This is a genomic window from Streptomyces sp. NPDC001970 (genome assembly GCF_053594115.1).
The window spans coordinates 57,672-113,091 of the sequence record NZ_JBSFDW010000008.1 but is presented as its reverse complement, the minus strand read 5'-3'; the positions used below and the strand labels follow the sequence as shown (position 1 = coordinate 113,091).

55 protein-coding genes and 1 tRNA gene (2 of these 56 only partly in view) are annotated in these 55,420 nt (G+C 71.6%); 35 read left to right on the top strand and 21 right to left on the bottom strand.

What is annotated here, in order from left to right; genetic code table 11:
* From ACWCP0_RS12905 to ACWCP0_RS12885, 5 genes are all read left to right on the top strand, one after another.
* Positions 1–43, top strand: partial view of an FtsB family cell division protein gene (locus ACWCP0_RS12905; protein WP_451078861.1) — the 3' end only. It extends 422 nt beyond the left edge of the window; only the last 43 of its 465 coding nucleotides appear in the window; its start codon lies off the left edge, out of view; its stop codon occupies positions 41–43.
* Positions 44–86: 43 nt separating this feature from the next.
* Positions 87–614: a DUF501 domain-containing protein gene (locus ACWCP0_RS12900; RefSeq protein ID WP_451078860.1), complete on the top strand. Its 528-nt coding sequence runs from the start codon at positions 87–89 to the stop codon at positions 612–614.
* A gap of 112 nt (positions 615–726) precedes the next feature.
* The gene (locus tag ACWCP0_RS12895) at positions 727–1,641 is read left to right on the top strand and encodes a Ppx/GppA phosphatase family protein (RefSeq protein WP_451078859.1); all 915 of its coding nucleotides are present in this window, start codon (positions 727–729) and stop codon (positions 1,639–1,641) included.
* 369 nt (positions 1,642–2,010) lie between these two features.
* Positions 2,011–3,390 carry an NAD(P)/FAD-dependent oxidoreductase gene (locus tag ACWCP0_RS12890; RefSeq protein ID WP_451078858.1) on the top strand — a complete coding sequence of 460 codons (1,380 nt, stop codon included), beginning with the start codon at positions 2,011–2,013 and terminating at the stop codon, positions 3,388–3,390.
* 225 nt (positions 3,391–3,615) lie between these two features.
* Positions 3,616–4,950: a class I SAM-dependent methyltransferase gene (locus ACWCP0_RS12885; protein ID WP_451078857.1), complete on the top strand. Its 1,335-nt coding sequence runs from the start codon at positions 3,616–3,618 to the stop codon at positions 4,948–4,950.
* Between the two features lie 71 nt (positions 4,951–5,021).
* Here ACWCP0_RS12885 and ACWCP0_RS12880 read toward each other — a convergent pair whose 3' ends face one another.
* A complete protein-coding gene (locus ACWCP0_RS12880) occupies positions 5,022–7,556 on the bottom strand; it encodes an ABC transporter permease (RefSeq protein ID WP_451078856.1) in 2,535 nt (844 codons plus the stop codon).
* Positions 7,557–7,601: 45 nt separating this feature from the next.
* Positions 7,602–8,372 (bottom strand): ABC transporter ATP-binding protein, encoded by a 771-nt coding sequence (locus ACWCP0_RS12875; protein WP_451078855.1) that lies wholly within the window; start codon positions 8,370–8,372, stop codon positions 7,602–7,604.
* A 400-nt stretch (positions 8,373–8,772) separates the two neighbouring features.
* On the opposite strand from ACWCP0_RS12875, the gene ACWCP0_RS12870 reads away from it, so the two are divergent.
* From ACWCP0_RS12870 to ACWCP0_RS12835, 8 genes are all read left to right on the top strand, one after another.
* A tRNA-Leu gene (locus tag ACWCP0_RS12870) sits at positions 8,773–8,857 on the top strand.
* A 487-nt stretch (positions 8,858–9,344) separates the two neighbouring features.
* Complete coding sequence (locus ACWCP0_RS12865; RefSeq protein WP_451078854.1) at positions 9,345–9,494, top strand: hypothetical protein; 150 nt, start codon at positions 9,345–9,347, stop codon at positions 9,492–9,494.
* A gap of 96 nt (positions 9,495–9,590) precedes the next feature.
* Positions 9,591–10,502 carry a hypothetical protein gene (locus tag ACWCP0_RS12860; RefSeq protein WP_451078853.1) on the top strand — a complete coding sequence of 304 codons (912 nt, stop codon included), beginning with the start codon at positions 9,591–9,593 and terminating at the stop codon, positions 10,500–10,502.
* Positions 10,499–11,935, top strand: coding sequence for a peptidoglycan-binding protein (locus tag ACWCP0_RS12855; protein ID WP_451078852.1), 1,437 nt, complete (start codon positions 10,499–10,501; stop codon positions 11,933–11,935). The genes ACWCP0_RS12860 and ACWCP0_RS12855 overlap by 4 nt, the downstream gene beginning before the upstream one ends.
* On the top strand, positions 11,932–12,669 hold the full coding sequence (locus ACWCP0_RS12850) for an ABC transporter ATP-binding protein (protein ID WP_451078851.1): 738 nt from the start codon (positions 11,932–11,934) through the stop codon (positions 12,667–12,669). Before ACWCP0_RS12855 ends, ACWCP0_RS12850 begins: the two co-directional genes overlap by 4 nt.
* Complete coding sequence (locus tag ACWCP0_RS12845) at positions 12,666–14,063, top strand: ABC transporter permease (RefSeq protein WP_451078850.1); 1,398 nt, start codon at positions 12,666–12,668, stop codon at positions 14,061–14,063. The genes ACWCP0_RS12850 and ACWCP0_RS12845 overlap by 4 nt, the downstream gene beginning before the upstream one ends.
* Positions 14,064–14,474: 411 nt before the next feature.
* Positions 14,475–14,975, top strand: a complete 501-nt coding sequence (locus ACWCP0_RS12840; protein ID WP_451078849.1) for a SigE family RNA polymerase sigma factor — start codon at positions 14,475–14,477, stop codon at positions 14,973–14,975.
* 4 nt (positions 14,976–14,979) lie between these two features.
* Positions 14,980–15,711, top strand: a complete 732-nt coding sequence (locus tag ACWCP0_RS12835) for a hypothetical protein (protein WP_451078848.1) — start codon at positions 14,980–14,982, stop codon at positions 15,709–15,711.
* 303 nt (positions 15,712–16,014) lie between these two features.
* Here the strand turns inward: ACWCP0_RS12835 and ACWCP0_RS12830 are convergent, their stop codons facing one another.
* Entirely contained in the window at positions 16,015–16,671 is a 657-nt protein-coding gene (locus ACWCP0_RS12830) for a hypothetical protein (RefSeq protein ID WP_451078847.1), read from the bottom strand.
* Positions 16,672–17,459: 788 nt separating this feature from the next.
* On the opposite strand from ACWCP0_RS12830, the gene ACWCP0_RS12825 reads away from it, so the two are divergent.
* The gene (locus ACWCP0_RS12825; protein WP_451078846.1) at positions 17,460–18,347 is read left to right on the top strand and encodes a Bax inhibitor-1/YccA family protein; all 888 of its coding nucleotides are present in this window, start codon (positions 17,460–17,462) and stop codon (positions 18,345–18,347) included.
* Positions 18,348–18,432: 85 nt separating this feature from the next.
* Here the strand turns inward: ACWCP0_RS12825 and ACWCP0_RS12820 are convergent, their stop codons facing one another.
* A complete protein-coding gene (locus ACWCP0_RS12820; protein ID WP_385416680.1) occupies positions 18,433–18,663 on the bottom strand; it encodes a DUF4287 domain-containing protein in 231 nt (76 codons plus the stop codon).
* Positions 18,664–18,762: 99 nt separating this feature from the next.
* Between ACWCP0_RS12820 and ACWCP0_RS12815 the strand changes: the two genes are divergently transcribed.
* Positions 18,763–19,092, top strand: coding sequence for a hypothetical protein (locus ACWCP0_RS12815; protein ID WP_451078845.1), 330 nt, complete (start codon positions 18,763–18,765; stop codon positions 19,090–19,092).
* Between the two features lie 147 nt (positions 19,093–19,239).
* Here the strand turns inward: ACWCP0_RS12815 and ACWCP0_RS12810 are convergent, their stop codons facing one another.
* The 3 genes from ACWCP0_RS12810 to ACWCP0_RS12800 form a co-directional block, all read right to left on the bottom strand.
* Positions 19,240–20,124, bottom strand: a complete 885-nt coding sequence (locus ACWCP0_RS12810; protein WP_451078844.1) for a hypothetical protein — start codon at positions 20,122–20,124, stop codon at positions 19,240–19,242.
* 294 nt (positions 20,125–20,418) lie between these two features.
* Positions 20,419–21,639 carry an acetyl-CoA C-acetyltransferase gene (locus ACWCP0_RS12805; protein ID WP_451078843.1) on the bottom strand — a complete coding sequence of 407 codons (1,221 nt, stop codon included), beginning with the start codon at positions 21,637–21,639 and terminating at the stop codon, positions 20,419–20,421.
* A gap of 597 nt (positions 21,640–22,236) precedes the next feature.
* Positions 22,237–23,247 (bottom strand): SGNH/GDSL hydrolase family protein, encoded by a 1,011-nt coding sequence (locus tag ACWCP0_RS12800; protein ID WP_451078986.1) that lies wholly within the window; start codon positions 23,245–23,247, stop codon positions 22,237–22,239.
* Between the two features lie 143 nt (positions 23,248–23,390).
* Here ACWCP0_RS12800 and ACWCP0_RS12795 point away from each other — a divergent pair, with 143 nt between their 5' ends.
* The gene (locus ACWCP0_RS12795; RefSeq protein ID WP_351227863.1) at positions 23,391–24,779 is read left to right on the top strand and encodes a cystathionine beta-synthase; all 1,389 of its coding nucleotides are present in this window, start codon (positions 23,391–23,393) and stop codon (positions 24,777–24,779) included.
* A 185-nt stretch (positions 24,780–24,964) separates the two neighbouring features.
* Here the strand turns inward: ACWCP0_RS12795 and ACWCP0_RS12790 are convergent, their stop codons facing one another.
* From ACWCP0_RS12790 to ACWCP0_RS12765, 6 genes are all read right to left on the bottom strand, one after another.
* On the bottom strand, positions 24,965–25,351 hold the full coding sequence (locus tag ACWCP0_RS12790) for an MmyB family transcriptional regulator (RefSeq protein WP_451078842.1): 387 nt from the start codon (positions 25,349–25,351) through the stop codon (positions 24,965–24,967).
* A 151-nt stretch (positions 25,352–25,502) separates the two neighbouring features.
* Positions 25,503–25,928 carry a hypothetical protein gene (locus ACWCP0_RS12785; RefSeq protein WP_451078841.1) on the bottom strand — a complete coding sequence of 142 codons (426 nt, stop codon included), beginning with the start codon at positions 25,926–25,928 and terminating at the stop codon, positions 25,503–25,505.
* A 41-nt stretch (positions 25,929–25,969) separates the two neighbouring features.
* On the bottom strand, positions 25,970–26,914 hold the full coding sequence (locus tag ACWCP0_RS12780) for an ABC transporter substrate-binding protein (RefSeq protein WP_451078840.1): 945 nt from the start codon (positions 26,912–26,914) through the stop codon (positions 25,970–25,972).
* A gap of 24 nt (positions 26,915–26,938) precedes the next feature.
* Positions 26,939–27,601 carry an ABC transporter permease gene (locus tag ACWCP0_RS12775; protein WP_451078839.1) on the bottom strand — a complete coding sequence of 221 codons (663 nt, stop codon included), beginning with the start codon at positions 27,599–27,601 and terminating at the stop codon, positions 26,939–26,941.
* Between the two features lies 1 nt (position 27,602).
* A complete protein-coding gene (locus tag ACWCP0_RS12770; RefSeq protein ID WP_451078838.1) occupies positions 27,603–28,244 on the bottom strand; it encodes an ABC transporter permease in 642 nt (213 codons plus the stop codon).
* Positions 28,241–29,287, bottom strand: coding sequence for an ABC transporter ATP-binding protein (locus tag ACWCP0_RS12765; protein WP_451078837.1), 1,047 nt, complete (start codon positions 29,285–29,287; stop codon positions 28,241–28,243). The genes ACWCP0_RS12770 and ACWCP0_RS12765 overlap by 4 nt, the downstream gene beginning before the upstream one ends.
* 141 nt (positions 29,288–29,428) lie before the next feature.
* Here ACWCP0_RS12765 and ACWCP0_RS12760 point away from each other — a divergent pair, with 141 nt between their 5' ends.
* The 3 genes from ACWCP0_RS12760 to ACWCP0_RS12750 all read left to right on the top strand — a co-directional run bounded on the left by ACWCP0_RS12760 (position 29,429) and on the right by ACWCP0_RS12750 (position 32,499).
* Positions 29,429–30,979: an aromatic amino acid ammonia-lyase gene (locus ACWCP0_RS12760; protein WP_451078985.1), complete on the top strand. Its 1,551-nt coding sequence runs from the start codon at positions 29,429–29,431 to the stop codon at positions 30,977–30,979.
* Entirely contained in the window at positions 30,976–31,821 is an 846-nt protein-coding gene (locus ACWCP0_RS12755; RefSeq protein ID WP_451078836.1) for a MurR/RpiR family transcriptional regulator, read from the top strand. The genes ACWCP0_RS12760 and ACWCP0_RS12755 overlap by 4 nt, the downstream gene beginning before the upstream one ends.
* Before the next feature lie 114 nt (positions 31,822–31,935).
* On the top strand, positions 31,936–32,499 hold the full coding sequence (locus tag ACWCP0_RS12750; RefSeq protein ID WP_451078835.1) for a hypothetical protein: 564 nt from the start codon (positions 31,936–31,938) through the stop codon (positions 32,497–32,499).
* A 53-nt stretch (positions 32,500–32,552) separates the two neighbouring features.
* On the opposite strand, the gene ACWCP0_RS12745 is transcribed toward ACWCP0_RS12750, so the two are convergent.
* From ACWCP0_RS12745 to ACWCP0_RS12715, 7 genes are all read right to left on the bottom strand, one after another.
* Positions 32,553–32,927 (bottom strand): hypothetical protein, encoded by a 375-nt coding sequence (locus tag ACWCP0_RS12745; RefSeq protein WP_451078834.1) that lies wholly within the window; start codon positions 32,925–32,927, stop codon positions 32,553–32,555.
* 26 nt (positions 32,928–32,953) lie between these two features.
* Positions 32,954–33,370: a roadblock/LC7 domain-containing protein gene (locus ACWCP0_RS12740; RefSeq protein WP_451078833.1), complete on the bottom strand. Its 417-nt coding sequence runs from the start codon at positions 33,368–33,370 to the stop codon at positions 32,954–32,956.
* 38 nt (positions 33,371–33,408) lie between these two features.
* Positions 33,409–34,152, bottom strand: coding sequence for a transcriptional regulator (locus ACWCP0_RS12735; protein ID WP_451078832.1), 744 nt, complete (start codon positions 34,150–34,152; stop codon positions 33,409–33,411).
* A 182-nt stretch (positions 34,153–34,334) separates the two neighbouring features.
* Positions 34,335–34,739, bottom strand: coding sequence for a hypothetical protein (locus ACWCP0_RS12730; protein ID WP_451078831.1), 405 nt, complete (start codon positions 34,737–34,739; stop codon positions 34,335–34,337).
* A 183-nt stretch (positions 34,740–34,922) separates the two neighbouring features.
* Positions 34,923–36,290: an APC family permease gene (locus ACWCP0_RS12725; protein WP_451078830.1), complete on the bottom strand. Its 1,368-nt coding sequence runs from the start codon at positions 36,288–36,290 to the stop codon at positions 34,923–34,925.
* A 57-nt stretch (positions 36,291–36,347) separates the two neighbouring features.
* Positions 36,348–36,812 (bottom strand): SRPBCC family protein, encoded by a 465-nt coding sequence (locus tag ACWCP0_RS12720; protein WP_451078829.1) that lies wholly within the window; start codon positions 36,810–36,812, stop codon positions 36,348–36,350.
* A gap of 36 nt (positions 36,813–36,848) precedes the next feature.
* Entirely contained in the window at positions 36,849–38,168 is a 1,320-nt protein-coding gene (locus tag ACWCP0_RS12715; RefSeq protein WP_451078828.1) for a diaminopimelate decarboxylase, read from the bottom strand.
* Between the two features lie 105 nt (positions 38,169–38,273).
* On the opposite strand from ACWCP0_RS12715, the gene hutU reads away from it, so the two are divergent.
* The 16 genes from hutU to ACWCP0_RS12635 all read left to right on the top strand — a co-directional run bounded on the left by hutU (position 38,274) and on the right by ACWCP0_RS12635 (position 54,286).
* On the top strand, positions 38,274–39,950 hold the full coding sequence (gene hutU, locus ACWCP0_RS12710) for a urocanate hydratase (RefSeq protein ID WP_451078827.1): 1,677 nt from the start codon (positions 38,274–38,276) through the stop codon (positions 39,948–39,950).
* A gap of 146 nt (positions 39,951–40,096) precedes the next feature.
* Positions 40,097–41,287 carry an allantoate amidohydrolase gene (locus tag ACWCP0_RS12705; protein WP_451078984.1) on the top strand — a complete coding sequence of 397 codons (1,191 nt, stop codon included), beginning with the start codon at positions 40,097–40,099 and terminating at the stop codon, positions 41,285–41,287.
* Positions 41,284–42,630, top strand: a complete 1,347-nt coding sequence (locus tag ACWCP0_RS12700; protein ID WP_451078983.1) for a formimidoylglutamate deiminase — start codon at positions 41,284–41,286, stop codon at positions 42,628–42,630. The genes ACWCP0_RS12705 and ACWCP0_RS12700 overlap by 4 nt, the downstream gene beginning before the upstream one ends.
* 203 nt (positions 42,631–42,833) lie before the next feature.
* Entirely contained in the window at positions 42,834–43,073 is a 240-nt protein-coding gene (locus ACWCP0_RS12695; RefSeq protein WP_451078826.1) for a hypothetical protein, read from the top strand.
* A 29-nt stretch (positions 43,074–43,102) separates the two neighbouring features.
* Positions 43,103–43,459 carry a DUF6247 family protein gene (locus ACWCP0_RS12690; protein WP_451078825.1) on the top strand — a complete coding sequence of 119 codons (357 nt, stop codon included), beginning with the start codon at positions 43,103–43,105 and terminating at the stop codon, positions 43,457–43,459.
* Positions 43,456–43,740, top strand: a complete 285-nt coding sequence (locus ACWCP0_RS12685; protein ID WP_451078824.1) for a hypothetical protein — start codon at positions 43,456–43,458, stop codon at positions 43,738–43,740. Before ACWCP0_RS12690 ends, ACWCP0_RS12685 begins: the two co-directional genes overlap by 4 nt.
* A gap of 53 nt (positions 43,741–43,793) precedes the next feature.
* Positions 43,794–45,005 carry an imidazolonepropionase gene (gene hutI / locus ACWCP0_RS12680; RefSeq protein ID WP_451078823.1) on the top strand — a complete coding sequence of 404 codons (1,212 nt, stop codon included), beginning with the start codon at positions 43,794–43,796 and terminating at the stop codon, positions 45,003–45,005.
* Positions 45,006–45,172: 167 nt separating this feature from the next.
* Positions 45,173–45,733: an SMI1/KNR4 family protein gene (locus ACWCP0_RS12675; protein ID WP_451078822.1), complete on the top strand. Its 561-nt coding sequence runs from the start codon at positions 45,173–45,175 to the stop codon at positions 45,731–45,733.
* 46 nt (positions 45,734–45,779) lie between these two features.
* Positions 45,780–46,337 carry a DUF6882 domain-containing protein gene (locus ACWCP0_RS12670; protein ID WP_451078821.1) on the top strand — a complete coding sequence of 186 codons (558 nt, stop codon included), beginning with the start codon at positions 45,780–45,782 and terminating at the stop codon, positions 46,335–46,337.
* 4 nt (positions 46,338–46,341) lie between these two features.
* On the top strand, positions 46,342–47,034 hold the full coding sequence (locus ACWCP0_RS12665; RefSeq protein ID WP_451078820.1) for an aspartate/glutamate racemase family protein: 693 nt from the start codon (positions 46,342–46,344) through the stop codon (positions 47,032–47,034).
* A gap of 189 nt (positions 47,035–47,223) precedes the next feature.
* Positions 47,224–48,300: a GNAT family N-acetyltransferase gene (locus ACWCP0_RS12660; RefSeq protein ID WP_451078819.1), complete on the top strand. Its 1,077-nt coding sequence runs from the start codon at positions 47,224–47,226 to the stop codon at positions 48,298–48,300.
* 73 nt (positions 48,301–48,373) lie between these two features.
* Complete coding sequence (locus ACWCP0_RS12655; protein ID WP_451078818.1) at positions 48,374–49,627, top strand: glycosyltransferase; 1,254 nt, start codon at positions 48,374–48,376, stop codon at positions 49,625–49,627.
* 188 nt (positions 49,628–49,815) lie between these two features.
* Positions 49,816–50,592, top strand: a complete 777-nt coding sequence (locus ACWCP0_RS12650) for a polysaccharide deacetylase family protein (RefSeq protein ID WP_451078817.1) — start codon at positions 49,816–49,818, stop codon at positions 50,590–50,592.
* Between the two features lie 102 nt (positions 50,593–50,694).
* Positions 50,695–52,587, top strand: coding sequence for a hypothetical protein (locus tag ACWCP0_RS12645; RefSeq protein ID WP_451078816.1), 1,893 nt, complete (start codon positions 50,695–50,697; stop codon positions 52,585–52,587).
* A 158-nt stretch (positions 52,588–52,745) separates the two neighbouring features.
* The gene (locus ACWCP0_RS12640; RefSeq protein ID WP_451078815.1) at positions 52,746–53,153 is read left to right on the top strand and encodes a hypothetical protein; all 408 of its coding nucleotides are present in this window, start codon (positions 52,746–52,748) and stop codon (positions 53,151–53,153) included.
* A 41-nt stretch (positions 53,154–53,194) separates the two neighbouring features.
* Positions 53,195–54,286 carry a glycoside hydrolase family 26 protein gene (locus ACWCP0_RS12635; RefSeq protein WP_451078814.1) on the top strand — a complete coding sequence of 364 codons (1,092 nt, stop codon included), beginning with the start codon at positions 53,195–53,197 and terminating at the stop codon, positions 54,284–54,286.
* Here the strand turns inward: ACWCP0_RS12635 and ACWCP0_RS12630 are convergent.
* Positions 54,261–55,420, bottom strand: partial view of a lipopolysaccharide biosynthesis protein gene (locus ACWCP0_RS12630; protein WP_451078813.1) — the 3' portion only. It continues 1,021 nt past the right edge of the window; 1,160 of the gene's 2,181 nt are visible here — the last part of the coding sequence; the start codon falls outside the window, past its right edge; its stop codon occupies positions 54,261–54,263. The genes ACWCP0_RS12635 and ACWCP0_RS12630 overlap by 26 nt on opposite strands.

Here is a 55,420-nt window from a genome sequence, read left to right as displayed (position 1 = left end):
GAACGTATGGGACGGCGTCGACCACGCGGACGCGGGCCGCTAGCGAAGTCACGAAAACGAACGAAGAGACGTACGGACACATATATATGGACACGCCCCCTCCCACGACGGAGCACACCCCGCCCACCGAGGCGGACATCACGGCGTTCGAGGCCCAGCTGGGCCGGCCGCCGCGCGGTCTGCGGGCGATCGCCCACCGCTGCCCCTGCGGCAACCCCGACGTGGTCGAGACGGCCCCGCGGCTGGAGGACGGCACGCCGTTCCCGACGCTGTACTACCTGACCTGCCCGCGGGCGGCGTCCGCGATCGGCACCCTGGAGGCGAACGGGGTCATGAAGGAGATGACCGAGCGCCTTCAGGCCGACCCCGAGCTGGCGGCGGCGTACCGGGCGGCGCACGAGGACTACATCGCGCGGCGCGACGCGATCGAGGAGCTGAAGGGCTTCCCGAGCGCGGGTGGCATGCCGGACCGCGTGAAGTGCCTCCACGTCCTGGTCGGCCACTCGCTGGCGGCGGGACCGGGAGTGAACCCCCTCGGCGACGAGGCGATCGCGATGCTCCCGGAGTGGTGGGCGAAGGGCCCTTGTGTCGCGCCGGACGCGGACGAAGCCTGAGAAGTCCCCCCTCGCCCCCTCCCGTGGCGCTGCCCCAGACCCCCGGTACCGCCCGGTGGGCCGTGTGCCCGTCCGTAATCGCCGGACGGGCTCGGAATCCCAAGGAGCCCCCATGACCCGCGTCGCCGCCGTCGACTGCGGCACCAACTCCATCCGCCTGCTCGTCGCCGACGCCGACCCTGCCACCGGCGAACTGGCCGAGCTCGACCGCCGGATGACCATCGTCCGTCTCGGCCAGGGCGTCGACCGCACCGGCCGCCTCGCGCCCGAGGCGCTGGAGCGCACCTTCGCCGCCTGCCGCGAGTACGCCGAGGCGATCAAGGGGTACGGCGCCGAGAGGGTCCGCTTCGTCGCCACCTCCGCCTCGCGCGACGCCGAGAACAGGGACGACTTCGTCCGGGGCGTCCTCGACATCCTGGGCGTCGAGCCCGAGGTGATCAGCGGCGACCAGGAGGCCGAGTTCTCCTTCACCGGCGCCACCAAGGAGCTGCCCGGCCACGAGGAGCGCCTGGTCGTGGACATCGGCGGCGGCTCGACGGAGTTCGTCGTCGGCCACGACCACGTGGAGGCCGCCCGCTCCGTGGACATCGGCTGCGTACGGCTGACCGAGCGGCACTTCCGCAGCGATCCGCCGACCGCCGCCGAGGTCGCCGCCGTGCGGGCCGACATCGCCGCCGCGCTCGACCTCGCCGGAGAGACCGTGCCGATCCGCGAGGCGCAGACGCTCGTCGGCCTGGCCGGTTCGGTGACGACCGTCGCCGCGATCGCGCTGGGCCTGGAGCGGTACGACTCCACCGCCATCCATCACTCCCGGATCTCCCGCGAGCAGGTGGCCGAGGTGACCCGCCGGCTCCTCTCCTCCACGCACGACGAGCGTGCCGCGATCCCCGTGATCCACCCCGGTCGGGTGGACGTGATCGGCGCCGGGGCGCTGGTCCTGCAGGAGATCATGGAGCGCATCGGCATCGCCGAGGTCGTGGTGAGCGAACACGACATTCTGGATGGAATCGCCTGGTCGATCGCCTAGCGCCGCCGCCTCGGCATCCCGCCGCGAAAAACTTCGTGAAGTTCTTCACAAGGAAAGGGGCCCGGTTGGCCGTCGAATGTGTCCTTCGACGGCCCTCCGGGCCTCTTTTTGTGCCCAACTCCGCCTGTGGGCCCACGGTCCGGCATGTGCCGGACGTGTTACGTACACATGAAGCGGGGCGGTGGTTCACCTTGCGCGCATGGGATGGGGCCAGCTCAGGCGGCCTTGGCAACGTCCTCCGTTACACCGTGGTTCCCCTGGCCTGCCATGACCTCGGTCACGTGGGCGGCGGAGTGTAGCAGAAGGTCCGAGAGTGCTTGTGAAGGGGCTCACGAGCGACCCCCTCCGGCGGGGTGGATACTCGATGGCATGAGCACCACGGAGCGTCCCAGGATCCTCGTAGTAGGCGGTGGGTACGTAGGCCTGTACGCAGCTCGTCGCATTCTGAAGAAGATGCGGTACGGGGAGGCGACCGTCACGGTCGTCGACCCGCGGTCGTACATGACGTACCAGCCCTTCCTCCCCGAAGCCGCCGCCGGCAGCATCTCGCCGCGGCACGTCGTCGTCCCGCTGCGACGCGTGCTGCCCAAGGCAGAGGTACTCACCGGCCGGGTCACCACCATCGACCAGGACCGCAAGGTCGCCACGGTCGCGCCGCTCGTCGGCGAGGCCTACGAGCTGCCTTTCGACTACCTGGTGATCGCGCTCGGCGCGGTCTCCCGCACCTTCCCGATCCCCGGCCTCGCCGAGCAGGGCATCGGTATGAAGGGCATCGAGGAGGCCATCGGCCTGCGCAACCACGTCCTCGAGCAGCTCGACAAGGCCGACTCGACGACCGACGAGGAGGTCCGCCGCAAGGCGCTGACCTTCGTCTTCGTGGGCGGCGGCTTCGCCGGCGCGGAGACCATCGGTGAGGTCGAGGACCTGGCCCGCGACGCGGTCAAGTACTACAGGAGCATCAAGCGCGAGGACATGCGCTTCATACTCGTCGACGCCGCGGACAAGATCCTTCCCGAGGTCGGCCCGAAGCTCGGCAAGTACGGCAAGGCGCACCTCGAGGGCCGGGGTGTCGAGATCTACCTCAACACCTCCATGGACTCCTGCGTCGACGGCCACGTGGTGCTCAAGAACGGCCTGGAGGTCGACTCCAACACCATCGTGTGGACCGCCGGCGTGAAGCCGAACCCGGCGCTGGCCCGTTACGGCCTGCCGCTCGGCCCCCGCGGCCACGTGGACACCCAGGCGACCCTCCAGGTCCAGGGCACCGACTACATCTGGGCCGCCGGCGACAACGCCCAGGTGCCGGACCTCGCGGCGCGCAAGGCCGGCGTCGAGAACGCCTGGTGCCCGCCGAACGCCCAGCACGCGCTGCGCCAGGCCAAGCTCCTCGGCGACAACGTCATCTCAGGGATGCGCGGCTTCCCGCAGAAGAACTACGAGCACGCGAACAAGGGTGCGGTCGCCGGTCTCGGCCTGCACAAGGGCGTCGCGATGATCGTCATGGGCAACGTCAAGATCAAGCTCAAGGGCCGGCTCGCCTGGTACATGCACCGTGGCTACCACGGCATGGCCATGCCGACCTGGAACCGCAAGATCCGCGTCTTCGCCGACTGGACGCTCGCGATGTTCCTCAAGCGCGAGGTCGTCTCGCTCGGCGCGATGGAGTCGCCGCGCGAGGAGTTCTACGAGGCCGCCAAGCCGGCCCCGGCGGTGGCCACGTCCGCGCCGGAGAAGGCCAAGGCCTCCTGACCCGGCCGGCACGGCCGTAGCACTCCGCAGTACCCGAAGTCCCCGAAGGGGCCGTCCGCCATCCGTGGTGCGGGCGGCCCCTTCGGCGTTCCCGTTCGCCGGGAAACATGGTGAAGACATCTATTTTGCCGTCCATTTGCGTGCTCAGGGGACTGCATCGAAACGCCGACGGTGTTTACGTGGTGTTGGGCATTTCCGGAAACCGTCATCACGGAGGTGTGCGCCATGGCCGATGCCGCATCGCGGCTCACCACTCTCGCCGAGACCCTGCTGGGGGCGCCGCCCCCGGTCCGTATCCGCGCCTGGGACGGGAGCGAAGCAGGACCTGCCGATGCTCCCGTCCTCGTCGTCCGCCACCGGCGCGCCCTGCGCCGGATGATCTGGAAGCCCGGTGAACTCGGTCTCGCCCGCAGCTGGGTGGCCGGGGAGATCGACGTCGACGGGGATCTGTACGAGGCCCTCGACCGGATCGCCGGGCTGCTCTGGGACCGTGGCCCCGACGAGGGCCCCGGCTTCCATCCGGTACGCGATCCACGGCTGCGCGCCGCGGCGAAGGAGCTGCTCGAGCTGGCCGGGCCCCGGGCCTGGCTGCCGCTGCCTCCGCCTGCCGAGGAGGTCCGCAGGCGTCAGGGCCCCCTGCACACCAGGGGCCGCGACCGGCAGGCGATCAGTCACCACTACGACGTGGGCAACGACTTCTACGAGCTGGTGCTCGGCCCGTCCATGGTCTACTCGTGCGCCTACTGGGACGACGGGGACGACCAGGACGGCGGGGACGGCGGGACACTGGAGGACGCCCAGCGCGACAAGCTCGACCTCGTCTGCCGCAAGCTCGCGCTGAAGGAGGGCGACCGGCTGCTGGACGTGGGCTGCGGCTGGGGCTCGATGGCGATCCACGCGGCCAAGGAGTACGGCGCCCAGGTCACCGGCATCACGCTGTCGCGCGAGCAGGCCGCGTACGCCCGTAAGCGCGTCGCCGAGGAGGGCCTGACCGACCGTGTCGAGCTCCGCGTCCAGGACTACCGGGACGTCAAGGACGGGCCGTACGACGCGATCTCGTCCATCGGTATGGCCGAGCACGTCGGCTCCGAGCGCTACCGGGAGTACGCCGATGTCCTGTACGGGCTCCTGAGGCCCGGCGGCCGGCTGCTGAACCATCAGATCGCCCGCCGCCCCGCGCCGGACGAAGAGGCCTACCGCGTGGACGACTTCATCGACGCGTACGTCTTCCCGGACGGGGAGCTGGCGCCGCTCGGCAGGACCCTGTCGATCCTGGAGGAGGCCGGTTTCGAGGCGCGGGACGTCGAGTCGATCCGCGAGCACTACGCCCGCACGCTGCGGGCGTGGGTGACCAATCTGGAGTCCGGCTGGCAGCGGGCGCTGCGCCAGGTCTCGCCCGGGCGGGCGCGGGTCTGGCGGCTGTACATGGCCGCGTCCGCCGTGTCCTTCGAGCGGAACAGGATCGGGGTCAACCAGATCCTGGCGGTGAGGACACCCGAGGGAGGCGTATCAGGGATGCCGCTGCGGGCGCGCAGCTGGAGTGAGCCCGAGCGCCGCTGATCCGGACGCGAAGCGGAAGGGCCGGGCTTCCCCGCCACGGGGGAGCCCGGCCCTTCCACGTCGGACCGCGGCTACTCGGTCTTGATCGCGTTCAGCATGTTCAGCCTCGCGGCGCTGCGGGCCGGCCACATCGCGGCCAGTACGCCCACCAGCGCGGCCACCACCAGGAAGAGGGTGATCCGGTCCCAGGGCAGGACCAGCGCATAGCCCGGGATGCTCGACCTGAAGGTCTCGCCGATCGCCCAGCCGAGGAACGAGCCGAGGCCGACGCCGACCAGCGCTCCGAAGACCGAGATGACCACGGCCTCCAGGCGGACCATCCGCTTCACCCGGCGCCGGTCGAGACCGATCGCGCGCAGCATGCCAATTTCGTGCTGACGTTCGAAGACCGACATCGCGAGGGTGTTGACCACACCGAGGACCGCGATGATCAGGGCCATCGCGAGCAGGCCGTACATGATGTTCAGCGCGATGTTGATGAAGCCGCCGAACTGGTCGCGGATGTCCTGCCGGTCCATCACCGTGATGGCCGGGTTGTCGCCGAGGGCATCGATCAGCGCCTTCTCGTTCGCCAGGGTCTGACCGCCGTCCGTCTTCACGTAGATCTGCGGGATGAACGGCTTCACCTGGTGGGGGTTCACCACCTTCGTGTCGACGAGGACGGGCGAGAGGAACTCGCTGTCCTTGAAGACCGCGCCGACCGTCAGGGTGCCCTTCTTGTCGTCGCTGAAGGTGACGGGGACGCTGTCGCCGACCTTCCAGCCCTTGCCCTTCGCCGTCTTCTCGGCGACCGCGATCCGCCCCTTGGCCAGCGTGTCGAGGCTGCCGCTGACGGTCTCGACGTTCAGGACCTGCTCGATGGCGCCCGGCGTGACCGCCGACGCCGACACGAAGTCGTCCTTCTCGAGCTCGAAGTGGACGGCCTGCTGCGGCGAGACCGCCGTGACGCCGTCGGCCTTCTCCAGCGCCGTCAGTGCGGACTGGTCGAGGGCCCCGCCGTTCGCCATCGAGACCATGTAGTCGGCCTTGATGTTGTCCGTGGTCATCTTGTCGACGGCCCTGCCGACCGTGACGCCGAGCACCGACAGACCGGTGACCAGGGTCAGCCCGATCGCCAGGGCGGATGCGGTGGCGCCGGTACGGCGCGGATTGCGGACCGCGTTCTGGCCGGCCAGCTTGCCGGAGATCCCGAAGGGGCCGACGAGCAGCGGACGCACCAGCGCGATGACGGGCCGGGACAGCAGTGGGATCAGGATGATGACGCCGATCAGCGAGAAGAACGCGCCCGCCCCGATGAGGATCCGGCCGTCGTCGCCCGCGACGGACGCGCCCGCCACGATTCCGGCCGCCCCGAGCCCGGTGATGACCGCACCGATGGAGTTGCGCAGCACCAGCGACTTGGTGGTGGCCACCGCGTGCACGCTGTTCATCGCCGCCACCGGCGGGATCTTCGCGGCCCTGCGGCCCGGCAGCCAGGCGGCGAACATCGTGATCAGCACGCCCACGCCGAGCGCGGCGAGCACCGGCGTCGCCGACAGGACCAGCGGCCCGCCCGGCACCTTCATGTCGAAGGCGGCCATGCCCGAGCGCAGCCCGATCGCCAGACCGATGCCGAGGACGAAGCCGATCACCGAGGCGACCGCGCCGACCACCGCGGCCTCGATCAGCACGGAGCGGGTGATCTGCTTGCGGGACGCACCGACGGCACGCATCAGGGCGAGTTCCCTGGTGCGCTGGGCGACCAGCATGGTGAAGGTGTTGGAGATCAGGAAGACGCCGACGAAGAGAGCGATGGCGGCGAAGCCCAGGAGCATCTGCTTCAGGGCGCCGAGGCCCTCCTCGATGTCCCGTGCCTGCTCGTCCGCGATCGCCTGGCCGGTCCTGGCCTCGGCGATGTCCGGCAGCAGCGGCTCGACCGCGTCGAGGATCTTCGCGTCGTCGGCGCCGGGGGCGGCGGTGAGGCTGATGTCCCGGTAGTAGCCGGGCTTGAGGTACTGCTTCTGGGCGACGGCGGTGTCGAAGAGCACCAGGCTGCCGCCGGCGTTCACGGCGCCGTCCTTGGTGGTGAAGATGCCGCTGAGGGTGAACTCCCGCACCGGCCCGTTGGTCGCGACCCGCACGCGGTCGCCGACCCGGTACTCGCCCTTGGCCGCGGAGGCCTCGTCGAGGGCGATCTGATCGGCCTTCAGCGGGCCCGAGCCGTCGGTGAACGTGTAGGCGGGGTCCTTGCCGTCCTTGCCGGGGGCGAAGTTGGAGCCCTTGTTGGACCAGCCGACGCCGATGAGCTTGCCGTCGGGGTCGGCGACCCCGGCGAAGCCGTCGACGCGGCCGTACGCGGCGCCGACGCCGTCGAGCCTGCTCAGCTTGTCGAGGGTCTGCTGGGAGAGACCGGGTTCGGCCTTGGGGTCGTTCTCGTCGGCGTACGAGGTGACGGCGACGGCGACGTTGTCGTAGCTCTTCGCGGACTGGTTGCGGAACGCGTGGGAGAGGGTGTCGGTGAAGACCAGGGTGCCGGAGACGAACGCCACGCCGAGCATCACGGCGAGTACGGTCATCAGCAGCCTGGCCTTGTGCGCGAGCACGTTGCGCAGGGCGGTTCGGAACATGGTGTCAGTGATTCCTGAGGTGGAAGTCGTGTGGGGAGCCGGGGCTCAGCTGGTGCGGCCCTTGGCGTCGAACGCCTTCATGCGGTCCAGTACGCCGTCAGCCGTGGGGGCGAGCATCTCGTCCACGATCCGGCCGTCCGCGAGGAAGATGACGCGGTCCGCGTAGGAGGCCGCCACGGGGTCGTGCGTCACCATGACGACGGTCTGGCCCAGCTCCCGTACCGAGTTGCGCAGGAAGCCCAGGACCTCGGCGCCGGAGCGGGAGTCCAGGTTTCCGGTCGGCTCGTCACCGAAGATGATCTCGGGCTGCGAGGCGAGTGCACGGGCGACGGCGACGCGCTGCTGCTGACCGCCGGACAGCTGGGCCGGCCGGTGGCTGAGCCGCGCGGACAGTCCGACCATGTCGATGACCTGCTGCAGCCACTGCTTGTCGGGCTTGCGGCCCGCGATGTCCATGGGCAGCGTGATGTTCTCGAGCGCCGTCAGGGTCGGCAGCAGGTTGAACGCCTGGAAGATGAATCCGATCTTGTCGCGGCGCAGCTGCGTCAGCTGCTTGTCCTTGAGCGAACCCAGCTCGGTCTCCCCGATCCGCACGGAGCCGCTGCTGAAGCTGTCGAGACCGGCCACGCAGTGCATCAGCGTGGACTTGCCGGAGCCCGAGGGCCCCATGATCGCGGTGAACTCGCCCTGCCGGAAGTCCACGGTGACCCGGTCGAGGGCGACCACCTGGGTCTCGCCCTGTCCGTAGACCTTGGACAGATCCATGGCGCGGGCGGCCACCGAGGTGGCGCGGTGGGCGATGGGGGTGGTGGTCACGAGACGACTCTCCTGTCACGGCGTTCTTCGGGGACCACCCCATCGTGCTGCCCGCCAGGCGCCGGATCGTCCGTCCCGGAGCCCGTTCCCGGGGCCCTCTCGGGTCTGACGGCGCGGCCCGTCCGTCCTCCTTTGGTATGACGGCGTCCCCCGGATGCCCTCGGGGTGCCGCCGGTGTCCCCGGCGCGGGGACGGGGCGGCGGCGGGGCGGCGACTTTCCGTCATTCCCGGGTACGGGGCCGGGCCCGCGAGGGCCGGTCCAGGGCAGGTGGAAACTGCCGGTTACCTGGGCTGACATACCCTCAGGAGTCAATAAAATAAGACAACATCGGGTCGGTGTTCCGCTGTTCGAGGGATCTGCCCGGATAGGCTCATGTGCCAACGCAGAGCCGCGCGCCAAGCCCGGATGGTGGAATGCAGACACGGCGAGCTTAAACCTCGCTGGCCTTCGGGCCGTGCCGGTTCAAGTCCGGCTCCGGGCACCAGACTGCATCCACGGTGGGGCCCGTACGGGAGCGCCGCAGTCGGAGCGGTTCGACGATGAGGTCTCGGCGGAGGTCTTCAGAGGGGCCGTCGACGACCACGGACAGCAGTGGCGGTCCGGCTGGGTGAAGGGCAAGGGGCACATCGACCCGACGGCCGGCGACGACGAGTGGTTCGTGTTCGCGACGTATGCGCGGGAGTCCGTGAGGAATCGCACCGGTGTGGAGGCCCGGTACCACGACGCGATCATGAAGGAGCTGGAGACCTGCATCCTGCCGGCCTCGCGTACGGCGACGTCAGGTCTGTGGAGCACTTCCCCGAGCCACGGTGAGCGCCTGGGTCGACCATGGCCGTCACGAAGGTGTGGCGCGGTTCGACACACAAGGACATGAGCCCGAAGACGCTCAAGAATCTCCACGGCCTGCTGTCGAGCATCCTCCGCGAAGCGACGCTCGAGGAACCTCCGCTGCGCGCCCGAACCCGTGCGACGTGGCGAACCTTCCTTACCTCGACGACGAGGACGAGGACGATGAGGACATGAGCTTCCTCCTGCCGGAGGAGGTGCCCGCGCGCCGCGCCCTGCACCGCGAACCCCAATCAGTGACGTATGTCACATCTGGCTCGGAGGCTCTGCCCTGAGCGGGGGTCCACCGGGTTGAGGAAGTCGACGGGGTGTTTCGCCCCCACGGCCATGTCCGATCGACACGATGGAACGATGTGACTCCCCTTCTCAAGATGCGTAGTGCCCTGCCGGTTGCCGCTGTGGCCGGTGTGCTGGCGCTCGCCGGGTGCTCCCAGGGCGGCAACAACTCCGTCGGCCCCGAGGCGGCCTCCTCCGCCGGCGGCGCCTCTGCCACGGCAGCCGCCAAGAACGGCGTGCTGACGATTCCTCAGGACGCGGATGAGGAGACCAAAAAGCAGTACGTGTACCAGAACGCCCTCGCCGCCTGCATGCGGGCGAAGGGCTTCACCTACACACCGCACGTGGAGGACGACGAGGTCACGCAGCTCCCGATCGACGGTCAGGACTACGACGCAACGAAGGAGTACCGGGGGAAGTACGGGTACGGCGTCGCCTACGCCCCGGTTGTCTACCCGAACGACCCCAACGTCACCGGCCCGGAGGTGGAGCCGAATCCCGACCAGGCGTATCGGGACGCGCTCTCCCCGGCACAGCGGCAGGCCTACGAAAAGGAATTGGGCGGCGCGGCACTCGTGAACGGAAAGAAGACGGAGCTCCCGGGCTGCTACAAGGACGCGCGGGTGAAGGCTTACGGGCCGGAGAAGTCCAAGGCCGAACTCGAACGTGAAAGCGCCGCCGCCGCGGAGAAGGATCGCGCGGCGCAGCAGGCCCTGGACGGGGACCCGCAGCTGGTGTCGCTGGCGCAGGAATTCGCGTCCTGCCTCCGCAGTGAGGGGATCGCCGTCACCACCACGCAGCCGACCTCCATCGGGGACATGGTGAAGTTCCAGGTGAACAACCCGGCACTGGCGGACGGCTGGGACAGGGGGGACAAGGAGACCGCGAGGGCCAAGCTCGCCCAGGAGATCAATATCGCCCTGAAGGATCTGGAGTGCGGCAAGGAGTTCCGGGCCGCGTACTTCCCGAAGCTGGCCAAGAACCCCTTCGTCGGAGTGGGCGGATGAGCCGCCTCCGGAGCGGTCCGGCGCGCCGCAGCAGGCAGGTTGCCATCATCGTCGGCGTGGTGGCCGTGGTCGGCACGGGCGGCTGGTTCACCGGTATGCAGATGCAGTCCCCCGCTGATGCCGCGGCCGCGCACCAGCCGCCGAAGGCCGGCCCGGTGACGGTCGCGGTGGCGCGGCAGAAGCTGACCGCGACCGTGGTGGCCCAGGGTGAGGTGAAGTTCGGGGCACCGCAGGGCATCTCGCTGTCAGGTCCCGTGGGCTCCTCCGGGGACGACGAGACCGCCCAACGGGTCACCAAGCTGCCGACCGAGGGGCAGACCCTCGACGAGGGCAGTGTCCTGATGCAGGTCAGCGGCCGCCCGGTGTTCGTGCTGCGCGGCTCGGTGCCGATGTACCGCTCCCTCGGTCCGGGCGGTTCGGGCGACGACGTCCGGCAGTTGCAGAGCGCCTTGCGCAGGATCGGCCACGACCCGGGTGCCGTGAGCGGGAACTACCGGGAGGGCACTGCGGCTGCGGTGGGCCGCTGGTACGAGAGCAAGGGCTACGAGCCGCAGAGCCCCAGCGTCGCCGACCGGCAGCAGCGCGCCGATCTGGAGTCGGCGGTGTCGACGGCCCAGCTGGAGCTGGTTCAGGTGCAGTCGGGCGGGGGCGACGGCGGTACGGCGTCCGCCCCGTCCGCCGAAGCCGAGGCCCTCCAGCTGCGCTCCGCCCGGCAGCGACTGGACCAGGCCAATGCGGCCCTGAACGCGTTCAGGGTCACGTACGGCACCAAGGTCCCGGCGGGTGAGGTGGTCTTCCTGCCCGACCTGCCGGTCCGTGTCGACAAGGTCAAGGTGAAGCTCGGCGACTCCCTGGACGGCGAGGTGGCCACCGTGACGAGCTCCGACGTGGTGGTGCAGGCCACGGTGCCCGGAGCGGACAGCGCCGCACTGCGCAAGGGCATGGAGGCGCGGATCGAGACGCTGGACGGCCGCGAAGTCCGCGGTGTCGTGTCACGGGTCGGCGGTGTGGGTGCCGCTGCCGGCCAGGGTGGGGACAAGGACGGTGCCGGGTCTGACGGCGGCGACGAGCCCGGCGCCGCGACAGGCGACGGCGGAACGGGCGACGAGACCGGCGCCGAATCCGGCCCGGCCGATCCCACGGCACCGGTGCCGTTGGAGATCTCCGTAGCCGACCCCGGACCGCTCAGGAACCAGTCGGGTGGCGTCGCCAAGGTGACCATCGAGGTGGGCGCCTCCAAGGGATCCGTCCTGGTGGTGCCCGTGGCGGCGGTCCGCACCTCCGCCGACGGGAAGGCCCGGGTGCAGGTGCGGCGCGACGGCAGGACCGTCACCGTCCCCGTCACCGTCGGGCTCGCCGCCGCCGGCCTCGTCGAGGTGACCCCGGACGGCGGTTCGCTGGACGAGGGTGACCAGGTGGTGGTCGGCCAGTGAGGCGACGGCCCGCGGCGGCGGTCACGCCAGAGGAACCGCCGGACGCGGACACCGTGATCGAACTCCGCGCGGTCGGCCGGACCTTCGACTCCGACCCGCCCGTGCACGCACTGCGCGACGTGGACCTGACGGTCCACCGAGGGGAGCATCTGTCGATCGTCGGCCCCTCGGGGTCGGGGAAGTCCACGCTCCTCAACACCCTGGGCCTGCTGGACCAGCCCACGTCGGGGAGCTACTGGCTCGACGGCGTGCTGACCAACGCCCTCGGCGACCTGGAGCGCACCGCGCTGCGCGGAAGCCGTATCGGTTTCGTCTTCCAGTCCTTCCACCTGCTGCCGTACCGGACCGTGGACGAGAACGTCATGCTCGCCGAGACGTACCGGGCCCCCCGGCCGGGCCGCGGGCGCCGCACCCGGGCCGAGCGTGCCCGGGAGACCCTTGCACGGGTCGGCCTCGGGCACCGCCTCGGCTTCCTGCCCGGTCGGCTGTCCGGCGGCGAGCGGCAGCGGGTGGCCATCGCCCGTGCCCTGATGGGCGAGCCGGCCCTGCTCCTGTGCGACGAGCCGACCGGCAACCTCGACAGCGAGAACACCGAGTCGGTGCTGGCGCTCTTCGACGAGCTGCAGTCCCAGGGCATGACGCTGCTGGTGATCACCCACGACGACTCCGTCAGCCGGCGCGCGAGCCGGCGGGTACGGATCCGTGACGGCCGGCTCAGTCAGGAGAGCGCATGAGGAGTCGTACCCGTTCCGTCGAGGACCCGGGGGCGCAGCCGACCGCGCCGGGCATCGAGCACCAACCCGTGTGGCCCGAACACCCCATGGACGGTGTGGACGCGGGACAGCCGCCGGAAGCCCGGGCCACGCGACGCCACCGCGCCGAACACCGCCGGTCGCGCCGCCGCGACCAGCCCGAACGCCCGCGGATCGACCCTCGCGACCTGTGGTCGGAGGCGCTGGCCGGAGTGCTCGCCCGCCCGGTGCGCTCGGTACTGACGACGCTGGGCACCGTGCTCGGCATCGGCACCCTGGTGATCACGATCGGCGTGGCATCGACGGCGGCGAACCAGATCGTGGGCCGGTTCGACGCCCTCACCGCCACCTCGGTGAGCGTCACGGTGCCGTCCCCGCGGCCGGGCTCGGACGACCCCCCGCTGGTGGACTGGTCGGGCGTCGGAGCGGTCGAGCGCCTCGCCGGAGTCGTGTCGGCCGAGGCGCTCGCCGGCTCCGACGGCACCGCGAACGTACAGGTACGGGCCAACGACGTGGTCGCGCCCGGGGAGCTGACCTCACAGACCCTGGCCGTCGTCGCGGCCGGCCCGAACCTGCCCGCGGCGGTCCGCGGCACGATGGTCACCGGCCGCTTCTACGACGCGGGCGACATCGCCCGCCACGACCGGGTGGCGGTCCTCGGGGACCAGGCGGCCCGGCTGCTCGGCATCGGTGATGTCCGGGACGCGCCCGCCGTCTTTTTCCAAGGCCAGTCGTTCACCGTGATCGGCGTGCTCGGCGGCTTCCAGCGCGAGCACCGCCTGTCCACGTCGGTGATCCTGCCGCCGACCACGGCGGCGGACCGGATGGGCCTGGCGAACGTGACCCAGGTACTGGTCAACACCTCCCTCGGCGCGGCCGGGCAGGTCGCCCGGCAGGCGCCGATCGCCCTCTCGCCCGGACACGAGGACGGTCTCACCGTGGTCTCACCGCCCGACCTGTCCAAGGCCAGGAAGGGCGTCCAGGGCGACGTCAACGGGCTGTTCCTGGTGCTCGGGCTCGTCTCCCTCATCGTCGGTGCCATCGGCATCGCCAACGTCACCCTCGTCACGGTGATGGAACGCATCGGCGAGATCGGGCTCCGGCGGGCCCTCGGCGCGTCCAGACGCCAGGTGGCCGGCCAGTTCCTCGCGGAGTCGACCACGATCGGCCTCCTCGGCGGAGTCATCGGCGCGGCCCTCGGCATCGTCGTCGTGGTCTGCGTGGCCGGCGTCAAGGAATGGACCCCGGTACTGGACCTGCGCCTCGCCCTCGGTGCCCCGGTGGCCGGCGCCCTCGTCGGACTCCTCGCGGGCCTCTACCCCTCACTGCGCGCCGCCCGCATGGAGCCCGTGGACGCACTGCGGGCACCCTCATGACCCGCCACGCACGAGGCACCCGCCACGCACGAGGCCCGGTCCACAGCCCTCCGCCCGGGTGGCTGCCGCAACACCTCGATTCGGTGAATGCGATGGACTTCCAGGAACACCTCACCGCCCGCAGTCCAAGGGGGGAGCCGCGAGACCGGAAGACACAGGTCCCGCTCATTCAACGAGACCTGGCAGGTGTGTGCGCAGGGGACGGATGTCACAGCGGCGTCACCGGTGAGGAGAGGGCCTGGGATCCCACCGACCAGTCGGTGGAACCGCTGTGGGGGTCGACTGTCGAAGCGGACGCCGAGCTTCGGAACTCTGTGATGTGTGCCACGTCGGGCAACGTCTCTGGTGTGCGAACTGGTTCAGGTTGCGTGAGAGCACCCGGCGCACATAGACGGACGGTACGAGGACGGCATGCGGAGCGGTTGGACGGAGTTCGAGGAGTTCGTGGCCCAGTGCGGACCGCGGCTGCTCCGCTCGGCCTGGCTGCTCACCGGCGACCGGCACCTCGCCGAGGACCTGCTGCAGACGGCCCTGGCCAGGAGCTGGCCCAAGTGGCGGCGCATCCGCGACGAGCAACCCGAGGCCTACGTGCGGCGGGTGATGATGAACGTGCACGCCTCCTGGTGGCGGCGGCGCTGGCGGGGGGAGGTGCCGCACGCGTCGCTTCCCGAGTTCGCGGTGCCGCGGGACCGGTACGGGGAGGTGGATCTGGAACGTACGGTGCGGCAGGCGCTGCGGCGCCTGCCGGCCCGGCAGCGGGCCGTGGTGGTGCTGCGGTACCTGGAGGACCGCAGCGTGGAGGAGACCGCGGCGCTGCTGAACTGCTCCGCCGGAACGGTCAAGAGCCAGGCGGCCAAGGCCTTGCGTACGCTGCGCGGCACTCTGCCGAATCCCGTCGGTCTGCGGAGGTGATCAGGTGAACATCGGTCAGGATGAGCACGGGCCGGAGGTCGAGCTGCTGCGAGCGGTACTGCTGGATCGTCCAGTGGATCTCCCGGCACCGCCCGACCGGATGGCAGGGGTACGCAACCGGTTCCGCCGTACCCGTCGGCTGCGGACCGCGGCGACCGCCGTGCCGCTGGCGCTGCTGGCGGCCGTTTTCGTGCCGCAGCATCTGGGCCCGGGCCGGACCGCCGATGTCGCCGGCCCCCCGGCCACGCCGACATTGTCGCCGGGGACTCCGAGCCTGCAGAACCTCCTCTACGGCCTGGAGTTGCCTGTTCCGCCCCACTGGAGCCAGCTCACCGTCCCATCACAGCGCGACGGGGCCTCATCGGTGCGGTTCATCTCCGTCAACCCGCTCGCCATGCCGCAGAGATCCTGTCCCGACTTCCGGGTCGGCGACTGGACCGACCCAGCCTGCCTGCCCGTGTCCGGGCCCGATGCCGGAGCCCTCGTGGCCTTCCAGATCGAGGACGACCCCGCGGCAGCGGCCAAGGCCGAGCGCCACACCGCGGCGCAACCGGTCGATGTCTCCCCCGGCTGCCGCTCCCTGTCCGGGACCAAGATGTACATCGTGCAGCGGGCAGTGGGCCCCCGGCACCCGAACGCCGTGCTCACCGGGACGGCATGCGTGGGCGAGGCCACTCCGGAGGCCCGGACCGAGCTGATGGCCATACTCGACAAGGCTGTCTTCCCGCCGCTCTGACCCGGGCCGCCGGAGCGACCCGCAGGACAGCGGCGCGTATCGACGTGTCCCGCCAACCCCGGTTGCCTTGCCATGCTCTGCTCCTCGACAGGAGTGACCATCGTGGCCGGGCGACGGAAATGGCGGAAGAGGCGTCACCCACCATGACCACCGAAGACCTGCGGTTCCGCTCCGGTTCGGGTCCGGCTCCGGGCACGCCTTTCCGCCCACCGCAGGGGGCCGGCCGCCGACGCCGCAGACCGGTCGCGGCGGATGGCAATTCCGGCCTGGACAGATGTGTTCGGCAGAGGGCCGCTTCCACCGTCAGCGCGCGAGGAGCATGTACGTGTTCTGCAGGTCGTCCTGCACGACGTGGGCCTCGCCGCCGACCGTGCGGACGACCAGATCGTCCTCCGGGACGAAGGGCCGGTACTGCCAGCCCTGCGGGAGGCTCAGCCGCTCGCCGAGCGTGGGCAGGGAGTCCAGGGTCAGGCTGTCGTCCACCAGATGGGCGTACGTCTGCATGACGTAGGTGCGGTCGCCCGGAGCGACCAGGGCGTAGGCGGGCCTGTCGGCGGACAGGACGTATTCCGTGTCCCGCTCGACCGTGGTGTCGACGTAGTGCTGCTTGGACGTGGCCCCGGTCGGGTCGAGCTGCTCCGGGGGGATGCGGACCTCGGCCACCAGCCGGGCCGCCAGACCGTCGAACTCGGCGACCTCCCCCACCTTGAACGCCTTGATCTCGTCCACCACCCAGAAGCGGGGCCCGTTCAGGAAGACCAGGGGGACCTGGAACCGCTCCGCGAGGGCTGGGGGATCGAGCGCGTTCCACTGCTCCGGTGGACAGTCGTTGAGGCCGAGCGTGTTGTAGACGGCCCCCTTGAGATGTCCGTCCTCGTCCGGGGTGATGAGCAGGATCTCGCCGTAGCGGGCGTTCCTCAGGCCGTCGAGGTGCCGGGCCGCGTGCTCGGTGTGAGGCATCGGTCCTCCTTCTCGCGGGGTCCTCGTGCTGTGGCGGAGACCGCCTGTCGCAACCCGTCGGAGGGGACTGCGGACGGTGACGTCGGACGGCGTCCGGTGGACCGGTCGTGGTGAAGGGTGTCCTCCGTTCCACCATACGGACCACCCGGAGGAGTACCAACGCGAAGCGGTGCGGGACGAGGTGGCGCGACGCCGGCGGCTCCGCCGCTCGGTGCGTGGTGCTCGGTCGTACGGGAGTGAGCGGCTTCTCGGTCCAGTGGTGGGCGTGCGTCTCGTTGTTGAAGGCATCGACCTCCGCGCAGCCCGACGGCCGCCGTGAGGGCTTCGTTCGTCTGCTGGAGGTTGCGGCGGCCGAGCCCCGGACGACGGGCGGAGGCGGCGACCCGCATGCGCTTGATCAGGGTGGGGCCTTCGTCCTGGAACTTCAGGGCGCCGCAGTCGACAGGCTCGCTGTGAGCGGTTTGCAGGAGCGAGGCCGCCGGCTCGTCGCCGCGCGTCTCGCCGATCGGCCGGTCGCGGTCGAGGAAGCGGTGGTGGAGCGCGGCCACGGACTCCGTGACCGTCCGGTCGACGGCCTCATCTGGGCGATGAGCTCCTCTTTTGATTCTCCGACCATGGTCGGAGAATCAACCCGGGCCGCCGGGCGTCGCAGGGCCGTCTTCAGGGTGCCGTCAGGGTGACCGGACCGTCACGATCGAGGAAAGATCCTCCCTCAGCACTAGGCCGATCTCTTTGCCCCCGCATTACTCTTGTGTCAAGGCCGCGCAGGGTGGCCATGGAGGAGTGAGATGAGGAGCAGTAACCCGGTCTTCTCGCGACGGGGGTTCAGCCGCGACAACGGCCACGCGGGCTTCAACACCGCGCCGCAGGCCGGGAGCCCCGCCGCCGGAGCCGACCCGTACGCCCAGGGCGCCGGCAACCCGTACGCCACGAACCCCTACGCACCGTCGGACGCCCAGGTGGGCGCGCCGCCGCAGGCTCCCGCCCGCACCGGCGTGATGACGATCGACGACGTCGTGGCGCGTACCGCCATGACGCTCGGTACGGTCGTGCTCACGGCCGTCCTGTCGTGGGTGCTCCTGCCCGTGGACCCCGCCAACATCGGCAAGTCCTACGGCATCGCCATCGGCGCCGCGCTGGTGGCGTTCGTGCTGGCGATCGTCCAGTCCTTCAAGCGCAAGGCCTCGCCCGCGCTGATCCTGGCGTATGCCGCGTTCGAGGGTGTCTTCCTCGGTGTCATCTCCAGCGCCGTCTCGACGTACATCTCGGACGGTGTCGTCCCCCAGGCCGTGCTCGGCACCATGGCGGTCTTCGCCGGTGTGCTGATCGCGTACAAGATGCGCTGGATCCGCGTCACCCGCCGTTTCTACGGCTTCGTGATGGCGGCCGCGATCGGCTTCATGCTGCTGATGGCGGTCAACCTGCTGTTCGCCGTCTTCGGCGGCGGTGACGGCCTCGGCTTCCGCAGCGGTGGCCTCGGCATCCTGTTCGGCGTCATCGGCATCATCCTCGGTGCCTGCTTCCTCGCCCTGGACTTCAAGCAGGTCGAGGACGGCATCGCCTACGGCGCTCCGCGCGAGGAGTCGTGGCTGGCGGCCTTCGGCCTCACCATGACCCTGGTGTGGATCTACCTGGAGATGCTGCGTGTGCTGTCGATCCTGCAGGGCGACGACTGACGTCGGTGCCGGTGAGGACTGACGACGAAGGGCCCGTTCCGGCACTGCCGGGCGGGCCCTTCCCGTTGTCGGATGCACGTCCGTCCTAGAGCAGCTTTCGCGCCGCCCGCCTCAGGTCGTACTCATGGATGATCGCTTTCGCATGTCCGTACGCGAGGTTGTGCTCGCTCCGGAGCCAGCTGACCTTCTCCTCGAAGCGGAAGAGAGCGGGGCCTTCCTCTACGGTGCGAAGCCAGTCGGCCACTTCACGACCGGTGCAGTGAGGGATGCGGGAGAGCAGATTGCGGTGGGTCTCTTCGGAGAAGACTTGGGACATCGGCGCCTCCGGACGCTTTGCGCGTGTGGTCCTTCACGCCACCGTGCCTGAGCGTTCGCGTATTGGCAACAGTCCCGCACCGGCGCGTAGGGTCGCGGCGTGCTTGATACGACACCTCTGACCGCCGCGGTGGAGCGGATCGCCGACCGGTTGCGGGCCGCCCCGCAGAGCCGGCTGCAGCGTGGCGCGGCGGCCGATGGGCTGGCGCTGGCCAGGGAATTGGCGCTGCGGGCCCAGCGGATCGAGACCCCGGAGGACGAGCCGCGGATCATGCCCGACGCGGGCCTCTTCGCGGTCGCGGACCAACTGGTCGTGGCAGGGACGGATTTGGCCGAAGCCCTGCGCATGGCGGCGGCCTCGCCGAAGGAGCTGGGCGAGGCCGTGAGGTTCGTGGAGGATACGGGGGCGCGGCTGAGGCCGTTGCTGTAGCGCGTCCGCGAGTACCCACGGTCCCCGCGGGGGGCGCGTTGGAGCGTGGAGGGCGCCTCCGGGGAGCGTCGCTGTGGCGGCGCTCCGGCAGTCGGCAGCGAGGCCGGCGCGAGACGCCCGGCGCGACGGCGCCGAGAGCGATGGCGCCTAGAGCGAGGCGATCACGCGGTCCGCGAGGATGTAGACGCTCTCGCCGGAGCCGCAGGAGAAGGTCAGGGCGTACGCACCCGACACGCCCGAGCCGCCCAGCAGCACCGGTGCCTCGCCGTTCCGCAGCGCCTCGGCGAGCCGCTCGGCGGTCTCCCGGTGGCCCGGGGTCATGCAGAGCGTCGTGCCGTCGGCGAAGACGTACACGTCGAGGGTGCCCAGCGGGCCCGGCCGTACGTCGGAGAGGGAGGTGCCGGTCTCGGCGAGCTCCTCCAGGCGGGCCACGGTCCGCTCGTGGTCGGTGACCACGGGTGTCTGGACCGGGACGAAGTCCGGGTGCGAGGGGTGCCGGCGGCGGGCGGCGGCGAGCTCGGGGGAGTCGTCGGCGAACTCGGCCGGCGGCTCCGCGGTCTCCGCGACCTCGGCAAGCTCGGCCAGACCGGCGAGCCTGTCGAGCTCGTCGAGGGCCTCGACGGCCTCCAGGTCCATCGCCTCGAGCCCGACGAAGTCGGCCTGGCGCGGTATGAACAGCGGAGGCAGGTCGTCGCCGAGGCCGCCCGAGCCGCCGAGCAGCGTCGGGGCGTCCGCGGCGTCGCGGGCCTCCTGCGCGGCCCAGAAGGCGCGCGCCTCGGCCAGCTCGCGCTCACGCTCCTCGGCGAGGGCCTCGGCGACGGCGACGCGTATCTCGTCGGCGGGGGCGGTGCGGGCCTGCGGGACGGCTGCTGCGAAGGAGCCGGTGGCGGCGCTCGTGGCGGCGGACAGCTCCGTACGCAGGGCCGTGACCTGCTTGCGCAGCCCGTGAGCGGCGTGCAGGGCAGCGGCGCCGACGGCCGTGGCAGCGGCCGTCGTCAGCAGCAGGGCGAGGGACATGGCGCTCACTGACATACTCCCGGTTTCAAAGGATTCCCCGACTTACTACATCAGCTTGTCGTGATCCGATGCCAGGTGTCAGTGCATTACGTCACGAAATGGACAGGACTTTGAGGTGGATGTTCAGCACCAGAGCCGTCTGACCTGGGTAAACCATCTCCCCCAGGAGATAGGTCACATCCTGGGGGAGATTCGGTCACGGCTGGGACGCGAGGGGATTGAGAAAGCCCTTGCGGAGGGATGCCGAACCTCCCGATCGGGCAGGTCGGCGGCCCTGAGGCGGCGGCAGGGAGGCCTGCCGCCGCGGTGTCAGCTGAGGCGCTCGATCACCATGGCCATGCCCTGGCCGCCGCCGACGCACATGGTCTCCAGACCGAACTGCTTGTCGTGGAACTGCAGGCTGTTGATCAGCGTGCCGGTGATGCGGGCGCCGGTCATGCCGAAGGGGTGGCCCACGGCGATCGCGCCGCCGTTGACGTTCAGCTTGTCCAGCGGGATGCCCAGGTCGCGGTAGGACGGGATGACCTGGGCCGCGAACGCCTCGTTGATCTCGGCCAGGTCGATGTCGTCGATGGTCAGCCCGGCACGCTTCAGCGCCTGCTTGCTGGCCTCGACCGGGCCGTATCCCATGATCTCGGGGGAGAGGCCGGAGACACCGGTGGAGACGATCCGGGCCAGCGGGGTCAGGCCCAGCTCCCGCGCCTTGGTGTCGGACATGATCACGAGGGCGGCGGCGCCGTCGTTGAGCGGGCAGCAGTTGCCGGCGGTGACCAGGCCGTCGGGGCGGAAGACCGGCTTCAGGCCCTGGACGCCCTCCACGGTGACGCCGGCGCGCGGGCCGTCGTCCTTGCTGACGACCGTGCCGTCCGGGAGCGTCACGGGAGTGATCTCGCGCTCCCAGAAGCCGTTCTTGATGGCCTCCTCGGCGAGGTTCTGGGACCGTACGCCGAACTCGTCCATGTCCTGGCGGGTGACGCCCTTGAGGCGGGCCAGGTTCTCGGCGGTCTGGCCCATCGCGATGTACGCGTCCGGGACCAGGCCGTCCTCGCGCGGGTCGTGCCAGCTCGCGCCCTCGCTCGCGGCGACGGCGGCGGTGCGGGCCTCGGCCTCGGCGAAGAGGGGGTTGTGGGTGTCGGGCAGACCGTCGGAGGTGCCCTTCACGGAGCGGGACACCATCTCGACACCGGCCGAGATGAAGACGTCGCCCTCGCCCGCCTTGATGGCGTGCAGCGCCATGCGGGAGGTCTGCAGGGAGGAGGAGCAGTAGCGCGTGATCGTGCAGCCGGGGAGGTGGTCCATCCCCATCTGCACGGCGACGACACGGCCCAGGTTGTGCCCCTGCTCACCGCCCGGCAGACCGCAGCCGAGCATCAGGTCGTCGATGTCCTTCGGGTCGAGCTCGGGGACCTTGGCGAGCGCGGCCTGGATGATGGTCGCGGTCAGGTCGTCCGGCCGCAGGTCCTTCAGCGAGCCCTTGAAGGCCCGGCCGATGGGGGAGCGGGCGGCAGAGACGATCACGGCTTCGGGCATCACGGCTCCAGAGGGAGTGCGGCGGTCAGGGAGGACTGTCTGGGAAGTTACCCCTACGTATCGCTCGGGTCACCGTACGGACCGTGTGATGAGGGCCTCTTTTCTAAGCGCTCGCTTACGGGTGGCGCGTGGCGGCGCGGACGGCCCGGTGGGCGCGGGCGCGGCCCGCAGTGCGGAGGGGACGGGCATGGGCGGTGCGGCCTGTGCGGGACTCGTTCCCCGCTCCGCCCCGTCCCGAACCGGGGCTCCGCCGCGGACCCGTTTCCGGGCTTCGCCCCGGCCCCGGGCGGGTTCGCCTGCGCCGCGGCCCGTCCCGCTTCGCCTCGGCGACGCGCGGCTCCGAGCCGTACCGGACCGTCAGTCCGAGCCGTGGATCTCGGCCCGCTGCGCCGCCGAGGGCTCGGGTTCCGGGGCCACCGAGGCCGGGAGGCGGCGGCGCCTGCGGTGCTTGAGCAGGGGCCGCCCCGCCCCGTCCCGAACCGGGGCTCCGCCGCGGACCCGTTTCCGGGTTTCGCCCCGGCCCCGGGCGGGCTTGCCCGCGCCGCGGCCCGTCCCGCTTCGCCTCGGTGACGCGCGGCTCCGAGCCGTACCGGACCGTCAGTCCGAGCCGTGGATCTCGGCCCGCTCCGCCGCCGAGGGCTCGGGTTCCGGAGCCACCGAGGCCGGGAGGCGGCGGCGCCTGCGGTGCTTGAGCAGGGCCCAGGGCGCGCGGGCGCCCGTGACCTCGGTACCGCCCTCCGAGGCCGCCTCCGCCGCCGCCTTCGCCACCGGCAGCATCCCCTCGTCGCGGTCGGCGTCCAGCCGGTCCGTCTCCGGCCACAGGCCGAGGACCGCGCACAGCGTCGGCAGCACCGCCATCGCCGCCGTCGCGTACCCCTCCGCGGAGGGGTGGTAGTTGTCCACGCCGAACATCTCGCGCGGGTTCGCCGCGAACTCCGGGCCCAGCAGATCGCCGAGCGAGACCGTACGGCCGCCCTGCTCGACCGCGCCGATGGTCTGCGCGGCCGCGAGCTGCCGTGAGACCCGGCGGGCCAGCCAGCGCAGCGGTTGGTACACCGGCTCGATGGTGCCGAGATCAGGGCAGGTGCCCACCACGACCTCGGCGCCCGTCGTGCGCAGCCTGCGCACCGCCGCGGACAGATAGCGCACCGACTGCGTCGGCGGCATCCGGTGTGTGACGTCGTTCGCGCCGACCATGATCACGCAGACGTCGGGGGCCCGCCCGGGATCCAGCAGTGCCATGCCGACCTGTCGCTCCAGGTCGTCCGACTGGGCCCCCGGCTCGGCCACGATGCGCAGCTCCACCGGCTGCTCCGCCACCGCGGCGAGCCCCGACGCCAGCAGTGCGCCCGGCGTCTGCCCGGCTCGCCGCACCCCCTGGCCGACCGCCGTCGAGTCGCCCAGGAGCACGAGCCGCAGCGGGTCGGACGGGCCGTACGACGCCGTCCCGTACAGGCCGTCGGGGGCGGGCGGGAGTGGCGCCGTACCACCGCCGACCGATTTCTTCGCCAGCTGTACCTCGGCCAGCACCACACCCACGGCCGCCGCTCCCAGCAGGCCGATGCCACCGCCGCCGTATGCCGCGCCGGCCGCGATGCGCCGCGCCACCCTCGCCCTCGACACAGTCCCCGCCACCTCCGCGTAGCCGTGCTGCCGTACAAGAGCTAACTGCCCCGTAACGGCCGTCGCCCAATCTCGCCCCGGTACGGCATACGCTGACGGAACCACTACGGAGATCCCGGAGACTTACGGTGCAATTCCACGACTCGATGATCAGTCTGGTTGGCAATACCCCGCTGGTGAAGCTCAACAGCGTGACCGCGGGCATTCAGGCGACGGTGCTCGCCAAGGTCGAGTACTTCAACCCCGGCGGCTCGGTGAAGGACCGCATCGCCCTGCGCATGATCGAGGCCGCCGAGCAGAGCGGCGAGCTCGAGCCGGGCGGCACGATCGTCGAGCCGACGAGCGGCAACACGGGCGTTGGCCTGGCCATCGTGGCCCAGCAGAAGGGCTACAAGTGCATCTTCGTCTGCCCGGACAAGGTGTCCACGGACAAGATCAATGTGCTGCGCGCCTACGGGGCCGAGGTCGTCGTCTGCCCGACGGCGGTCGACCCGGAGCACCCTGACTCCTACTACAACGTCTCCGACCGGCTCGTGCGTGAGACGCCGGGTGCCTGGAAGCCCGACCAGTACTCCAACCCCAACAACCCGCGTTCGCATTACGAGACCACCGGTCCCGAACTGTGGGAACAGACTGAGGGGAAAATCACCCATTTCGTCGCAGGCGTGGGCACCGGCGGCACGATTTCCGGCACCGGTCGCTATCTGAAGGAGGTCAGCGGCGGCAAGGTGCGCATCGTCGGCGCCGACCCCGAGGGCTCCGTGTACTCCGGCGGCTCCGGCCGGCCCTACCTCGTCGAGGGCGTCGGTGAGGACTTCTGGCCGACCGCCTACGACCCGAACGTCACCGACGAGATCGTCGCCGTGTCCGACAAGGACTCGTTCCAGATGACGCGCCGCCTCGCCAAGGAGGAGGGCCTGCTGGTCGGCGGCTCCTGCGGCATGGCGGTCGTCGCCGCGCTGCGCGTGGCCGAGGGACTCGGCCCGGACGACGTCGTGGTCGTGCTGCTCCCGGACAGCGGTCGCGGCTATCTGTCGAAGATCTTCAACGACGAGTGGATGAACGACTACGGCTTCCTGGAGCAGGCCGGCGACGAGCCGCGGGTCGGCGAGGTGCTGCAGCACAAGGAGGGCGCGCTGCCGTCTCTCGTGCACATGCACCCGGAGGAGACGGTCGGCCAGGCCATCGACGTCCTGCGCGAGTACGGCGTCTCGCAGATGCCGATCGTCAAGCCGGGTGCCGGGCACCCGGACGTCATGGCCGCCGAGGTCATCGGCTCGGTCGTGGAGCGGGAACTGCTGGACGCGCTGTTCACGCAGCGCGCGTCGCTGAACGACCCGCTGGAGAAGCACATGAGCCCGCCGCTGCCGCAGGTCGGCTCCGGTGAGCCGGTCGGCGACCTGATGTCGGTGCTCGGTCAGGCGGACGCGGCGATCGTGCTGGTCGAGGGCAAGCCGACGGGTGTCGTGAGCCGTCAGGACCTGCTGTCGTTCCTGGCCAGGACCGGGACCAAGTAGCCGCGGGGCGGGAGATCCGCAGCACGCGAGATGCCGTGCGCGGGGACCGCCGCACCCCCGGCGAACCGGGGGGCGGGACGACGGCGGTCCCCGCGAGGGACGCGGGCCGGGTCAGGGCCGACCCCGCGTCCGGGCGTCCATGGAGGTCCGGGAGCCGCTCCGGAGGTCCTTGACGCCGACACCCCTCAATGTGCCGGACGCGTGTTAAGCGTGTGCTGCGCCAACGTGTCGCGCTCGTACCACTTTTGAGAAGCCGCGGCCGAACCGGGCAGTGCCGGCCGCTCTGCCGTCGGGGCCCACCGTGGGGTACGCGATCGGCTTGATCCCTTCGTCTTCTCCTCGACCCGGTGGTCGGCCCGCAGTCGCCGGAAGTCCTCGCTCGTCACCGGCGGCTCCCCGACCAGCTCGTTGACCCACAGATCCTCGGGGTGGCGGCACGCGGACAGGCGCGGGAACGCGACGGTCTCGGCGGCGACCGCGTCCCGATCCGGGCAGAGGTCGCGGCGCACGGGACCGACGAAGGCGGCCGCGGCCCCGATGGTGTCGGGCGGCAGCCCTACGCCCGGGCGCACCGGCTCCGACGCGACCTGCGGCAGGTCGTCGTCCTGCCGACGCGACAGGCCTGAGCCTTTTCGGACCCGGCGGCCTTCGGACCCGGCGGCCTTCGGATCCGGGCGTGCTTCGGATCCGGGCGTCCTTCGGACCCCGGCGTCCTCGGGCCGCTCAGCCCTCCCACTCCGCATCGGGCTTCGCGCGGCCGTCGAGCCGTATCCGGTCCCGGAACGCATGCATCGCGTTCACCCCGACGATGCCGGCCCAGGCGACGATCAGGCCCTCCAGGCCGGCGTGCGCCGCGCCGATCGCCGAGAGCGGGATCGCGAGCACGGTCGAGAACATCGCGAAGCCGAACCGGTCGGCGAAGCTCCCGAAGCCGTCCCCGGACCGCCCGGGGCGCCCGCCCCGGGCGGCGGCCATCTGCTGCTCGGCCAGATGGCGCCGCACACGGCGGTCGATCGTGTCGTCCATGCGCCGCTCGATCTTCTCCAGGAAGGACTCGATCAGCGCGGACTCGTACTCCGTGCCCAGCTCGCGGCGGGCGTGCAGGGTGGCGTCGAGCTCCTTCGTGAGCTCATGGTCGCGGGCTTCCATGCGCTCCACGGTAGGGAGTGCGGGCAGGGGTGTCAGTGGGGCTAGCCCCCCTGTTGTGCGGCGAGTCCGTTTGCCGCGGCCCAGGCGTTCGCAACGTCCTCCGGGTCCTTCTTGTCCTTGTCGACCTGACGGTTGAGCTCGGTCAGGGCCTCGGTGGTGAGGGCGTTGCCGAGGCGGGCGAGGGCCTTGCGGACGGTGGAGTCGGCCTTGCGGTCGGCGATGAGGGGGACGACGTGCTGGCCGGGGACGAGGTTCTTGGGATCCTCCAGGACGACCCAGCCCTCGGCCTTGATGTCCGTGTCGGTGGTGAAGAGGTTGGCGACGTCCACGTCGCCCTTCCTCAGCGCGCCCTTGACCAGCGGGCCCGAGGAGTCGAGGGACTTGAACTCCTTGAACTCGACGCCGTACACGTCCTTCAGGCCGACGACGCCGACGACGCGCTTCTTCACCTCGGGTGCGGCGCCGATGACCAGCCTGCCGTTCTGCCTGGCGAGGTCGCCGAGGGTCCTCAGGCCGTACTTCTCGGCGGTGGCGCGGGTGACGGCGAAGGCGTCGGAGTCCTCTGCGGCGCCGTACGGGAGGATCTGCAGGCCCGCGGGCAGGGCGACGGCGAGGGCGTTCTGCATCTCGCCCTCCTCGGTGGCCTCCGCCTCGGGGTCGAGGTAGTGGAGCAGGGCGCCCTGGTACTCGGGGAGCAGGTCGATGTCGCCGCCCTTGAGGGCGGGGATGAGGATCTCGCGGGTGCCGAGGTTCGGGCGCACGGTCGTGCTCACCCCGGCCGCGCCGAGGACGGCCGCGTAGAGGAAGCCGAGGACCTGGTTCTCGGTGAAGTTGGCGGTGCCGATGGTGAGTCCGTCCTTGCTCGACCCGCCGCCGCCGATGGCACCGCCCTCGCCTTCGAGGGAGGTGATACCGCTGCTGCAGGCGGCGAGCGCGGGGACGGAGGCGGCTGCGAGCAGGCCGCCGAGCAGGGTGCGTCGGTTCATGGTTACGTCCTTACGCGATGCGCGTTACGCGGGGCGGTGCCGGAAGAGGGCGCGGTACAGGGCGGCGAGCGCCAGGTCGAGTACGACGGCGACGACCGCGACCAGCACGGCTCCGCCCAGCACCTGGACGAGGTCGCGCTGGGCGAGGCCGTCGAAGACGTACCGTCCGAGGCCGCCGAAGCTGACGTACGCGGCGATGGCGGCGGTTGCCACGACCTGGATGAGGGCGAGGCGCAGCCCGGTCATGATCAGCGGGAGCGCGAGCGGGATCTCCACCCGGAGGAGCACCTGGTGGCCGCGCATGCCCTGGCCGCGGGCCGCGTCCTTGACCTCCGGGTCGACGGCGGTCATCCCGGCGTAGGTGTTGGTGACGATGGCGGGCACGGCGAGGGCGACCAGCGCCACGTACACCGGAGTCATCGAAAGCCCGCCGGCCAGGAAGACCAGCACGACGAGCCCGACGGTGGGCAGGGCGCGGCCGAACGACGCGAGGTTGATGGCGAGGAAGGCACCACGGCCGGTGTGCCCGATGAGCAGGCCTACGGGGAGAGCGATCACGGCGGCGATGAGCGTCGCGAGCAGCGAGTACTGAAGGTGTTCGGCGAGCCGGTGCGCGATGCCGTCGGTGCCGGACCACTGGGTGCCGCTGGTGAGCCAGACCCCCAGGTCCTTGAAGAGCTCGTACATGTCAGGCCCGCTTCCTTCGCCAGGGGGTGAGCGCGTACTGCACGGTGACCAGCAGCGCGTCGGCGGCCAGCGCGAGCAGGAGGGTGAGGACGACTCCGGCGATGACGGGGGTGGGGAAGCCGCGCTGGAAGCCGTCCGTGAAGAGCTGTCCGAGCCCGCCGTCGCCGATGTACGTGGCCACGCTGACGAGCGAGATCGACATGACCGTCGCGATCCGCACCCCCGCCATGATCACGGGCAGCGCCAGCGGCAGTTCCACCGTGAGCAGGGTGCGCAGCGGCCGCGTGCCCATGGCCCTGGCGGCCTCCTTGGTCCGCGCGGGGACCGAGTCGAGGCCCTCGACCGTGTTCCGGAGCAGGACGACCAGGGTGTAGATCGTCAGGCCGATGACGGTGGTGGTGCGGGTGAGCCCGGAGACCGGCAGCAGCAGGACGAACACGGCGATGGACGGGATCGTGAACAGGACGTTCGACATCCCGAGCAGAAAGCCGCGGAGCGGCCGTACGCGGTGCGCGACGACGGCGAGCGGAAGGGAGATCACGAGCCCGAGCGCCACGGCGGCCAGGGCGGCCTGCAGATGGGAGACGGTGAGCGCGGCGAGATCGCCGGTGTGATCGGCGAGCCAATTCCAGTCGACGGTCATTCGGCGACCGCCGCCGCGTGCGCCGCGCCCGCGTGGGAGTGGATGTCGTCGCGGGAGGTGACTCCGGTGACGACGCCGTCCGCGTCGACACGGGCGACGAGGCCTGTCGGGGAGGCGACCGACTCGTTCAGCGCCGCCAGCAGCGAGTCGCTGTCGTGCAGCGGACGTACGGGACGCAGCGGGGCATCGTCGCCGGCATCGTTGTCGCGCCAGCCGAGCGGGGCCCGCGACTCGTCCAGGACGAGCTGCCAGCGGCCGTCTTCGGGGGCCGGTGCCTGTGGCACACCGGCGAGTGTGCTCAACGACAGGAGCTTCAGGCCCCGTTCCGCGCCGAGGAAGTCCGCGACGAAGTCGTCCGCCGGCCGGGCCAGCAGTTCTGCGGGCTCGGCGTACTGGACGAGGTGGCCACCCGTGCGGAACACGGCGATGCGGTCGCCGAGGCGCACCGCCTCGTCGATGTCGTGGGTGACGAAGACGATGGTCTTGTTCAGCTCGTGCTGGAGGCGGAGCAGTTCGTCCTGGAGCTGGGTCCGCACGACCGGGTCGACCGCGCCGAAGGGCTCGTCCATCAGCAGCACCGGAGGGTCCGCGGCGAGCGCCCTCGCGACGCCGACCCGCTGCTGCTGGCCGCCGGAGAGCTGGTGCGGATAGCGCTTGGCGGTCTCCGGGGCGAGGCCCACGGTCTCCAGGAGCTCGGCCGCCCGTGCGCGGGCCTTGCGGCGGCCCCAGCCCAGGAGCAGCGGCACCGTCGCGATGTTGTCGAGGATCGTGCGGTGCGGGAAGAGCCCGGCCTGCTGGATCACGTACCCGATGGAACGCCGCAGCTCCGCCGCGTCCTGCTGCTGCACGTCCGCGCCGCCGACGTGGATCGTCCCGGACGTCGGTTCCACCATGCGGTTGATCATGCGGAGCGTGGTGGTCTTACCGCATCCCGAGGAGCCGACGAGGACGGTGATCCCGCCCTCCGGCAGTTCCACGGTGAGGTTGTGCACCGCCGTTGTGCCGTTGGCGAAGCGCTTGTCCACTGCGTCGAATCTGATCACCGGAGTCCCTTGCCCGGCCTGCATATAGTCATGCAGAGTTCTGTGTAGCTGAATAAGTTGTCAATGCCCCGGGGTAAAACGCTGGTTACCGATGGCCGCACGGCGAGACGGGGCGTCCGGACAAGGAGGCGTTCGCGCATGATGTCGTCCCACATGATGGACACGCCCCCGCACGTGTCCCGGCCCGTGCCCGCGCCCACGGGCGTCGTCGTCCTCGACGGCCGGAGCCTCCCGGTCGCCGACATCGTCCGGCTCGCCGACGGAGCCGTCCGCCCCGTCCCCGACGCCGACGCGATGAAGCACGCCGAGCACTCCTGGGACACCGCCCGCCGACTCGCCGCCTCCGGACGCGTCTACGGCCGCTCCACCGGCGTCGGCGCCAACCGGAGCGAGGACATCCCCACCGAGGCCGCCGCCGACCACGGCCTGCGACTGCTCCGCAGCCACGCCGGGGCGATAGGGGATCCGCTCCCCGCCCGCGAGGTCCGCGCCATGCTCGCCGTCCGCGCCAACCAGTTGCTCGCGGGCGGTGCCGGACTGCGCCCCACCGTGATCACCGCGCTCTGCGAGGCGCTGGTGACGGGCGCGTACCCCGTCGTCCACGAGTACGGCTCCGTCGGCACCGGCGACATTGCCGCACTCGCCCAGCTGGGCCTCGCCCTCGCCGGTGAGCACCGCTGGCAGGGGCCAGGGCCCGCACCCGCCCCCCAGGCCCTCGACAACAACGACGCCCTGGCCCTGATCAGCAGCAACGCGCTCACGCTGGGCCAGGCCGCCCTCGCGCTCGACGAACTGCGCCGCCTCGTCACCGCCACGGAACTCGTCGCGGCGCTCTCCCTCCTCGCCGTCGACGGCTCGTACGAGGCGTACGCCGAGCCCGTGCACGCCGCTCGCCCGCACCCCGGCACGACCGCCGTCGCAGGCCGGATGCGCGAGCTGCTCGGCGCGCCCGGGCGCCCGACGCCACCGCTGGGCCGGATCCAGGACCCGTACGGCTTCCGCTGCCTTCCGCAGATACACGGTCCCGCGCACGACGCGGCGGACGCCCTGGAACGCACGCTCGCCGTCGAGATCAACGCCGCCGCCGAGAACCCCCTGATCTCCCCCGACGACCTGGCCGCCTACCATCACGGCGGTTTCTACCTCGCCGGACTCGCTCTCGCGCTCGACCACTTCCGGCTCTCGCTCACCCAGGTCGCCCGGCTCTCCACCTCCCGGCTCGCGGCCCTCAACGAGCCTGCCTACACCCGCCTGCGGCCGTTCCTGGCGGGTTCCGAGCCCGCATCGTCCGGCGTGATGATCCTCGAGTACGCGGCCGGGGCCGCCCTCGGCGATCTCCGGGCCTGCTCGGCCCCCGCCTCGCTCGGCCACGCGGTACTGTCCCGTGGCGTCGAGGAACAGGCCAGCTTCGCCTCGCTCGCCGCCCGCCAGACCCTGCGGGTGAGCGAGCCCTACCGGCTCGTCGTCGGCTGCGAACTCGTCGCCGCCGTACGGGCCCTGCGCCAGCGCGATCTGCGCCCCGACCCGGAACTGCCCGTGGGGCGGGCCTTCGCGCTGGCCGAGGCGGTGCTCGACGTCGAGCACGCCGACCGGCCGCTGACCGATGATGTGACGTCGGCGGCCGCGCTGCTCGACACCTTCGGCACGATGACGTTCGGTGAACTGGCAAGAGTGACAAGGGGGACGGCATGAGCGAGAACCACAACAGCCCTGCCGCACGACTGCAGCAGCTGTTCGAGGGCCACCGGCTCACCCCCACCCAGCGCCGTATCGCCCACTGCATGGTGCGTCGCGCGGGCGACGTGGCGTTCCTGTCCAGCGTCGAGCTGGCCGAGCTGGCCGGGGTCAGCCAGCCCTCGGTCACCCGGTTCGCCGTCGCACTCGGGTTCGACGGCTACCCGGCGCTGCGCCGTCATCTGCGCGAGATCACGCCTGCCGAACCTGCCGCGGACAAGGACACGTTCAACGAGTACCAGCAGGCCGTCCACGCCGAGATCGAGAACCTGCGGCACCTCGCCGAGTTGCTCGCGGACCCCGCCCCCGTCGAGCAGGCCGGCCGGATCCTGGCCGCCTCCCGCCCGCTCCTGGTCCTCGGCCTGCGCGCCGCCTCGTCCCAGGCCCGCGGCTTCGCGTACTTCGCGGCCAAGGTCCACCCGGACGTACGCCTCCTCGACGAGGGCGGCACGATGCTCGCCGACCGTATCGACGGCGCCAGGCGCGCGGGCGCGAGCGCGCTGCTCTGCTTCGCCCTGCCGCGCCACCCGAAGGAGGTCGTGGAGGCGCTGGCGTACGCGCACGAGGCCGGGCTGACCGTCGTCACGGTCGCCGACTCGGCCTTCGCTCCTGTCGCCGCCCACAGTGACCTGCTGATCCCGGCGGCGGTCGGCACGGGCCTCGCCTTCGACACGGCCTGCGCGCCGATGCTGCTGGGGCGGGTGCTGCTGGAGGCGATGTGCGACGACCTGCCGGACGCACAGGCGCGGCTGGAGGAGTTCGACGCACGGGCGGCGGAGCGCGGGCTGTTCACCGAGTAGCCGCCCCAGGGCGGCGGGCGGTCCTCGGCCGCGGGGCCGCTTCTCAGCCGCTCTTCAGAAACCCCGACTACCCTCCGCGCCCGAAGGAGCATACGTGCGAAGGGAGTGCGGAACATGGGGCGCGGAGGGCACACGCTGGCGCGGGTGGCGGTGATCGTACGGGCCGGTGCGGCCCCGATGGTGTGGTCGGGCGTCGTCGCGGGGGGTGCCGGGCTGGTGCCGGAGGGGCTGACGGGGCGCCGGGTCGGACTGTACGCAGGGGCCGCGTTGTTCCTCTTCGCGGCGGCCGTCGTGGCGTCGGTCCGCCGTGGCCGCTACCGGGCGCTGGAGGCCGCTGCCGGCAGGGCCGCCAAGGGCGACTTCCTCCAGGACCGCGCCGTGACCCTGCGCAACTGGCGGCGCGCGCACCGATGGTGGCTGCTCCTCGCGTTCGCCGCGGCCGTCGGGAGCGCCTTCGCCGTTCCGGCGGCGGGCGGTCTGCTGCTGGCGGGCGCAGGGACCGGACTGTGGCTCAAGGCGCGCCTCATCGGCGGCCGCGAGCGAACGGCGGACAGCCTGTTCTGGGTGCGGGGGGATCTGGTGGCCCGGGGTCGGCCTGCGGGTGCCGCGGTGACGGACTATCGGACGACCGGGCCCGTCGCCGGCGACGCCGCGCCCGGCGGGGCGCGGCGCCGCTGAGGAAGGGCGACGGGAACGGGATAGTCAGGAGCCGGACGTCGGACGACGGGGCGTCAGACCTCCAGCTCCGCCTCGATCTTCTTCAGCTGGTGGCGGGCCATCGCCAGGTTCGCGCGCTTGGTGTCCAGGGCCAGGTACAGGAACAGCCCGTTGCCGCCACGCGCCTTGAGCAGACGGATCAGGTGGTACTGCGTGCCGAGCGAGATGAGGATGTCCTCGATCTGGTCCTGGATGCCGAGCATCTCCATGGCGCGCAGCTTCGCCCGCACCACGTCGGTGTTGCCCGCCGCGGCCACGCTCAGGTCCAGTTGCTTGCCGCCGCCCAGCGTGCCGAGCGCCATGCCGCTCGTGTAGTCGACGAGCGCGACGCCGATGACGCCCTCGATCGAGGTCATCGCTTCCTTGAGGGCGGTTTCGGTGTTGGCCATGGTGGTGCCTTTCCTTCTCGATGGACTCATCTGGGTTGTGTGGTGTTGGGGTCATGACGGTCATGGCGGTCGAGCGCGCTCTCGACGAGTTCGCCTATGCGCGCCCCCGCGCGGCGGGCTTCGAGGTGCAGTCGCCCGACGTTGACGCGCGGTTCCGCGGTGACGGTGAGCACGGCCGCGGCCCCGGCCGCGTACGTCGCCACGTATCCGCTCTCGCCGCGCACGAGCAGTTCGCGGAACCCGCCCTGGCCGGTGGCATCGGTGAGGCGCACGGCCACGCCGAGGGCCGCCGCGGTGAGCGCGGCGACGGTCTCCGCCTCCGCTTCCGGGGTGTCCCGGGCCAGGACGAGGCCGTCCACGCTGGCCGCGAGGGCGCCGGTGAGCTGCGGTAACCGGGTCCTCAGCCGCTTGAGTTCGTCGAGGACTCCGGGGCTCGCGGTCATCAGCTGTCTCCTCTCGGCGCGCTGCCTCAGCGTGCGCATCACAGCGTTGCCTCCAGGGCGTCACGCAGTCGGCGGAGCAGGGCGACGTCCGGGTCCGCGGACATCTCCATGACCCGTGCGACTTCGGGTGGCGGTTCGGGCGGGGCGGCGGTGGCGGGGGTCTCGACGAGCCCGGCCGCGGCCAGCCGGCGTACGTCGACGAGGGTGTGGAAGGCGGGCCTGCCCAGGGCACGGGCGATGTCGCCCGGGGTCCGCACGCCGTCGGCCAGTTCGAGCACGGCGCGCCGGCGCGGGACGACCCGGTCGCCGTGGCGCCGGGTGGTGGGGACGACAGGAGCGGTGTCGGTCTCCGGATGCGCCCAGAGCCGGTCGAGCAGCGCCCTGCGGCGCAGGGTCTCGCGCTGGACGGCGTCCGCCGGTACGGGCCGAACGGCCCCCATCCAGTGGGCGACCCCGTAACGGAACCGCGAGGGGCCGCTGTTGGGCGCGAGCGCGAAGTACGCGGCGTCGAACAGCGCCCCCAGGTGGCAGATCTCCAGCTCCCCGCCGGAGAGCCTGCCGCTGTCGACCAGATGCCGCCCGACGCTGCCGTGCGTCCCGGCCTCGCGGAGCGCCCCCTGCCAGCTGTCGGCGCCCAGTCGGCCGGCTGCGGTGAGCAGGACGTCGATCCCCGGAGCGGCGGGGCTCTCGGCGTGCACGACCTGCCCGTCGACGAGATAGAGCGTTCCCCGGTCCCGTAACAGCGCTCCGGTCGCTCTTTCGGCGGCGAGCCGCAGCAGCATCGGCGAGACGGCCGAACGAGACGAGCGGGTCGAAGGAGACGTCCGAGACGAGAGGGACGAGCGAGTCGGACGGGTCGAGCGAGTCGGACGGGTCGGAAGAGGTGAGCCCGAGGAACCCGTCGGGCTCGAGGAACCCGTCGGATCCGTCGCTCCCGTCGCTCCCGTCGAACCGGCTGGGACGGTCACTCCAGCACCAGCCGCTCGGTCAGGTCCCGCATCCGCAGTCGCGCCAGCGCGAGATTGCCCTCCGCCCGGTCGAGCCACAGATGCATCAGGACGCTGCTGTCGAAGCTCGTCTCGACGAAACGCAGCACGTGGTAGCTGGTGCGGGTGGTGACGACGAGGTCCTCGACGGGAGGGCTCTTCACGGCCTCGGTGTCCTCCCCGGACGGCGCCGGGGCGAAGGTGGGGTGCTCCGCCGCCATCCGCGCCAGCTCCGCGGTCTCGGCGGCCGCCGTCTCGTGGTCGTCGCCCGCCGCGTCACCCACCGTGCCGAGGGCGAGCCCGCTGGTCCAGTCGACGAGGGCGGCGCCGCGTGCTCCGGGCAGCCGCATGGCGTGGAGCAGACACTCGTCGATTCCGGGCACGCGGAAATCCCCTCCGGCACGTGTGCGAACGGCTAGGACGTAAGTCCGTAGCCATGAGGTTACGCAACGGAGTGTTGGCTGGTGGAACTTCTGGCATTTTCCAACGGAACATGCGGGCGGTCCGATAAGATCCGCACTCGGCCCCGCCGGGCTGTTCGCGCCGGTGCGCGACGGTACGCCCGTTCAGCCCCGGGCCGCCTCCTCCTCGTGGCGGAGCTTCATCCACGCCTTGTTGACCGCCCACAGGCCGATCCCGATCGCCAGCAGCACCCCGGCCCGGATGTAGACCTCCGCGGCCCGCTCGGACAGCGGGCTGGCCAGGATGACCGACGCGATCGCCCCGAGCACCGGCAGGATCGTCGGCGTACGGAAGTGGGCATGGTCGACGCGGTCCTTGCGCAGCACCAGCACTGCCACATTGACCACGGCGAAGACGCAGAGCAGCAGGAAGGCCGTGGTGTCGCCGAGTCCTTCGATCTCGCCCGTGGTCACGAGGCCGATGGCGATCACGGTGACGAAGACGATTCCGGTGACGGGCGTGCGGCGGCGGCGCAGGACGTGGCCCATCCCGCGCGGCAGGACCTTCTCGTTGGCCAGGCCGTAGCAGAGCCGCGAGGCCATCATGATGTTGATCAGCGCGGAGTTGGTGACCGCGAAGAGCGCGATGGCCGCGAACAGCTTCGGCGGGAAGGCGACCCCGCCCGCCTTGACGACCTCCAGCAGTGGTCCGCTCGACGTCTGCAGCACCCTGTAGTCGACCAGCAGCGAGGACACCAGCGCGACCAGCACATAGATCGTGCCGGTGACGGCGACACCGATGAAGATCGCACGAGGGAAGGAGCGGGCCGGATCCTTGGTCTCCTCCGCCATGTTGACCGAGTCCTCGAAGCCGACGAAGGCGAAGAAGCCGAGCGCCGTGGCGCCCAGCACGCTGGTCAGCAGGGCGTATCCGGTGCCCTCCGCCTGGAACTCGCCCAGCCGGGAGGGCTCTCCGCCGCCGGTCACCACGGCCCATGCCCCGATGCAGAGGACCACGAGCAGACCCGACAGCTCGACGAGCGTCAGCACCATGTTGGTCTTCACGGACTCCGCCACCCCCCGCAGAGCGATGGCGGCGAGGGCGAGGATGAAGAGGATCGCGATGATCGTCGAGGGGATGGCGTCCGTGAACTCCAGGAAGTAGTCACCGCTGAACGCGCGGGCCGCGGCGCTGGCCGACGACAGCCCGGAGCACATCACCATGAAGGCGACGATGAACGTCAGGAAGGGGAGCTTGAACGCCTTCTGACTGTAGAGCGCGGCACCGGCCGCCTTCGGGTACTTGCCGACGAGCTCGACGTACGACGCGGCCGTCAGGATCGCCACGACGAAGCCGAGCAGGAAGGGCAGCCACAGTGCGCCGCCCACCTTGCCCGCGACCTTGCCGGTCGTGGCGTAGATGCCGGTGCCGAGGATGTCGCCGATCACGAAGAGGAGCAGCAGTTTCGGACCGATGGCGCGCTTGAGCGACGGCTGGTGGTCCGGTGCGGACGTGGGCGTGGATGTGGCCATGGGTCACCCTTGCCCGTCCCGCCCTACGGGATGCCTGCGGTGCGGCCGAACGAGTGCTCAGCCGCGTTGACTCTCCACCTCGGCCGCGACATCGGCGAGGTCCCGCGCGATCGCCTTGGCGACGGCCCGCTCGCCCAGAGGCCCGAGCACCTTGGCGAGCAGACCCGTGAAGCCCCCGGGCGGCGTGGCGGAGAACGTCATCCGGACCGTGGTCGTCTGGGGTCCGTCGGCCCGCAGCACGAACTCCGAGACGTAGTGGGTGCCGTGGGAGTCGGCCTCCACCACATAGCGCTCGGGCGGCTCGCTCGCGGTCACGTACAGCTCCTCGGTGGCTTCCTTGCCGAACATCCGGCGGGTCTCCCGCCACCGGGTGCCGGCATCGAAACCCCCGTCCGTGAGGATCTCGACCTTGTCCACCCCGCTGAGCACGCGCTCCATGTCCTTCAGGTCGGTCAGGGCCTCCCAGACGGGCCCCTGCGACGCGGCGATCCGGCGCTCGACGACGACAGCTCTGCTGGTCATGGATCCATGGAACCACCGGGGTCCGACAACCGCCCGCTACAGCAGTGCCTCCGCGTGGGCCCCGCCGGACTCCGCGACGATCTCGTCCAGGGTCTGGGCGTCCCGCACGGTCGTGAAGGCGACCCCGCCGGGACCCGTGCGGAAACCGTGCACGGCAGGGCGGGCGAGGCTGTTGTACGCGTAGTGGTTGGTGAAGTAGTACGCGCCGGTGTCCAGCACCGCCACCACGTCGCCCTGCTCCAGCAGCGGGAGGCTCCGGGCCTCGGCGAGCAGATCGCCCGCGAAGCAGGCGGGCCCGGCGACGTCCTGGACGACGTCGGGCCCCGTCCTGGGCCGGCCCTTGGCGTCGTACGCGGCGACGCGGACCGGCCACGAGGTGGGGTCGTACACGGTACGGGTCGCCACCTGGGCGCCCCCGTGGGTGATCGCGATGGGCCGGGACCCCGTCGTCTTGGTGTACTCGACGCGGGCGAGGAGCGTGCCGTGCTTGGCGAGCAGTGACCGGCCGAACTCGGTGACCAGGCCGTACCGCCCGTCGAACAGCCCGGGAACCTCTCGGCGCAGCAGCCGGGCGTAGTCGGCGAAGGTCGGGGTCTCGTCGTCGGACGCGAAGTTGACGGGCAGCCCGCCGCCGATGTCGAGCGTGTCGATCTGCTGCCGCCCCGCGGCCGCGTTGATCTCCTCGGCGAGCTCGTACACGGCCCGTACGCCCTCGGCCATGAGGCCGAGCGGCATCCCCTGCGAGCCGGAGTGGGTGTGCAGCCGGGTCAGCCAGGGCCGGTCGAGACAGGCGCGGACGATCCGGTCGCGGGCGCCTTCGTCGCGCAGCGCGATCCCGAACTTCGACGTAGCGGTGGCGGTGGACAGGGCCCCGATGGTGCCGGCGCCGATCTGTGCGTTCACGCGCAGACCGATGGGGGACCGGGGCGGCGCGGGCGGCGTGACCTGGACGAGGGCGCCGATCCGGCAGAGCTCCTGCAGGTTGTCGGCATTGACGGCGATCCCGCCCGTGAGGGCCGTGTGCAGCTCGGCGAGCGTCTTGGCGGGGGAGTCGAACACGGTCCGACCGGGTGGTACGCCGGCGGCGCGGGCCAGCGCCAGCTCGCCGGGGCTGGCGACCTCCGCGCCGATGCCCTCCTCGTGCAGCAGCCGCAGGACGGGCACCAGAGGGGTGGCCTTCACGGCGAAGGCGTGCAGGACCGGGGCATCGGTGATCTCCTGGAAGGCGGCCCTGAGCGCGGCGGCGGAGGCGCGGATGCCGGCGGTGTCGAGGAGCGCGGTGACGGGTTCGGTCTCCGTGAGCAGACCCTGTTCCACGGCCGCGCGTACGGCCTGATCGCGACGGACTGAAGCCATGAGGTCCAGCCAATCATCCGAAGCCACCGGCCGCAGTGGTTGACTGAAATTATTCAGCGCGCGAGGATGTGAATAGAAGAGTCAACGTCGCGAGGAGGCATCGGCATGTCTGGACCCCGTCCCGTACGGGCACCGCGTGGTACGGAACTGAACACCCTCGGGTGGCAGCAGGAAGCCGCGCTGCGCATGCTCCAGAACAACCTCGACCCGGAGGTCGCCGAGCACCCCGACAAGCTCGTCGTCTACGGCGGCACGGGCAAGGCGGCCCGGGACTGGCGCTCCTTCGACGCGATGGTGCGCACGCTGCAGACGCTGAAGCAGGACGAGACGATGCTCGTCCAGTCCGGCCGCCCGGTCGGTGTGATGCAGACCCACGAGTGGGCGCCGCGCGTGCTCATCGCCAACTCCAACCTGGTCGGCGACTGGGCGAACTGGGAGGAGTTCCGGCGCCTGGAGGCCCTCGGGCTCACCATGTACGGCCAGATGACGGCCGGCTCGTGGATCTACATCGGCACCCAGGGCATCCTGCAGGGCACGTACGAGACCTTCGCGGCGGTGGCCGCCAAGCTGCATTCCCTGAGCAAAGGGGTCGACGGCACCCTGGCGGGGACGATCACGCTCACCGCGGGTCTCGGCGGCATGGGCGGTGCCCAGCCGCTCGCCGTCACCATGAACGACGGCGTCGCGATCTGCATCGACTGCGACCCCCGCGCGATCGAGCGCCGCATCGAGCACCGCTACCTGGACGTGAAGGCCGACAACCTCGCCCACGCCCTCCAGCTCGCGGTGGAGGCCCGGGACGCCCGCCGCCCGCTCTCGATCGGCCTGCTCGGCAACGCGGCGGAGCTGCTGCCGCAGATGCTCGCCGAGGGCGCCCCGATCGACATCGTGACCGACCAGACCTCGGCCCACGACCCGCTGTCGTACCTGCCCGTGGGCGTCGACTTCGACGACATGGCCTCGTACGCGGTGAAGGACCCGGCGGGCTTCACGACCCGCGCCCGTGAGTCCATGGCCAGGCACGTGGAGGCCATGGTCGGCTTCATGGACGCCGGCGCCGAGGTCTTCGACTACGGCAACTCGATCCGCGGCGAGGCGCAACTGGCCGGCTACGAGCGGGCGTTCGCGTTCCCCGGTTTCGTTCCCGCCTACATCCGGCCGCTGTTCTGCGAGGGCAAGGGCCCCTTCCGCTGGGCGGCGCTGTCCGGCGATCCCGCCGACATCGCGAAGACCGACCGCGCGATCCTGGACCTCTTCCCGGAGAACGAGTCCCTGGCCCGCTGGATCAAGTTGGCGGGCGAGCGGGTCCACTTCCAGGGCCTGCCGGCGCGCATCTGCTGGCTGGGCTACGGCGAGCGCGACCGCGCGGGCGAGCGCTTCAACGACATGGTGGCGAGCGGCGAGCTCGCGGCCCCGCTGGCCATCGGCCGTGACCACCTCGACTGCGGCTCGGTCGCGTCCCCGTACCGCGAGACCGAGGCGATGCTCGACGGCTCGGACGCGATCGCCGACTGGCCGCTGCTGAACGCGATGGTGAACGTCGCGTCCGGCGCGTCGTGGGTGTCGATCCACCACGGTGGCGGCGTCGGCATGGGCCGCTCGATCCACGCGGGTCAGGTGACGGTGGCGGACGGCACGAAGCTGGCCGGCGAGAAGATCCGGCGGGTCCTGACGAACGACCCGGGGATGGGCGTCATCCGGCATGTCGATGCCGGCTACGACATCGCCGAGTCCGTCTCCGAGGCCAAGGGCGTCCGCATCCCGATGCGGGAGGGCCAGTGACCCGGTCTGCGGGCGACGGTTCCTCCCCCGAAGTTCCGCCCGGGAAGAACCCCCGGGCGGAACGGGCGGGCACGAACCCACCCACCGGCCCGCAGCCGGACGGCGCGAACGACCGCCCGCAACCCGGTGGGGACTCCTTCCACGCGATGTGGGCCGACCTCGCGCCCGTCGGGCGCAACCCGGACAGTGGCGGCTACCGCCGCTTCGCCTGGACCGGCGCCGACGCCGACTGCCGGACCTGGTTCCAGGAGCAGGCCGAGGCGCGCGGCCTCACGTACGAGACCGACCGCAACGGAAACCAGTGGGCGTGGCTCGGCGACCCCACCGCCGGTGACGCCGTCGTCACCGGCTCCCACCTCGACTCCGTCCCCGACGGCGGCGCCTTCGACGGCCCCCTCGGTGTCGTCTCCGCCTTCGCCGCGCTCGACGAACTGCGCGGCAGGGGAGTGGAGTTCACCAAGCCGGTCGCGATCACCAACTTCGGTGACGAGGAGGGCGCCCGCTTCGGCCTCGCCTGCGTCGGCTCCCGCCTCACCGCCGGGCAGCTGACCAAGGAGAAGGCGTACGAGCTCAGGGACGCGGACGGGGTGACCCTTCCCGAGGCCATGGAGGCGGCCGGTTACGACCCGGACGCCATCGGCCCGGACCCCGGGCGCCTGGCCCGTATCGGCGCGTTCGTCGAGCTGCATGTCGAGCAGGGCCGCGCCCTCGACCTCTCGGGGGACGCCGTCGGCATCGCGAGCGCCATCTGGCCGCACGGCCGCTGGCGGTTCGACTTCCGCGGCGAGGCCAACCACGCCGGCACCACCCGCCTCGTCGACCGCCGCGACCCGATGCTGACGTACGCGCAGACCGTCGTCGCCGCCCGCCGCGAGGCGGAACTCGCTGGTGCGGTCGCCACCTTCGGCAAGATCTCCGTCGAGCCGAACGGCGTCAACGCCATCCCGTCCCTCGTCCGCGGCTGGCTCGACTCGCGCGCCGCCGACCAGGCGACCCTCGACACGGTCGTCGCCGCGATCGAGCAGGCCGCGAAGGAGCATGCGCAGCGGGACGGCGTGGACCTCGCGGTCGTCCGGGAGTCGTTCACCCCGGTCGTCGAGTTCGCCCACGCGCTGCGCGACGAGCTGAACCGGATCCTCGGCGGTCAGGTCCCCGTTCTCGGCACCGGCGCGGGACACGACGCGGGAATCCTGTCCGGCTCCATTCCGACCGCCATGCTGTTCGTACGGAACCCGACGGGCGTCTCGCACTCCCCGGCCGAGTACGCGGCCGAGGACGACTGCGTCGCCGGGGTCCTCGCGCTCGCCGATGTACTGGAGGGTCTGGCGTGCAGATGACCACGTACTGGCTGGAACACGCCTGGCTCGGCACGCATGTCGAGCCGGGTGTGGCCCTCGATGTGTCGGCGGGCCGGATCACCGCCGTACGGACCGGGGCGGAGTCGCCGGAGCCGGGCGCCGAGGTGCTGCGCGGCCTCACGCTGCCCGGCTTCGCGAACGCCCACAGCCACGCCTTCCACCGGGCCCTGCGCGGGCTCGTCCAGGTCGGGTCGGGGACCTTCTGGACCTGGCGCGAGTTCATGTACCAGGCCGCTTCGCAGCTGACGCCGGAGTCGTACCACGCGCTGGCGCGGGCCGCGTACGCGGAGATGGCACTGGCCGGGGTCACGGCGGTGGGCGAGTTCCACTACGTGCACCACGCGCCGGGAGGCGCCCCCTACGCCGACCCGAACGCGATGGGCGAGGCGCTGATCGCGGCGGCGGAGGACGCGGGGATCCGGATCACGCTGCTCGACACGGCGTATCTGTCATCGGCCATCAGGAACAAGCACAGCGGGGAGCCTCCGAACCACCACCAGCTCCGCTTCTCCGACGGCACTGCCGAGGCGTGGGCCGAGCGCGCGTCGCTGCTCAAGGAGCGGGACGGCGTGCGGATCGGCGCGGCGATCCACTCCGTACGGGCGGTTCCGGCGGAGCAGATGTCCGTCGTCGCTTCCTGGGCGGGCGAGCGGAACGCTCCCCTCCATGTCCACCTCTCCGAGCAGACCGCGGAGAACGACGCCTGCCTCGCCGCGCACGGCTGCACGCCGACGCGGCTGCTCGCCGACCACGGTGTGCTGGGGCCTCGAACGACGGGCGTCCACAACACCCATCTCACGGACGAGGACATCGCGCTGCTCGGCGACAGTGGGACCGGCACCTGCATGTGCCCGACGACCGAGCGGGATCTGGCCGACGGGATCGGGCCCGCGCGCGCCCTCCAAGGCGCGGGCTCCCCGCTCTCGCTCGGGAGCGACAGCCATGCGGTGATCGACCTCCTGGAGGAGGCGCGCGCGATGGAACTGAACGAGCGCCTGCGTTCGCGCACGCGTGGGCACTGGACGGCCGCGGCGCTGCTGCGTGCCGCCTCGGAGGACGGCCACGCGGCACTGGGCTGGGACGGGGCGGGCCGCCTGGAGGCGGGTGCGCTCGCCGACTTCACGACCGTCGCGCTGGACACGGTGCGGACGGCGGGGCCGGTGCCGAGGCTGGGCGCGGAGACGGCGGTCTTCGCGGCGACGGCTGCGGACGTCCGCCACACGGTGGTGGCGGGCCGCCACGTCGTCCGGGACGGCGTGCACACCCTGGTCCCGGACGTGCCGTCCGCGCTGACGGAGGCGATCGCGGCGCTGCGGGCGTGACGCCAGGATGGTTCGCTTGATCGACGTCCGGCCCGTCGCTCGCAGCGCATGGTTGTGCACGGGTGTCGGACGCCCGGGTACTCGAAGTCTTCTGTCGTACCGACATGACCGGACCCCGTACGTCAGCCGCATACCGCGGGGCGTCCGAATGCGGAACGACTCGGCCGTTGCATTCGGCCGTTCGTTTCGGCATTCTGAGGACCATGGCCCGAACTGCCACACCCGAGGATCCCCGCATTCAACGCCTGGAGCGCGCCACGAAGCGCCTGGCAGACGCAGAGAAGGAGTTCGACGCCGCACTGATCGACCTCCTGGAGCACGGCCCCCGAGGCGCGCAGGCGGCTGCAACCCGTATTACCGGCATGAACCGTGACACCCTGCGCCGACGCCACCGGGACCATGAAGGCCAGAAGGAGAAGGGCGAAGCGGCCAACGCCGCCTGACCGAGCCACTTCCGTCCCAGGAGCCCCATATGACCGCTCAGCCCACCGAGCCGACAGGCGACGCACCCCTCATCCGCATGCCTGAGAAGACCCCGGCCGCCCTCCGTGTCGCCGTCGCGCGACTCGACCCTGATGCCCTCCCGCGCTTCGATGCCGACTGGGCCACCGCCATCGACCAGGCCCGCGATGAGTACAGCCTTCTCCCCGGCCGCCATTTCACCGAGCACTGGTGGGCCTGGGTCGCCGTTACCCGCTGGCCCGCCCGCGCCGGTCGACTCCGCGAGTGTGAACACATCGTTGCCGCGTCCGACGATCGCGCCGCCCGGCGCGCTGCCGCCGCGGAGATCGGCCGCATCCTTGCCGACGCGGAGGCCGCGGCCGCGTGAGTGACTGGACCTGGGAGTACATTCCCGACGCCGAGCACGTCGTCGGCGGGCTCACGGAAGGACAGCGCCGCGACATCGAGCACGTCGCACAGCGCATCGCCGACGCCGTCGGTGTGCGCCGCATCGGCCGCCCTTTCGGCATCACTGAAGCCGCTTCCGGCGTCCTGAGCCACGGGGACGGACCCGTGATGCTCTGGTACAAGGAGGACTACCGCGACGACGTGGTGCTGATCCTGCGCGCTCACCACTTCAACGCCGACGTTCTCCCGGAGGACGAGTGAACCCGACAGGAACGGGTTGCGATGCCGCGGAAGACCACCACCGACAGGAACCCATGAGCACCACCACCCTCATCACCAACATCGGCAGCCTCGTCACCAACGACCCCACCGCCACCGCCGGTGACGGCAGCCCGCTCGGTCTGGTCCAGGACGCCGCCGTCGTCCTGGAGGCCGATCGCGTCGCCTGGGTCGGCCGCGCCGCCGACGCCCCGCCTGCCGACACGGTGCACGACGCGGGGGGCCGGGCCGTGATCCCCGGCTTCGTCGACTCCCACTCGCACCTGGTCTTCGCGGGCGACCGCACCCAGGAGTTCAACGCCCGCATGTCAGGCCGCGCCTACTCCGCGGGCGGCATCCGGACCACCGTCGCCGCGACCCGCGCCGCCACCGACGAGGAGCTGGAGGCGAACCTCACCCGCTACCTCGACGAGGCCCTGCGGCAGGGCACGACGACGTTCGAGACCAAGTCCGGCTACGGGCTCACGGTCGAGGACGAGGCCCGCGCCCTGCGGATCGCGGCCCGGCACACCGACGAGGTGACGTACCTCGGCGCCCACGTCGTGTCCCCGGACTACGCCGACGACCCGGCCGCGTACGTCGCCCTCGTCACCGGCGAGATGCTCGACGCCTGCGCGCCCCACGCCCGCTGGGTCGACGTCTTCTGCGAGAAGGGCGCCTTCGACGGCGACCAGGCCCGTGCGGTCCTCACCGCGGGCATGGCGAAGGGCCTCGTCCCGCGTGTGCACGCCAACCAGCTGACCTACGGCCCCGGGGTGCAGCTCGCCGTCGAGCTCGGCGCGGCGTCCGCCGACCACTGCACCCACCTCACGGACGAGGACGTCGACGCGCTCGCGAACGGCGACACCGTCGCGACCCTGCTCCCCGGCGCCGAGTTCTCCACCCGTGCCGCGTGGCCCGACGCCCGCCGTCTCCTCGAGGCCGGTGTGACCGTCGCCCTGTCGACCGACTGCAACCCGGGCTCGTCGTTCACGTCCTCCGTGCCGTTCTGCATCGCGCTGGCGGTACGGGACATGGGGATGACCCCGGACGAGGCCCTCTGGTCCGCCACGGCCGGCGGCGCCGCGGCCCTCCGCCGCACCGACATCGGCCGCCTCACCGTGGGGGCCCGCGCCGACCTCGCCCTCCTCGACGCCCCGTCGCACGTCCACCTGGCGTACCGCCCGGGCGTGCCCCTGGTGTCGGCCGTGTGGCGGCGGGGCATTCAGGTGGCCGGGCAGGCAGGCCCGGACCACGACGCCCGGTAGCGGGTTCCACCGCCCCGATCGCACGTGGCCTCCGTGAGCATGAGTGCGTTCCCGCCGCTCCTGATGCCGGCCGGTACCCTCATCGCCCCTCCTCCCCCGCGCCCCGCTCGGCCGGGGGTGGGGGAGGGGCCACAGTCGCTGTCAGAGCCGGGCGCTATCAATGACACATGGAAACCGAGCATGCCGACCCTGACGACCTGGCCGCGCTGCGCGCCGCCTTCGGTGTGGACGACGGTGGGGAGTCGGCGCTGGGCTGGGAGGCGGTGCGCGCCTTCGAGGCGGAGCACGGTGTCGTCCTGCCCGAGCCGTACCGGACGTTCGTGGCGGAGATGACCGACGGGTCGTACACCGGGCCGCCGGATTACGGCCTGGTGGGGCTGGCCGAGCTGCCGGACGACTGGGGAGACGACCGTCCTGTCCGCGACGTGAGCCGGCCCTTCCCGCTGACCGAGGCGTGGCTGTGGGAGGAGGACCCCAGACCGTTCGAGGAGATCGAGCCGATCCTCGACCCGGTCTTCGACCATGGGTCGATCGTGCTCGGCACCGATGGCTGCGGAATGTACTGGCACCTCATCGTGACCGGACCGCACCGAGGGCACATCTGGAACATCTGCGGTGAGGGCGCTGCGCCGTTCGGGGCGGAGTTCGGGTCCACCACCGGTGACCCCGGGTTCGCCGGGTGGGTCAGCCATTGGGCCGCGAACAAGCCGTGGTTCGACGCGGTGTGAGGTGCTGGACGCTCGATCGTCCGGTGGACCTGGCAGACTCCGCGGCATGGGAATGTTCGAGCGAGCCCGCAAGCCGGACCCGGAGGGCGCCACGGCAGGTGCCGATCACGTCGATCAGACCGACCTGAGCACCCTGCTCCTGCAGGGCGAGGACATGATCGACCAGTTGGCCCGGGCGCACATGTCCTGGGGGCTCGGTTCGGCGGATCGGTGGGGGCTTGATCAGCGCACCGGCGTCATCACCTGGACGTTCCCTGACAAGGTCGCCACCGCGTCGGCGCAGATCCTCGGCAGTTACAACCCCACGGCGGGCTCGTGGCTCTGGGCGTGGGCCAACCAGAGCGTCCTCCCCGAGATGAGCCGCGACGCCCGCGCCGTCCGCGACTGGGCGGAGGCTCACGGCCATCTCGCCCTCACCGAGCCGAAGGTCGATGCCGACGAGCAGCAGGCGGCGACACTGGCCGCTCTGGCCGTCAGGATCACCAAGGCCGCGGGCTTCTACCGGGGGTCGGGCGGCAGCTCGATCCCGGTCATCACGTTCGGGCCGGTCACGCTGACCGCCGAGGACGGCAGCACGTCGACCTTCACGGTCGACATCGCGTGAAGCCATGAAGACCATCGGCCTGATCGGCGGCATGAGCTGGGAGTCCAGCGCCGAGTACTACCGGCTCCTGAACGAGCTCGTACGGGAGCGGGCCGGCGGGCTGCACTCCGCCCGCTGCATCCTGCACTCCGTCGACTTCGCCGAGATCGAGGAGCTCCAGGTCGCCGGGGAGTGGGACCAGGCCGGGGAGATCCTCGCCGAAGCCGCTCGCGGGCTGGCGGCCGCGGGCGCGGACTTCCTGCTGATCTGCACGAACACCATGCACAAGGTCGCCGACCAGGTCGCCGCCGCCGTCCCCGTACCGCTGCTGCACCTGGGCGATGCCACCGCGGAGGCAGTGAAGGCCGTCGGTGTCGCAAAGGCGGGGCTGCTCGGCACCGCCTTCACGATGGAGCAGGACTTCTACCGCGACCGGCTGGCCGGGCACGGACTCGAGGTGCTCACCCCCGACGCCGCGGGCCGCGCGGAAGTGCACCGCGTCATCTACGAGGAACTGTGCCTCGGAGTCGTACGGGAGGAGTCGCGGCGCGCCTACCAGCGCGTCATCGGCGAGCTGGTGGAGCAGGGCGCCGAGGGGATCATCCTCGGCTGCACCGAGATCGAGCTGCTGATCCGCCCCGAGGACAGCCCCGTTCCGGTCTTCGCGACGACCCGGCTGCATGCGGAGGCGGCCGTACGGGCGGCGCTGGGGGAGTGAGCTCCACCCAGAGCACCCGGTCCCTTTCGCCCCACCCTTCACAGAGCTTTACATCGCTTCACGGCTTGGTCACGGCTTGACCCGCTCGCCCTATCCCCGGGGGATTTCGGCCGGTACCGTCCTGTCCGGGGAAGCTCGAGGGGGAAGCTCGAGAGGGAAGTCCGGGGCCGGGGGGTCGTGTTGAGCGGTGTGCACATTCGTGTCGTGAAACCCGGGGAGCTCGACGAGGGGGAGACCGAGTCCTGGCGCGAGCTGCGCGCCAAGTCCGGCGCCCCCGCCAATCCGTTCATGGAACCGGAGTTCACCCTGGCGGTCGCGGGCGTCCGGCCCGGCGCGCGGGTCGCGGTCATCGCGGACGACGGGGTTCCGGCCGGGTTCTTCCCGTACGAGAGAGGGCCGTTCGGACACGGCAGGGCCATCGGGCTCGGCGTGTCCGACTGCCAGGGCGTGGTGCTGCGGCCCGGGCTGCGGCTGGCCTCCCGTGAGCTGCTCCGCGCATGCGGGCTGTCCGCCTGGGAGTTCGACAATCTGGAGGCGGGGCAGACCCTCTTCGTGCCCGATGGTGTGGAGGAATTCGCCTCGCCGGTGATCGACGTCGGGGAGGGTTACGCGGCGTACGTGGAGCGGCTGCGGGACCGCTCGCCCAAGTTCTACCGGACCACCACCGCCAAGGAGCGAAAGCTCGGGCGGCAGGCAGGGGAGACGCGGTTCGTCTTCGACGAGCGCGACCCGGCCGCGCTGCGCACCCTCATGGAGTGGAAGTCCGCGCAGTACCGCAGGACCGGCCGCCGCGACCGCTTCGCGCGGGAGTGGATCAGCACGCTGGTGCGGCGGCTGCACGAGACCCGCACGCCCGGCTGCTCCGGGGTCCTGTCGGTGCTGTACGCCGCGGACCGGCCCGTCGCCGCGCACTTCGGGCTGCGCTCGCGCACCGTGCTGTCCTGCTGGTTCCCGTCGTACGACACCGAGTTCGCGAAGTACTCGCCGGGGCTGATCCTGCATCTGCGGATGGCCGAGGCCGCCGCGGGCGAAGGCATCGGCATGCTCGACCTCGGCCGCGGCGCCGCCGAGTACAAGGACGCCCTGAAGACCGGGGAACTCCGCGTCCACGAAGGCTCCTCCACGCGCGCGGGGGCCGGGGCGGCGCTCTACTGGCTGAGCCGCGAGCCCGCCCGCCGTGCCCACAGCTACGTACGGAACCGGCCACGGCTCGCCGGATACGCGCAGCAGGCGCTGAGCCGGGTCGGCCGCCTGCGGCGCCACTGACCGGCACCCACATCCCAGCATCGGGGGGACGCACATGCCGCACAGTCCGAACCGCCCGCACAGACTCCGCAGCATGCAGGTCGCCGAACTCGACCTCGACACGCCCGACTCCGCCGACCCTGCCCGGGTGCTCTCGCTGCGCCCCGGGCCCGGAGGGGCGCCCGTCACCGCAGGCGAGGTGTTCGTGCTCGTACGCCTCCGCGGCCGCCCCGTCGCGACCCTGACCGGGACCGTCCCCGAGGGTACCGACCCGGCCGAGGCGCTTGCCGCGCTCGCCCGGGACCGGCTGGGCGGGATGCGGGCGCCCGCGCCCGGGCCGTACGGCGACCTGCCCCGCACGAGCGTCGTCGTCGCCACGCGCGAGCGCGCGGGCCGGCTCGCCCATGCCCTCGACTCCCTCCTCGTCCAGGACCACCCGGACTTCGAGATCGTCGTCGTCGACAACGCGCCGGTCACCGACGCCACCCGGGATCTCGTCGAGCACACGTACATGGACCAGGTCCGCTATGTGCGCGAGCCCGTGGCCGGACTGGCCGCCGCCCACAACCGGGGTGTCGCCGCCGCCGACGGCTCCGTGATCGCCTTCACGGACGACGACGTCGTCGCCGACCCGCACTGGCTCACCGCGCTCGGCACGCCGTTCGCCGAGGACCCGCGCATCGGCTGCGTCACGGGCCTGATCCTCCCGGCGCAGCTCACGACGCCCGCGCAGATCCTCCTCGAAAGCCACGGCGGTTTCGCCAAGGGCTTCGCGCCCCGCACCTATGACCCGGCGCGCCCGCCCGCCGACGAGCCGCTGTTCCCGTTCACCGCGGGCCGTTTCGGCTCCGGCGCCAACATGGCGTTCCGCACGGGCGCGCTCAAGGCCGTCGGCGGCTTCGACCCGGCCACCGGTACCGGCACCCCCGCGCGCGGCGGCGACGACCTGTACGCGTTCGCGCGGATCCTCGCCGACGGCCACCGGCTGCGGTACACCCCGGACGCGCTGGTCTGGCACCACCACCGGGAGACCCCGCAGGACCTGCGCAACCAGGCGTACGGCTACGGTGCAGGGCTCACTGCGTATCTCACCGCGCTCCTCGCCCGCCGCCCCGCCCTGCTGCCGGCGCTCCTCGCCCGGGTGCCGCGCGGACTCGCCCACGCACGGGCGATGACCGCCCACCGTGAGGGCGGCGAGGGGGTGCCCGGCGAGCACGGCACCCCCACCTATCCATGGCCGCGCAGCCTCTCCCGGCTGGAGCGTCGGGGCATGCTGTACGGGCCGCTCGGGTACGCCAAGGCCCGGCGCCGGGTGCGCGGCACACCGCTTCCCTGGGAGGGCCGATGAGCACACCCCGGACACCCCGGACACCCGGGATACCCCGGATATCCAGAACATCCGGGACACCTCGGACACCCCGGACATCCGGGATACCCGGGATACCCGGGATACCCGGGACGCCCGGGACGCCCCAGACATCCGGGACACCCGGGACACCCCGGACGCTCCCCACACCCCGGGCACCTCGCATACCCGTGCTGCTCTACCACGCCGTGATGGACGACCCGCCGGACTGGATCGCCGAATTCACCGTCAGCCCGAAGGAGTTCGGCGCCCAGCTCGACGCGATCGTCGCGAGCGGCCGCACCCCGGTCCGGATCGGCGCGCTCGCCGACCATCTCGCCGGACGCGGCGAACTCCCGCCCCGGCCCGTCGTGCTCACCTTCGACGACGGCTTCGCCGATCTCCCGGGACCCACCGCCGAGGCGCTCGCCTCCCGCGAGCTGCCCGCCACCGCGTACCTCACCACCGGCGCCATCACGCCCGGCCTCGGCAGTCTGCTGCCGCCCGCGCCGATGATGACGCTCGCGCAGGCACCGCTGCTGGAGCAGTACGGCATGGAGGTCGGCGGGCACACGGTCACCCACCCGCAGCTGGACACGCTGGGGGCACGGCGGCTGCGGCACGAACTGCGCCACTCCAAGCAGGTCCTGGAGGACGCCCTCGGCCACGAGGTGCGGCATCTCGCCTACCCGCACGGCTACAACAGCCGGGCCGTGCGCCGGGCCGCCCGGGCCGCCGGCTACGAGTCCGCCGTCGCCGTACGGCACGCACTCAGCTCGGAGACGGACGAGGCGTTCCGCATCGCCCGGCTGATCCTGCGCCGGGGCCACACCGTCGCCGACGTCGAGGCCTGGATGGACGGTACGGGCGCACGGGTCGCCCCGTACCCGGACTCGCCGGCCACGATGGGCTGGCGGATGTACCGAAGGGCGCGGGCGGCGGTGAAAGGCCCCGAATTCGCGGGGTGAGACAGGTGATGAGCCGGGTCAAATGCGGTACAGGTTCCTATACTTCGCTGAAGGGGACAGCGGCGTGACGGCCGCGACCACATCCGTGGGGGGAGTCGCACAGTGCAGCAGCAACGCGTGCCCACATCGGTCACCGGGAGCAGCGTGCTGCCTCCCGCCGAGCCCGACGACACCGCGGCGGCGCCGCCGCCCGCGCAACCCGTTCGAAGACGGCTCCACCTGTTCGGCCCGCAGACCCTCTTCAGTCTGCTGCCGCTGCTCGTGGCCGCGGGACTGTGGCTCCACGCCCTGCCCCGCATCGGCTTCCGCGACATCGGCGACTACGGCCTGCTGGACCGGTTCCCGCTCACTTTCCACGTCGCGCTCGCCGTCCTCACCGGCGGCTTCCTCGTCGCCCTGCGCCGCGCCGGGACCGCACCCTGGTGGCCGGTCACCTACTGCGTCGCAATGCTCGTGGCGCTCAAGGCGCCGCCCGCGGTGCTGTACGACTCGGTGCGCTACGCCTGGGCGTCCAAGCACGACGAGGTGATCGCGCGGCTCCTCACGGAGGGCACGGTCGACCCGACCGCCGAGCTGTCCGGCGGCATGTCCGCGTACGACCAGTGGCCGGGCTTCTTCTCCCTCAACGCGGCCCTGGTGAAGGCCTTCGGGGTCGAGGGAGCCGCCTCGTACGTCAACTGGGCGCCCGTCGCGCTCGGCGTGCTCACCCTGCCGGTGCTGGTGTTGATCTACCGCACCTTCAGCGACGACTGGCGGCTCGTGTGGACGGCCGTCTGGATCTTCCAGCTGGCCAACTGGGTGGGCCAGGACTATCTCTCCCCGCAGGGCTTCTCCTACCTGCTCTATCTGACCGTGATCGCGGTCGTGGTGCGGCACTTCGTCCGGCCCGGATCGGCGGGACCGCTGCGGGACCGCAGCGGGCTCGACCCGGCCGCGGCCGCCGTGCCGCCGCCCACCGGCACCCGGCAGCGGGCGATCGCGGTCGTGATCGTCGCCCCGCTGATCGGCGCGATCAACGCCTCGCACCAGCTCACCCCCGTGATGCTGTGCGCCACGCTCTTCGCGCTGAGCCTCACGCGCCGCTACCGCAACTGGGGCCTGCTCGCCGTCGCCGGCCTGATCATGCTGGTCTGGGACCTGACGATGGGACGGGTGCTGTTCCTGGAGACGCTCGGCACCCTGCGCGACTCGGCGGGCGATCTGCTCTCCAACTCCCGTGCCGGGTACGCGGGCGAGCCGACCGGTCCCGGCCCCGAGCTCGTCGGTACCGCCAACATCCTGATGGTGCTGGCCCTGGCCCTGCTCGCCGGGGCGGCGGTGCTGCTGCGGCGCCGACTGACCCGCAGCGCGCTGCCGCTGCTGCTGGCCGCGGCCGCACCCGTACCGATGTTCGCCGTCAACGACTACGGCGGGGAGATGCTCTTCCGTGTCTATCTGTTCGGGCTGCCGGGGACCGCGTTCTTCGCGGCGGCCGCTCTCGTCCCGGCGGTCGGCGGCGCGGGGCGGGCGCTGAAGGCCGCGCGCAGGGTTTCCGTCGTCGCCCTGCCCGTCGTGCTCACTGCGCTGCTCGTCGGCTTCCTGCCTTCGTACTACGGCAAGGAAGGCATGCACTACGCCCCGCCCGCCGAGATCGCGCTCACCCGGCGGGCGTACGACCGGGCCCCGGACGGGGCACTGATCCTCGCGACGACGGGGTCGTTCCCGGGCGCGTACCACCGCTACGACCACTACGAGCGCTGGTTCTTCACCGAGCAGGACGTGCCGGAGAACCTGAAGCTGCTCCAGGACCCGGCGGGCCATCTGGCCCGCGGGATCCCCGAGGGCCGGGTCGCGTACGTGATCCTCACCCCGACCCAGGAGAAGGCGGTCACCGGCGAGGGCTATCTGCCCCCAGGCCGCTTCGCCACGCTGAAAGCCGACCTGAAGGCGTCCCCGCTCTTCCGCGTGGTGGAGGAGAGCGAGCACGGGCTGGTCCTGCGGTATGTCGATGACTAGCGGATGTGGGCATTCGTTCCGCAGGGCCGCCGACATCGCCCGGGAGCACCTCCCGGGCGAAGCTCCCGGGCAGAAGCTCTGGGGGAAGGTGGCACAACCCACGGTGCGGGTGCCCGTACCCGTGCGTCCAGCCCGGTCCCGGTGACATGGAGGTCGCCATGCAACTGAACCCCGCACAGTCCAGAGCCGCACGCGCCGCCCTCGCCGCCTCCGGCTGGCTCGCGCTCGCCGCCACCGCGCTCCCCGGCGGTTCGCCGCTGCGCTGGATCCCGGTGCTGGCCTTCGTCACGCTCGGGCCGGGCCTCGCGCTGCTGTACCCACAGCCGCGCGAACTGCGCCCGGGCGCCCGGCTGGAGGCGCTGGCGCTGGCCGCGCCCCTCAGCCTGTCGCTCGGGGCGCTCACCGCCACCTCGCTCTTCCTGGTGGACGCGTTCTCCTCGACCGCCTTCCTGGTGGCGCTGGCGGCGTTCGCGACGGTGGCCGCAGCGCTGCCGGGTGTGCCGCTGCCGGCGGCCACCAGAGGGGCGGCCGAGCGCATCAAACCCCTCCCCGGGAGGGCCCGATGACAGGGCGTCACACACGTGGCGAACGATGGACAGGCACGTACATGGCACTCGTCCTCGCGGCCGTCGGGGCGTTGCTCGCCGGAATCGGGGTGTGGATCGCCGCATCCGACGGAAAGGAGGACGATGCCGGGCCCTCGGGCGATCATGGACTGCCCGGCAACGCGGCGTCGGGGGCGTTACCCGACGGGTCCTGCGCCCCCACCGGGACGCTGGAGCCGCGCTGCGGGGCCTGGTGGGGTGCGTACGTCCCGTACGCACGGAGCGGCTCCCTCACCGAAGCCGTGTACGCGTTCGAGAAGAAGATCGGCCGCAAGCTCGATCTCGTCTACAACTACCACGACATGTCGAACAGCCCGCTCGACGGCGAGCTCCTCACCGCCGACGAGCAGGAGCTCGGCCGGGACCGGCTGCTGATGCTGGCCTGGGAGTCCACGGTGTGGACCGAGCCGCACCACGCGGGCTGGACCGAGACCCAGCTCGGCTGGAAGAACATCGCGTCAGGGAAGTACGACCGCGACATCATCGATCCGCAGGCCCGCCGTCTCAAGGCGTACGGCAAGCGGATCTTCGTCTCCTTCGACCAGGAGACCGACTTCCGCATCAAGGAGGGCGCGGGCACCCCCGAGGAGTTCGTCGCCGCCTACCGTCACATCCACGACCGGTTCGCGGAGCTGGGCGTCGACAATGTGGTGTGGGTGTGGACGGTCTCCGGCTACCTCGGCCACGCGGAGCAGATGAAGCAGCTCTATCCGGGGGACGAGTACGTCGACTGGATCGGCATGGACCAGTACAACTACTACCTCTGCCACAAGTCGCCGAACTGGCTCGACTTCGACCGCAGTCAGCGGCCCTCGTACGACTGGCTGCGCGCCAACATCTCGGACCGGAAGCCGATCATGCTCGCCGAGTTCGCCACCGCCCCCGATCCGACGCAGCCGCGGCGCCAGCGCGACTGGTACGCCCGCATCCCCGAGGTCGTCCCCACCCTGCCGCGCGTGCGGGCGCTGGTGCACTGGAACCGTCCGGTGCCGGGCGTGGGCTGCGACCTCACCGTCAACGACGGGCCAGGTCTCGAGGGTTACCGCGAGGCGGGCCGGGACCCCTACTTCAAGCAGCCCGTCCCGACCCGCTGAAGCGCCGGTACGCCAGCGACGCGACAGCCGTCGCGAAGGCGCTGGTGAACACCGGCAGCGCGGCCGTCGCCACGGCGTCCTGCGCCGCCCAGCCCGCCACCGCCAGCACCCACACGGCGCCCGCCGTGAGCCGTTCCGGTGCGCCGACGGCGTGCATCGACACGGCGGCGAGCGCCAGGCAGAGGAGCTGGAGCACGGCGGGCAGGACGGCCAGGACGCCCTTCGGGCCGTCCAGCCCGGCCACGTCCGCGAGCAGGTCCGCGAGCGCCCCGAGCCAGGCCCCGCCGGCGGGCTGGGGGCTGATGCCGAGCAGCGGCGGCGCGCTGTGGAGCGCGGCGAAGGTGGTCAGCAGACCGGCGGTGAGCAGCACGGGCCGCAGGCGGTGCAGCGACACGGCGGCGCAGTGGACGACGATCAGCAGGACGCCCGCGGTGACGGTGACCGGGGGCACCGCGTGGAGCAGTTCTGTGCCGGACAGCCGCTCGGCGCCGACGTCGTCGGCCCGGGACAGCGGGATCCAGAACAGCCCTGCGGCGAGCCCGAGAAGCAGCCACAGCCAGGTCGCGAGCCAGGATTCGTCCCCGCGCGACTCCTGCCCGGCGGGGTCGCGGGGCTGCTCCGCCACGTGCACGGGGATCCCGAACGCCGGAGTCGCCGTCTCGTGCACGCCTCGCAGGTACACGGTCTCCCGCGTCCACTCCGCGTCGTATCCGCCGCCCTCGGCGGCCGTCGCCGCGCGCCGCTCGGCGGCCCGACGGGCCCAGCTCGTGCCGTACTCGGGCGCGGTCGGCCGCCGAGCGAACAGCCTGCCCGGCCTGGAGGGCCTCGGCTCGCGCCCGGCCAGCGCCGCCCGGATCCCCGGCACGGACACGGCGGCCATCACCGTCATCGACAGCGCCATCGCGAGCCCCGCCCCGGATATCCCGACGGGCCCGAGCAGCACCGCGGCGCTGCCCAGCACCAACGTGCACATCGCGCCCTGGAGCACGGCGAGCACACCCGTGCGCCCCTGGACGCGCAGCACCCCGATGTACAGCTCGACGACGACGCGGGGCAGCGCCGCCGCGGCGAGCAGCCGCAGGACGGTCGCGCCGTGCGCGGCGTAGTCCGGGCCGAACGGTGCGAGGATCTGCG

What these genes read in the sequence shown, in the direction of transcription:
- ACWCP0_RS12895 (WP_451078859.1), top strand. Translation starts at nt 727, where the DNA reads ATGACCCGCGTCGCCGCCGTCGACTGCGGCACCAACTCCATCCGCCTG.
- ACWCP0_RS12845 (WP_451078850.1), top strand. Translation starts at nt 12,666, where the DNA reads ATGAGGAGTCGTACCCGTTCCGTCGAGGACCCGGGGGCGCAGCCGACC.
- ACWCP0_RS12830 (WP_451078847.1), bottom strand. Translation starts at nt 16,671, where the DNA reads ATGCCTCACACCGAGCACGCGGCCCGGCACCTCGACGGCCTGAGGAAC.
- ACWCP0_RS12880 (WP_451078856.1), bottom strand. Translation starts at nt 7,556, where the DNA reads ATGTTCCGAACCGCCCTGCGCAACGTGCTCGCGCACAAGGCCAGGCTG.
- ACWCP0_RS12810 (WP_451078844.1), bottom strand. Translation starts at nt 20,124, where the DNA reads ATGTCAGTGAGCGCCATGTCCCTCGCCCTGCTGCTGACGACGGCCGCT.
- ACWCP0_RS12705 (WP_451078984.1), top strand. Translation starts at nt 40,097, where the DNA reads ATGTGGGCCGACCTCGCGCCCGTCGGGCGCAACCCGGACAGTGGCGGC.
- ACWCP0_RS12770 (WP_451078838.1), bottom strand. Translation starts at nt 28,244, where the DNA reads ATGACCGTCGACTGGAATTGGCTCGCCGATCACACCGGCGATCTCGCC.
- ACWCP0_RS12825 (WP_451078846.1), top strand. Translation starts at nt 17,460, where the DNA reads ATGAGGAGCAGTAACCCGGTCTTCTCGCGACGGGGGTTCAGCCGCGAC.
- ACWCP0_RS12820 (WP_385416680.1), bottom strand. Translation starts at nt 18,663, where the DNA reads ATGTCCCAAGTCTTCTCCGAAGAGACCCACCGCAATCTGCTCTCCCGC.
- ACWCP0_RS12640 (WP_451078815.1), top strand. Translation starts at nt 52,746, where the DNA reads ATGCAACTGAACCCCGCACAGTCCAGAGCCGCACGCGCCGCCCTCGCC.
- ACWCP0_RS12755 (WP_451078836.1), top strand. Translation starts at nt 30,976, where the DNA reads ATGAGCGAGAACCACAACAGCCCTGCCGCACGACTGCAGCAGCTGTTC.
- ACWCP0_RS12805 (WP_451078843.1), bottom strand. Translation starts at nt 21,639, where the DNA reads ATGCCCGAAGCCGTGATCGTCTCTGCCGCCCGCTCCCCCATCGGCCGG.
- ACWCP0_RS12860 (WP_451078853.1), top strand. Translation starts at nt 9,591, where the DNA reads ATGCGTAGTGCCCTGCCGGTTGCCGCTGTGGCCGGTGTGCTGGCGCTC.
- ACWCP0_RS12750 (WP_451078835.1), top strand. Translation starts at nt 31,936, where the DNA reads ATGGGGCGCGGAGGGCACACGCTGGCGCGGGTGGCGGTGATCGTACGG.
- ACWCP0_RS12690 (WP_451078825.1), top strand. Translation starts at nt 43,103, where the DNA reads ATGACCGCTCAGCCCACCGAGCCGACAGGCGACGCACCCCTCATCCGC.
- ACWCP0_RS12655 (WP_451078818.1), top strand. Translation starts at nt 48,374, where the DNA reads ATGCAGGTCGCCGAACTCGACCTCGACACGCCCGACTCCGCCGACCCT.
- ACWCP0_RS12700 (WP_451078983.1), top strand. Translation starts at nt 41,284, where the DNA reads ATGACCACGTACTGGCTGGAACACGCCTGGCTCGGCACGCATGTCGAG.
- ACWCP0_RS12665 (WP_451078820.1), top strand. Translation starts at nt 46,342, where the DNA reads ATGAAGACCATCGGCCTGATCGGCGGCATGAGCTGGGAGTCCAGCGCC.
- ACWCP0_RS12760 (WP_451078985.1), top strand. Translation starts at nt 29,429, where the DNA reads ATGTCGTCCCACATGATGGACACGCCCCCGCACGTGTCCCGGCCCGTG.
- ACWCP0_RS12720 (WP_451078829.1), bottom strand. Translation starts at nt 36,812, where the DNA reads ATGACCAGCAGAGCTGTCGTCGTCGAGCGCCGGATCGCCGCGTCGCAG.
- ACWCP0_RS12775 (WP_451078839.1), bottom strand. Translation starts at nt 27,601, where the DNA reads ATGTACGAGCTCTTCAAGGACCTGGGGGTCTGGCTCACCAGCGGCACC.
- ACWCP0_RS12855 (WP_451078852.1), top strand. Translation starts at nt 10,499, where the DNA reads ATGAGCCGCCTCCGGAGCGGTCCGGCGCGCCGCAGCAGGCAGGTTGCC.
- ACWCP0_RS12675 (WP_451078822.1), top strand. Translation starts at nt 45,173, where the DNA reads ATGGAAACCGAGCATGCCGACCCTGACGACCTGGCCGCGCTGCGCGCC.
- ACWCP0_RS12735 (WP_451078832.1), bottom strand. Translation starts at nt 34,152, where the DNA reads ATGCTGCTGCGGCTCGCCGCCGAAAGAGCGACCGGAGCGCTGTTACGG.
- ACWCP0_RS12725 (WP_451078830.1), bottom strand. Translation starts at nt 36,290, where the DNA reads ATGGCCACATCCACGCCCACGTCCGCACCGGACCACCAGCCGTCGCTC.
- ACWCP0_RS12900 (WP_451078860.1), top strand. Translation starts at nt 87, where the DNA reads ATGGACACGCCCCCTCCCACGACGGAGCACACCCCGCCCACCGAGGCG.
- ACWCP0_RS12670 (WP_451078821.1), top strand. Translation starts at nt 45,780, where the DNA reads ATGGGAATGTTCGAGCGAGCCCGCAAGCCGGACCCGGAGGGCGCCACG.
- ACWCP0_RS12695 (WP_451078826.1), top strand. Translation starts at nt 42,834, where the DNA reads ATGGCCCGAACTGCCACACCCGAGGATCCCCGCATTCAACGCCTGGAG.
- ACWCP0_RS12715 (WP_451078828.1), bottom strand. Translation starts at nt 38,168, where the DNA reads ATGGCTTCAGTCCGTCGCGATCAGGCCGTACGCGCGGCCGTGGAACAG.
- ACWCP0_RS12890 (WP_451078858.1), top strand. Translation starts at nt 2,011, where the DNA reads ATGAGCACCACGGAGCGTCCCAGGATCCTCGTAGTAGGCGGTGGGTAC.
- ACWCP0_RS12840 (WP_451078849.1), top strand. Translation starts at nt 14,475, where the DNA reads ATGCGGAGCGGTTGGACGGAGTTCGAGGAGTTCGTGGCCCAGTGCGGA.
- ACWCP0_RS12740 (WP_451078833.1), bottom strand. Translation starts at nt 33,370, where the DNA reads ATGACCGCGAGCCCCGGAGTCCTCGACGAACTCAAGCGGCTGAGGACC.
- ACWCP0_RS12785 (WP_451078841.1), bottom strand. Translation starts at nt 25,928, where the DNA reads ATGGAAGCCCGCGACCATGAGCTCACGAAGGAGCTCGACGCCACCCTG.
- ACWCP0_RS12780 (WP_451078840.1), bottom strand. Translation starts at nt 26,914, where the DNA reads ATGAACCGACGCACCCTGCTCGGCGGCCTGCTCGCAGCCGCCTCCGTC.
- ACWCP0_RS12635 (WP_451078814.1), top strand. Translation starts at nt 53,195, where the DNA reads ATGGCACTCGTCCTCGCGGCCGTCGGGGCGTTGCTCGCCGGAATCGGG.
- ACWCP0_RS12885 (WP_451078857.1), top strand. Translation starts at nt 3,616, where the DNA reads ATGGCCGATGCCGCATCGCGGCTCACCACTCTCGCCGAGACCCTGCTG.
- hutI (WP_451078823.1), top strand. Translation starts at nt 43,794, where the DNA reads ATGAGCACCACCACCCTCATCACCAACATCGGCAGCCTCGTCACCAAC.
- hutU (WP_451078827.1), top strand. Translation starts at nt 38,274, where the DNA reads ATGTCTGGACCCCGTCCCGTACGGGCACCGCGTGGTACGGAACTGAAC.
- ACWCP0_RS12745 (WP_451078834.1), bottom strand. Translation starts at nt 32,927, where the DNA reads ATGGCCAACACCGAAACCGCCCTCAAGGAAGCGATGACCTCGATCGAG.